The organism is Candidatus Poriferisocius sp. (assembly GCF_965202595.1).
GTDB lineage: Bacteria > Actinomycetota > Acidimicrobiia > Acidimicrobiales > Bin134 > Poriferisocius.
In genome coordinates, this window is the sequence record NZ_OZ241836.1 from 1,094,186 (window position 1) to 1,151,661 (window position 57,476).

General features: G+C 65.3%; 48 protein-coding genes and 3 pseudogenes (1 of these 51 cut by a window edge). 23 read left to right on the top strand and 28 right to left on the bottom strand.

Annotated features, from left to right (window positions below; all coding sequences use genetic code 11):
* Positions 1-56: 56 nt before the first annotated feature.
* On the bottom strand, positions 57-665 hold the full coding sequence (locus tag ACOGXC_RS05320; RefSeq protein ID WP_419919667.1) for a hypothetical protein: 609 nt from the start codon (positions 663-665) through the stop codon (positions 57-59).
* Positions 666-891: 226 nt separating this feature from the next.
* Between ACOGXC_RS05320 and ACOGXC_RS05325 the strand changes: the two genes are divergently transcribed.
* The 7 genes from ACOGXC_RS05325 to ACOGXC_RS05355 all read left to right on the top strand — a co-directional run bounded on the left by ACOGXC_RS05325 (position 892) and on the right by ACOGXC_RS05355 (position 8,423).
* Positions 892-1,269 carry a MarR family winged helix-turn-helix transcriptional regulator gene (locus tag ACOGXC_RS05325; protein WP_419919668.1) on the top strand — a complete coding sequence of 126 codons (378 nt, stop codon included), beginning with the start codon at positions 892-894 and terminating at the stop codon, positions 1,267-1,269.
* Entirely contained in the window at positions 1,266-3,152 is a 1,887-nt protein-coding gene (locus ACOGXC_RS05330) for an ABC transporter ATP-binding protein (RefSeq protein ID WP_419919669.1), read from the top strand. Before ACOGXC_RS05325 ends, ACOGXC_RS05330 begins: the two co-directional genes overlap by 4 nt.
* Positions 3,152-5,047 (top strand): ABC transporter ATP-binding protein, encoded by a 1,896-nt coding sequence (locus ACOGXC_RS05335; protein WP_419919670.1) that lies wholly within the window; start codon positions 3,152-3,154, stop codon positions 5,045-5,047. The genes ACOGXC_RS05330 and ACOGXC_RS05335 overlap by 1 nt, the downstream gene beginning before the upstream one ends.
* Before the next feature lie 96 nt (positions 5,048-5,143).
* Complete coding sequence (locus tag ACOGXC_RS05340; protein WP_419919671.1) at positions 5,144-5,944, top strand: ABC transporter ATP-binding protein; 801 nt, start codon at positions 5,144-5,146, stop codon at positions 5,942-5,944.
* Positions 5,945-6,024: 80 nt separating this feature from the next.
* The gene (locus ACOGXC_RS05345) at positions 6,025-6,366 is read left to right on the top strand and encodes a hypothetical protein (protein WP_419919672.1); all 342 of its coding nucleotides are present in this window, start codon (positions 6,025-6,027) and stop codon (positions 6,364-6,366) included.
* A 135-nt stretch (positions 6,367-6,501) separates the two neighbouring features.
* On the top strand, positions 6,502-7,959 hold the full coding sequence (locus tag ACOGXC_RS05350) for a DNA-methyltransferase (RefSeq protein ID WP_419919673.1): 1,458 nt from the start codon (positions 6,502-6,504) through the stop codon (positions 7,957-7,959).
* Positions 7,956-8,423, top strand: coding sequence for a nuclear transport factor 2 family protein (locus ACOGXC_RS05355; RefSeq protein WP_419919674.1), 468 nt, complete (start codon positions 7,956-7,958; stop codon positions 8,421-8,423). The genes ACOGXC_RS05350 and ACOGXC_RS05355 overlap by 4 nt, the downstream gene beginning before the upstream one ends.
* On the opposite strand, the gene ACOGXC_RS05360 is transcribed toward ACOGXC_RS05355, so the two are convergent.
* From ACOGXC_RS05360 to ACOGXC_RS05385, 6 genes and pseudogenes are all read right to left on the bottom strand, one after another.
* A complete protein-coding gene (locus tag ACOGXC_RS05360; protein WP_419919675.1) occupies positions 8,413-9,060 on the bottom strand; it encodes a thiamine diphosphokinase in 648 nt (215 codons plus the stop codon). The two genes, ACOGXC_RS05355 and ACOGXC_RS05360, sit on opposite strands and share 11 nt — an antisense overlap.
* Positions 9,061-9,064: 4 nt before the next feature.
* Positions 9,065-10,180, bottom strand: a complete 1,116-nt coding sequence (locus tag ACOGXC_RS05365) for a hypothetical protein (RefSeq protein ID WP_419919676.1) — start codon at positions 10,178-10,180, stop codon at positions 9,065-9,067.
* Positions 10,181-10,414 (bottom strand): annotated as a pseudogene (locus tag ACOGXC_RS05370) (UGSC family (seleno)protein); the annotation flags it as partial.
* Between the two features lie 12 nt (positions 10,415-10,426).
* Complete coding sequence (locus ACOGXC_RS05375) at positions 10,427-10,714, bottom strand: hypothetical protein (RefSeq protein ID WP_419919677.1); 288 nt, start codon at positions 10,712-10,714, stop codon at positions 10,427-10,429.
* Between the two features lie 36 nt (positions 10,715-10,750).
* Positions 10,751-11,560 carry an enoyl-CoA hydratase/isomerase family protein gene (locus ACOGXC_RS05380; RefSeq protein WP_419919678.1) on the bottom strand — a complete coding sequence of 270 codons (810 nt, stop codon included), beginning with the start codon at positions 11,558-11,560 and terminating at the stop codon, positions 10,751-10,753.
* A gap of 58 nt (positions 11,561-11,618) precedes the next feature.
* On the bottom strand, positions 11,619-12,923 hold the full coding sequence (locus ACOGXC_RS05385) for a hypothetical protein (protein WP_419919679.1): 1,305 nt from the start codon (positions 12,921-12,923) through the stop codon (positions 11,619-11,621).
* Positions 12,924-13,062: 139 nt separating this feature from the next.
* On the opposite strand from ACOGXC_RS05385, the gene ACOGXC_RS05390 reads away from it, so the two are divergent.
* Positions 13,063-13,866 (top strand): enoyl-CoA hydratase/isomerase family protein, encoded by an 804-nt coding sequence (locus tag ACOGXC_RS05390; protein ID WP_419919680.1) that lies wholly within the window; start codon positions 13,063-13,065, stop codon positions 13,864-13,866.
* A gap of 73 nt (positions 13,867-13,939) precedes the next feature.
* Here ACOGXC_RS05390 and ACOGXC_RS05395 read toward each other — a convergent pair whose 3' ends face one another.
* Positions 13,940-15,742, bottom strand: a complete 1,803-nt coding sequence (locus ACOGXC_RS05395) for a glutamine--tRNA ligase/YqeY domain fusion protein (RefSeq protein WP_419919681.1) — start codon at positions 15,740-15,742, stop codon at positions 13,940-13,942.
* Positions 15,743-15,823: 81 nt separating this feature from the next.
* Here ACOGXC_RS05395 and ACOGXC_RS05400 point away from each other — a divergent pair, with 81 nt between their 5' ends.
* Complete coding sequence (locus ACOGXC_RS05400; RefSeq protein ID WP_419919682.1) at positions 15,824-16,966, top strand: amidohydrolase family protein; 1,143 nt, start codon at positions 15,824-15,826, stop codon at positions 16,964-16,966.
* A gap of 82 nt (positions 16,967-17,048) precedes the next feature.
* Entirely contained in the window at positions 17,049-18,557 is a 1,509-nt protein-coding gene (locus ACOGXC_RS05405) for an FAD-dependent oxidoreductase (RefSeq protein ID WP_419919683.1), read from the top strand.
* A 193-nt stretch (positions 18,558-18,750) separates the two neighbouring features.
* Here the strand turns inward: ACOGXC_RS05405 and ACOGXC_RS05410 are convergent, their stop codons facing one another.
* Positions 18,751-20,556, bottom strand: a complete 1,806-nt coding sequence (locus ACOGXC_RS05410; protein ID WP_419919684.1) for a flavin-containing monooxygenase — start codon at positions 20,554-20,556, stop codon at positions 18,751-18,753.
* 20 nt (positions 20,557-20,576) lie between these two features.
* Here ACOGXC_RS05410 and ACOGXC_RS05415 point away from each other — a divergent pair, with 20 nt between their 5' ends.
* Complete coding sequence (locus ACOGXC_RS05415) at positions 20,577-21,035, top strand: cupin domain-containing protein (protein WP_419919685.1); 459 nt, start codon at positions 20,577-20,579, stop codon at positions 21,033-21,035.
* A gap of 140 nt (positions 21,036-21,175) precedes the next feature.
* Here ACOGXC_RS05415 and ACOGXC_RS05420 read toward each other — a convergent pair whose 3' ends face one another.
* Entirely contained in the window at positions 21,176-21,643 is a 468-nt protein-coding gene (locus ACOGXC_RS05420; RefSeq protein WP_419919686.1) for a YbaK/EbsC family protein, read from the bottom strand.
* On the bottom strand, positions 21,636-22,520 hold the full coding sequence (locus ACOGXC_RS05425; RefSeq protein WP_419919687.1) for an MBL fold metallo-hydrolase: 885 nt from the start codon (positions 22,518-22,520) through the stop codon (positions 21,636-21,638). Before ACOGXC_RS05425 ends, ACOGXC_RS05420 begins: the two co-directional genes overlap by 8 nt.
* Before the next feature lie 176 nt (positions 22,521-22,696).
* Here ACOGXC_RS05425 and ACOGXC_RS05430 point away from each other — a divergent pair, with 176 nt between their 5' ends.
* The 3 genes and pseudogenes from ACOGXC_RS05430 to ACOGXC_RS05440 all read left to right on the top strand — a co-directional run.
* Entirely contained in the window at positions 22,697-23,770 is a 1,074-nt protein-coding gene (locus ACOGXC_RS05430; RefSeq protein WP_419919688.1) for a hypothetical protein, read from the top strand.
* 110 nt (positions 23,771-23,880) lie between these two features.
* Positions 23,881-24,186, top strand: a complete 306-nt coding sequence (locus ACOGXC_RS05435; RefSeq protein WP_419919689.1) for a hypothetical protein — start codon at positions 23,881-23,883, stop codon at positions 24,184-24,186.
* 12 nt (positions 24,187-24,198) lie between these two features.
* A pseudogene (locus ACOGXC_RS05440) lies at positions 24,199-24,429 on the top strand (UGSC family (seleno)protein); the annotation flags it as partial.
* 105 nt (positions 24,430-24,534) lie between these two features.
* Here ACOGXC_RS05440 and ACOGXC_RS05445 read toward each other — a convergent pair.
* Entirely contained in the window at positions 24,535-25,743 is a 1,209-nt protein-coding gene (locus ACOGXC_RS05445; RefSeq protein WP_419919690.1) for a phytanoyl-CoA dioxygenase family protein, read from the bottom strand.
* A 110-nt stretch (positions 25,744-25,853) separates the two neighbouring features.
* Here ACOGXC_RS05445 and ACOGXC_RS05450 point away from each other — a divergent pair, with 110 nt between their 5' ends.
* From ACOGXC_RS05450 to ACOGXC_RS05465, 4 genes are all read left to right on the top strand, one after another.
* Entirely contained in the window at positions 25,854-26,576 is a 723-nt protein-coding gene (locus ACOGXC_RS05450; protein WP_419919691.1) for an NUDIX hydrolase, read from the top strand.
* Positions 26,573-28,024 carry a hypothetical protein gene (locus ACOGXC_RS05455; RefSeq protein ID WP_419919692.1) on the top strand — a complete coding sequence of 484 codons (1,452 nt, stop codon included), beginning with the start codon at positions 26,573-26,575 and terminating at the stop codon, positions 28,022-28,024. Before ACOGXC_RS05450 ends, ACOGXC_RS05455 begins: the two co-directional genes overlap by 4 nt.
* 139 nt (positions 28,025-28,163) lie before the next feature.
* The gene (locus ACOGXC_RS05460) at positions 28,164-30,572 is read left to right on the top strand and encodes an HAD-IC family P-type ATPase (protein WP_419919693.1); all 2,409 of its coding nucleotides are present in this window, start codon (positions 28,164-28,166) and stop codon (positions 30,570-30,572) included.
* 80 nt (positions 30,573-30,652) lie between these two features.
* Positions 30,653-31,624, top strand: a complete 972-nt coding sequence (locus tag ACOGXC_RS05465; protein WP_419919694.1) for an LLM class flavin-dependent oxidoreductase — start codon at positions 30,653-30,655, stop codon at positions 31,622-31,624.
* Positions 31,625-31,685: 61 nt separating this feature from the next.
* Here the strand turns inward: ACOGXC_RS05465 and ACOGXC_RS05470 are convergent, their stop codons facing one another.
* From ACOGXC_RS05470 to ACOGXC_RS05480, 3 genes are all read right to left on the bottom strand, one after another.
* The gene (locus ACOGXC_RS05470) at positions 31,686-32,156 is read right to left on the bottom strand and encodes a peroxiredoxin (RefSeq protein WP_419919695.1); all 471 of its coding nucleotides are present in this window, start codon (positions 32,154-32,156) and stop codon (positions 31,686-31,688) included.
* A gap of 59 nt (positions 32,157-32,215) precedes the next feature.
* Complete coding sequence (locus ACOGXC_RS05475) at positions 32,216-33,697, bottom strand: aldehyde dehydrogenase family protein (protein WP_419919696.1); 1,482 nt, start codon at positions 33,695-33,697, stop codon at positions 32,216-32,218.
* Positions 33,698-33,835: 138 nt separating this feature from the next.
* On the bottom strand, positions 33,836-35,089 hold the full coding sequence (locus tag ACOGXC_RS05480) for an amidohydrolase family protein (RefSeq protein WP_419919697.1): 1,254 nt from the start codon (positions 35,087-35,089) through the stop codon (positions 33,836-33,838).
* A gap of 100 nt (positions 35,090-35,189) precedes the next feature.
* Between ACOGXC_RS05480 and ACOGXC_RS05485 the strand changes: the two genes are divergently transcribed.
* Both ACOGXC_RS05485 and ACOGXC_RS05490 read left to right on the top strand, forming a co-directional pair.
* On the top strand, positions 35,190-36,908 hold the full coding sequence (locus tag ACOGXC_RS05485) for an N-acyl-D-amino-acid deacylase family protein (protein WP_419919698.1): 1,719 nt from the start codon (positions 35,190-35,192) through the stop codon (positions 36,906-36,908).
* 84 nt (positions 36,909-36,992) lie between these two features.
* The gene (locus ACOGXC_RS05490) at positions 36,993-38,195 is read left to right on the top strand and encodes an acetyl-CoA C-acetyltransferase (RefSeq protein WP_419919699.1); all 1,203 of its coding nucleotides are present in this window, start codon (positions 36,993-36,995) and stop codon (positions 38,193-38,195) included.
* A gap of 67 nt (positions 38,196-38,262) precedes the next feature.
* Here the strand turns inward: ACOGXC_RS05490 and ACOGXC_RS05495 are convergent.
* From ACOGXC_RS05495 to ACOGXC_RS05505, 3 genes and pseudogenes are all read right to left on the bottom strand, one after another.
* Positions 38,263-38,475 (bottom strand): annotated as a pseudogene (locus tag ACOGXC_RS05495) (Rdx family protein); the annotation flags it as partial.
* A 144-nt stretch (positions 38,476-38,619) separates the two neighbouring features.
* Positions 38,620-39,384, bottom strand: a complete 765-nt coding sequence (locus ACOGXC_RS05500) for an amidohydrolase family protein (protein ID WP_419919700.1) — start codon at positions 39,382-39,384, stop codon at positions 38,620-38,622.
* A gap of 141 nt (positions 39,385-39,525) precedes the next feature.
* On the bottom strand, positions 39,526-40,455 hold the full coding sequence (locus tag ACOGXC_RS05505; RefSeq protein WP_419919701.1) for an alpha/beta hydrolase: 930 nt from the start codon (positions 40,453-40,455) through the stop codon (positions 39,526-39,528).
* 151 nt (positions 40,456-40,606) lie between these two features.
* On the opposite strand from ACOGXC_RS05505, the gene ACOGXC_RS05510 reads away from it, so the two are divergent.
* A complete protein-coding gene (locus tag ACOGXC_RS05510) occupies positions 40,607-43,168 on the top strand; it encodes a CoA transferase (protein ID WP_419919702.1) in 2,562 nt (853 codons plus the stop codon).
* Positions 43,169-43,211: 43 nt separating this feature from the next.
* Here the strand turns inward: ACOGXC_RS05510 and ACOGXC_RS05515 are convergent, their stop codons facing one another.
* The 5 genes from ACOGXC_RS05515 to ilvB all read right to left on the bottom strand — a co-directional run bounded on the left by ACOGXC_RS05515 (position 43,212) and on the right by ilvB (position 49,598).
* On the bottom strand, positions 43,212-44,711 hold the full coding sequence (locus ACOGXC_RS05515; protein ID WP_419919703.1) for an ABC transporter substrate-binding protein: 1,500 nt from the start codon (positions 44,709-44,711) through the stop codon (positions 43,212-43,214).
* Between the two features lie 93 nt (positions 44,712-44,804).
* Positions 44,805-46,124, bottom strand: coding sequence for a bifunctional o-acetylhomoserine/o-acetylserine sulfhydrylase (locus ACOGXC_RS05520; protein WP_419919704.1), 1,320 nt, complete (start codon positions 46,122-46,124; stop codon positions 44,805-44,807).
* 104 nt (positions 46,125-46,228) lie between these two features.
* The gene (ilvC, locus tag ACOGXC_RS05525) at positions 46,229-47,266 is read right to left on the bottom strand and encodes a ketol-acid reductoisomerase (protein WP_419919705.1); all 1,038 of its coding nucleotides are present in this window, start codon (positions 47,264-47,266) and stop codon (positions 46,229-46,231) included.
* A gap of 74 nt (positions 47,267-47,340) precedes the next feature.
* Positions 47,341-47,868 carry an acetolactate synthase small subunit gene (gene ilvN, locus ACOGXC_RS05530; RefSeq protein WP_419919706.1) on the bottom strand — a complete coding sequence of 176 codons (528 nt, stop codon included), beginning with the start codon at positions 47,866-47,868 and terminating at the stop codon, positions 47,341-47,343.
* Complete coding sequence (gene ilvB / locus ACOGXC_RS05535) at positions 47,865-49,598, bottom strand: biosynthetic-type acetolactate synthase large subunit (RefSeq protein ID WP_419919707.1); 1,734 nt, start codon at positions 49,596-49,598, stop codon at positions 47,865-47,867. The genes ilvN and ilvB overlap by 4 nt, the downstream gene beginning before the upstream one ends.
* A gap of 40 nt (positions 49,599-49,638) precedes the next feature.
* Between ilvB and ACOGXC_RS05540 the strand changes: the two genes are divergently transcribed.
* Positions 49,639-49,803, top strand: a complete 165-nt coding sequence (locus tag ACOGXC_RS05540) for a hypothetical protein (RefSeq protein ID WP_419919708.1) — start codon at positions 49,639-49,641, stop codon at positions 49,801-49,803.
* 34 nt (positions 49,804-49,837) lie between these two features.
* Here ACOGXC_RS05540 and ilvD read toward each other — a convergent pair whose 3' ends face one another.
* The 4 genes from ilvD to gatC form a co-directional block, all read right to left on the bottom strand.
* Positions 49,838-51,514: a dihydroxy-acid dehydratase gene (gene ilvD / locus ACOGXC_RS05545; protein ID WP_419919709.1), complete on the bottom strand. Its 1,677-nt coding sequence runs from the start codon at positions 51,512-51,514 to the stop codon at positions 49,838-49,840.
* Between the two features lie 97 nt (positions 51,515-51,611).
* A complete protein-coding gene (gene gatB / locus ACOGXC_RS05550; protein WP_419919710.1) occupies positions 51,612-53,090 on the bottom strand; it encodes an Asp-tRNA(Asn)/Glu-tRNA(Gln) amidotransferase subunit GatB in 1,479 nt (492 codons plus the stop codon).
* Positions 53,087-54,538 (bottom strand): Asp-tRNA(Asn)/Glu-tRNA(Gln) amidotransferase subunit GatA, encoded by a 1,452-nt coding sequence (gene gatA / locus ACOGXC_RS05555; RefSeq protein ID WP_419920020.1) that lies wholly within the window; start codon positions 54,536-54,538, stop codon positions 53,087-53,089. The genes gatB and gatA overlap by 4 nt, the downstream gene beginning before the upstream one ends.
* Before the next feature lie 5 nt (positions 54,539-54,543).
* On the bottom strand, positions 54,544-54,849 hold the full coding sequence (gatC, locus tag ACOGXC_RS05560) for an Asp-tRNA(Asn)/Glu-tRNA(Gln) amidotransferase subunit GatC (protein WP_419919711.1): 306 nt from the start codon (positions 54,847-54,849) through the stop codon (positions 54,544-54,546).
* Positions 54,850-55,049: 200 nt separating this feature from the next.
* Between gatC and ACOGXC_RS05565 the strand changes: the two genes are divergently transcribed.
* The gene (locus tag ACOGXC_RS05565; RefSeq protein ID WP_419919712.1) at positions 55,050-55,475 is read left to right on the top strand and encodes a hypothetical protein; all 426 of its coding nucleotides are present in this window, start codon (positions 55,050-55,052) and stop codon (positions 55,473-55,475) included.
* 106 nt (positions 55,476-55,581) lie between these two features.
* On the opposite strand, the gene ACOGXC_RS05570 is transcribed toward ACOGXC_RS05565, so the two are convergent.
* A protein-coding gene (locus tag ACOGXC_RS05570) for a protein kinase domain-containing protein (protein ID WP_419920021.1) crosses the window boundary here: on the bottom strand, positions 55,582-57,476 show its 3' portion. It continues 73 nt past the right edge of the window; the window shows 1,895 of its 1,968 coding nt (coding positions 74-1,968); the start codon falls outside the window, past its right edge — the gene reads right to left on this strand; the stop codon is at positions 55,582-55,584.

A 57,476-nucleotide genomic window follows, 5' to 3' on the forward strand; every position in this document is an offset into this window, starting at 1 on the left:
GGGCCGGGCCCGGGTATGGAGAAACAGACTCGGGGCGGGCACAAACCTTGGCCCGGTCAAGCTGCGGTGGCCTCGCCCTCTTCGGTCCCGCGTGGGGGATGCGGCCAGCCGATCCCCAGATGCCCCTCGATTCGAGCCAGCCGTTCACGGGCATCGGTAAGGCTGTCGGTGAGCTTGTCGAGCTTGACCTGCGTGGTTTCGTGATTCTTCTCCAAGGTCTGTTTGAGTTCGTAGTGCTTCTCGTCGAAGGTCTGTTTGAGTTCGTAGTGCTTCTGCTTGGTTATTTGCTTGTGCTCGTTCAAGTCACCCCTCAGTTTGTCGGTGGCGAGTTCGATTTGGCGGGTGTTCTCGGCGGTGGCCTGGTCGATTCGTTGGTTGCATTTTTCGATTTGGCGGGTGTTCTCGGCGGTGGCGAGTTCGATTTGGCGGGTGTTCTCGGCGGTGGCCTGGTCGATTCGTTGGTTGCATTTTTCGATTTGGCGGGTGTTCTCGGCGGTGGCGAGTTCGATTTGGCGGGTGTTCTCGGCGGTGGCGAGTTCGATTTGGCGGGTGTTCTCGGCACGGGTCTTGGCGGCCTCGCGATGCTGATGCCAGATTGATGCCAGGATGAGCCCGATCATCGTGCCGAACATGCCGAAGATCACGCTCATGTCGACTCCATCCATGGGGTCACTGTAGCAAGCCGCCCGATGCCGGTCAACTTGGATAGCATGAAAATTACTTAAAGTGCTTAGTTTTCTCTATTATGAGCAAACCCCATCGGGCTTTGCACCAAGGGCAATCTTTAGAGAAACTAAACATGTGAGTCTCGAACAACCTTCCGAGCGATCTCCATCTCGAACCGCCTTAGCCGCAGCTCAGGCCGCGGCGCGTCTAGCCCGGCAGGTAGCGGTGGCTCTGGGAGACCTGGATCTTTCGCCGTCCCAGTATCGCTTGCTTTTGTTTCTGTCGGAAGGCAACGCCGCGGCATCCGCCGTAGCCGGCCGGCTGGCGGTGAGCCGGCCCAGTGTTACCGCGTTAGCCGATGGGTTGGAGAAGCGAGGACTTCTCCACCGCCGTGCCGATCCGTCGGACCGCCGAATAGTGGCTCACGAACTTACGGGCGCTGGTAGGCGGGTACTGGCCAGAGCCGACTCGGCAGTGGCCGACCAGATCACGGGGATAGCCGCCCATCTTGACCTCGATCAGGCCACACGGGCTCTGGAAGGGCTGGCCCTCTGGAATGAGGCGCTGATCCGGGCTCGAGATCGCAGGGAGGTCAGTAAATGACCGCGACCGATGCTGCTGGTTCTCTGGGTTTCGAGCCGAGCTCGGTAGAGGGTCGATCAAGGTCCCCGGAGTTCGAGCCGGTAGGAGTGTCGGCTCAGTACATGCCTCCGGCCGTGGGGATTGATCCCGACCGGAGCAAGGGCTGGATGAAGCGTCTGATGCCGCTGGTTCGAGCCCACCGGCGGACTCTGATGACCGGTGTTGTCACCGGCGTGTTCGCACTGGCGACCCAGGTGGCCGTGCCGGCTGCTGGACGTTCGGCAGTGGACGCGGCCATCACTGGGGATCGCCGGGCGCTGGGGATCGTGGCGGTACTGATTGCCGTTTTCGGTGTGGCAAGGTTGATTTTCGGTGGGATCTCCCGGTACCAGTTGTTCAAGCTGGGCTGGAATGTGGAAACCGATCTCCGAGCCATCATGTACGAGCATCTCACCCGGTTGTCATTCTCCTACTACGACCGTACCCAGTCGGGTCAGGTGATTTCCCGAGCCAACAGCGATATCCGATCACTTCAGCTACTGCTTTCCTTCGGGCCACTCATCAGCATGAACGCGTTGATGTTCGTGCTGGCTCTGGGATTCATGTTGTACATACACCCCTGGCTGGCGTTGGTTGCGCTGGCACCGTTACCCGGCGTTTTCTGGTTCGGTCTCAAGTTTCGCGACCAGGTCTTCCCGCTGTCATGGGTTAGCCAGGCCCGGATGGCCGATCTGGCCACCATCGTGGACGAGAACGTGAACGGTACCCGGGTGGTCAAGTCGTTCGCCGCCGAGGAGCGCCAGATCGCCCTTCTAGGGAGGTCGGCCCAGCGCATCCAGTGGGCCCAGGTGGAGATCGCCAAGAGTCGGGCTCGCTGGAATCCGATCATTGAGTCGCTACCTCGGCTGGGTACCGCCATGGTGGTGCTCTACGGGGGCTGGTTGGCCATCGAGGGGGTGGTGTCCATCGGTACCCTGCTGGCATTCAGTGCTTACGTGATCATGCTTCAAGTGCCATTCCGCATGGCCGGGTTCGTGCTGATGCAGGGCCAGCGGGCCAGTGCCGCCGCCCAGCGGATTTACGAGATTCTTGACGAGGAGCCCGAGATCATCGACTCCCCGACCGCAGTGGACATGATTGCTCCCCGGGGGCAGGTGGATTTCAAGGATGTCCGGTTCGGTTACAACCCCCAAACCCCGGTACTGGACAGGTTTACATTGCATATCGAACCCGGGGAACGGGTGGCCATCGTGGGCCGAACCGGAAGCGGCAAGTCCACCGTGACCCGGTTGCTGGACCGGTTCTATGACGTGGATGGCGGGTCGGTATGCATCGATGGAACCGATGTTCGAGACGTGACCCTGCGTAGCCTGCGTCACACGGTGGGTTTGGTGCTGGATGAGCCGTTCCTGTTTTCGGCATCGATTCACGACAACATCGCCTACAGCCGTCCCGATGCTTCCCGTTCCGAGGTTATGGCCGCTGCCGAAGCAGCCCAGGCCCATGGGTTTATCGAGGGACTAGCCAGCGGGTACGACACCGTGATCGGTGAGCGGGGTTACACCCTGTCGGGTGGCCAGCGGCAGCGGGTCGCCATCGCCCGTACCCTGCTGGCCAATCCCAAGGTGTTGGTGCTGGACGATGCCACCAGTTCCATAGATGTGACCGTGGAGGAGGCCATCCACCAGGCGCTGCAAGAGCTGATGGCCAACCGCACCACCATCATCATTGCCCACCGCCTGTCCACTATAAGCCTGGCCGAGCGCGTGGTCGTTCTGGACCGGGGTCGGGTGGTGAGCATGGGCACCCATGCCGAGCTACTGGCTACCGACTCCCTCTATGAGGAAATTCTGGCCCGCCACCATGATGACGCGATGGACGATAATTCTCGGAATGGCCGATAATGGGGTGGGGAGGATACTTCGGCGGCCCCCAGGCCCAAAACGCAGCTCGTGATGCCGGACTACCCCATGCCAGCGTGCCCGGCAATCTGCGGGCTCATGTCGAGGAGGTGTTGAGGGCCGAACCCGAGTATCCACCGGTCGAGGTAGATTTTAGCCACCGCCAACCGGCCGACCCGCCGTTGACGCTGCGCTCGCTCCTTTGGCCCTTCCGCGGCCGGATGGTAGTGGCATCGCTGCTGGTGGTCGTTGAATCGGTGATGATGCAGTCGGGACCGCTTCTGGCTCAGTTGGGCATCGATCACGGTGTTCGTTCCGGCAATCTGCGGGTGCTGCTGGTGGTGGCCGCGGTTTTTTTGGGCACCGTGGCCGCTCATGCGCTCAGCTCCTCCTTGCGCATCCGCTATACCGGCAAGTTGGGCGAGATGCTCATGTACAACTTGAGAATGCGAGTGTTCACCCATTATCAGCGGTTGTCGCTGAACTTCTTCACCGAGGAGAAGGCCGGTGTGCTGATGACCCGCATGACCAGTGATATTGAGGCCCTGACCGTGCTATTCCAAGAGGGTTTGGTGAACTTTGCGGTTCAGGGTTTGGTGCTCACGGTGATCACCGGCGTGCTGTTCTATTTGAACCCTCTTCTGGCGGTGCTGACTCTCGTTATCGTGGTGCCAGGCACTCTGCTTTTGAGCAACTGGTTCCGGAAGGTGTCCGACCGGTATTACGGATTGGTTAGGGATCGCATTGCTGAAGTGCTGGCCGACTTGCAGGAGAGCCTGGCCGGTATTCGGGTTATCACCGCTCACAACCGCCGCCGTCATAACATCATCCACCACACCAACGTGGTCGGGCGGCACAAGGATGCCAACCTGGCCGGCGTTCGAGCCGCGTCCATCTATGCCCCCGCTACCGAAGCCATAGTCATCATCGGTCAGGCCGTCCTGCTGGTGATCGGCGGAACCATGATGATTAACGGTCGCCTCACCGCCGGGGAGCTGACCGCCTTCGTTCTCTACCTGACGTTCTTTTTCGCTCCCATCCAGCAGATGGTGCAGCTTTACAACGGTTACCAGCAGGGTCAGGCATCGGCCAGGAAACTCCGGGAGCTTCTCATCAACGAGCCCTCGGTGTCGGAAGCCCCCGACGCGGTGGACCTGCCTCCCATCGAGGGGGAGATCACCTTGAGCGGGGTGAGCTTCGGCTATGACGACACCCCGGTCCTGCACGATGTGAGCCTGCGGTTGGCACCGGGTGAAAGCCTGGCCGTGGTCGGGCCCACCGGGGCGGGCAAATCCACGGTGGCCAAGTTGATCGTCCGGTTCTACGACCCCCAGTGGGGAACGGTTTGCATTGATGGTCACGATCTGCGAACGGTCACACTGGCATCGCTCCGCCGCCAGTTGGGAGTGGTCCCCCAGGAGCCGTTCCTGTTCTACGGTTCCATCCGGGACAACGTGGCTTTTGCCCGCCCCGAGGCCTCAATGGCCGAGGTGATGGAGGCTTGCCGAGCTGTTGGCCTGACCGATTTGCTGGAGCGGTTGCCCGACGATGTCAACTCCCTGGTCCATGAGCGGGGAGCGTCGCTCTCGGCCGGCGAGCGACAGCTATTGGCACTGGCTCGGGCGTTTCTGGCACGGCCCCGGGTTCTGGTGCTGGACGAGGCCACCTCCAATCTTGATCTACGGTCGGAGTCCAAGATCGAGGCTGCACTTGATGTGGTGCTGGAGGGGCGGACGGCCATCATCATTGCCCACCGGCTGGCCACCGCCATGCGAGCCGACCGGATCGCGGTGGTGGAGGGCGGCCGGATCACCGAGATAGGCACTCATGACGAGTTGGTGGCCCTCGGCGGCCACTACGCCGACATGTATTCCACCTGGATGGCCCACACCAACTGAGATTCATGATCGGTCCTGAGCGCGTTTTTCCCATGTCATGACTGCTTCTGAGCGCGTTTTTCCCATGTCATGACTGCTTCTGAGCGCGTTTCTCCCATGTCATTCGGTTCTGAGCGCGCTTCGGTACTGCGGCTGGCAGGAGTGGGGCTCACCCGCGACCGGCATCCAATCCTTGCTGAGGTGGATTGGGAAGTGGTCGAAGGTCAGCACTGGGTGGTGCTGGGGGCCAACGGCAGCGGTAAGACCACGCTGCTGAGGATTGCCGCCCTGTATGAGCATCCGACCACCGGTGAGGTGGAGGTGCTGGGTTGGCGCTTGGGCCGGGTGGATGTGCGCCGATTGCGGCACCGGGTGGGGTTCGTGTCGCCCTCGCTGGCCCAGATGCTGCGCCCCGATCTGACTGCGGCCGATGTGGTGATGACGGCCCGCCACGGGGCGCTGGAGCCGTGGTGGCACGACTACACCGGCGTTGATCGGCAACGAGCGGAGGAACTGCTGGAACGGGTGGGAGCGGGAGGGGTGGGAAACCGTGCCATCTCCACCCTGTCCTCGGGCGAGCGCCAGCGGGTGCAGCTTGCCCGCAGCCTGATGGCCGACCCCGGTTTGGTGCTGCTGGACGAGCCCGCCTCCGCTCTGGACCTGGGGGGTAGGGAGATGCTGGTGGCCGATCTCGCCCGCCTGGCTGCCGATCCTGCCGCCCCGCCCCTGGTAATGGTTACCCACCGCACCGAGGAGATCCCTCCCGGGTTCACGCACGTGCTGCTCCTACGCCAGGGTCGGGTGCTGGCCCAAGGCCCTCTGGGAGCGGTGCTCACCTCCGAAACGCTCTCAGCCTGTTTCGAAATGCCCCTGGCGCTGGAGCACCGGACCGGTCGGTGGCATTGCCAAGCCGGTTGAATCGGCAGCAGAGGTGCGACTGATTCGCATGGTATGCTGATTTCGCTTCCCCCCAGAAAAAATCCAGTGAGGAGAACCTCATGGAGCAAGCGATACTAGCCGTGCTGGGGGTTGTCATTACCCTGATGCTTTATTTGGACCGCGCTCGGCGGGCCGACAATGCCCAGCTCCGGGCGGAGATGCGAACCGGTTTGGCAGAAGGCCGGGCCGACAATGCGCAGCTCCGGGCGGAGATGCGAACCGGTTTGGCAGAAGTGCGGGCCGACAATGCGCAGCTCCGGGCGGAGATGAACGACGGTTTCAAGCGGGTCAGCAACCGGATCGACAAACTCACCGACACCGTCATGGACCTGTGTCGAAGGGTGGGTCGCCTGGAAGGTCGAGTCGAAGCCTCGGTCCCCACCACCGGCAGAGCCCCGTAGTCGGGACCCCACTGTGAGGGATCAATGGGTGGTACCTGAACCTATCGGTTGATGTACCGGCAGAGCCCCGTAGTCGGGACCCCACTGTGAGGGGGTTCCGTCACACTGTCATCACCGCGTTGTAACTTCGATGTAGTGGAATTTGACCGGCATCGCAGAGGAACCTCGACTTCCAGCTTCGGGGTGGGGCGGCGTGAGGGCCATGACGCGTCGGCTTTCTACAGCCGGTTCCCGGTGCCCGAGATGAGCGGGGATGCCGAGGTTTCCCAACCGGCGTGCCGCGATCAGCTATGGGTGGGTGATGCCCGCGACATGGATGCTTGCGGGAAGGTGGCCGATGGCTCGGTTGCCCTCGTGGTCACATCGCCCCCCTATTTTGCTGGCAAGGAGTACGAGCAGGCGGTGGGCCAAGGCCACGTTCCTGCCGACTACTTTGCCTTCCTGGACATGCTGAGCGAGGTGTTCCTCGAATGCGTGCGCAAATTGGAACCGGGCGGGCGCATTGCGGTGAACGTGGCCAACCTGGGGCGGCGCCCGTACCGATCCTTGTCGGCCGACGTGATTTCCATACTCCAGGATCGCCTGGGGCTACTACTACGAGGTGAGGTGATCTGGCACAAGGCCCGAGGAGCGAGCGGCAACTGTGCCTGGGGCAGTTTCCAGCGGCCGGCGAACCCGGTGCTGCGAGATCTCACCGAGCGAGTCCTGATCGCGTCCAAGGGACGCTTCGACCGAGCGGTTCCGGCTGCTGAGCGAGCTCGAAGGGGGATGCCCTCAAACGGCACTGCCTACGTCGACGAGTTCATGGAGGCCACCACCGACGTGTGGGAGATCCCCCCGGAGTCGGCCACCAGGGTGGGTCATCCCGCGCCGTTTCCGGTGGAGTTACCCCAGCGGCTGATCGATCTGTACACCTACCGGAATGATTTGGTGCTCGACCCGTTCATGGGGGCCGGCACCACCGCGGTGGCCGCGATTCGCACCGGACGTCACTACGTCGGTTTCGACACCGAGGCCCACTACATCGAGTTGGCCCAGCAGCGCATCGCCAAGGAGCGGGAACAGCTCAACCAGCGTTCGGACGGGGCCCGCTGGCAGGTGACGGTTGCCCCGTCGGCCAACGCCGACTGGAGTGATGACTTTCAGGCTCGGGCCGTGCAGCAGGGCCGCAAAGCCCAGGAGATTGCTCGTGTTGCCTTGGAGCAGAGTGGTTTTCGCGATATTCGCGAGAAGGTTCGCTTCTCCTGCGGGGTGGAGGTCAACTTTCAGGCGGTCGACCAGCAGGGACAGGAATGGCTCTTCGACGTATCAGGTGCCTTTAGCATCACCCAGCGCCCCGGGCTTCGCCGCACGGACACGTTGTGGAAGGCGTTGGGTAAAGCAGCGGTGCTGCATGCCGGCGGCTCGCCTCATCGGTTGGTCCTGCTGACCACCGACCGGCCGCTCCCCAACAGCAGCGGTGATCTGGCGCTAAAGACGGTCACCGGTCCCGATAAACCGGTTTACGACGTGATCGGTCTGCACGATACCGGAGACTTGGCCCGCCTTCAGGCATCTTGTGAGGGTCGCAACCGGCTAGCTTCCAGTCCATGACTTATGAGGATTTGCTGGAGATCGAAGCCATTCGTCAACTCAAGGCTCGGTATTTCCGGTTGATGGACCAGAAACGGTGGGATGAGTGGGAGGACGTGTTCTGTGAGGATGTGGTTATCTCCACCCCCGACGACACCGGGGAGGGGTCAGACATCACCGGTAACCGGTCCTTCCGCCAGTACCTGGAGCCCATTTTGGCCCCGATAATCACCACCCATCACGGTCATATGAGCGAAATCAGCATCCACGGACCCGATACCGCGTCGGGAGTGTGGTCGATGGAGGATCATCTGGACTGGCCGCCGGACAGCGGTGTGGGTCAGATGTGGGGTACCGGCTGGTATGAGGAGACCTACCGCAAGGGCAATGACGGCCAATGGCGGATCGCCACCCTCCGGTTGCGTCGTCAGCGGATCCAGGTCGAGGGCAATCGGGTTTTCCCGGCTGAGCGTCCTACGGCATAACCGCCAGTATCACTCCCTCGGTAACCGACACCGTGGGGCAGGAAGTTGTGGCTCGGTTACTCACGCCCCGGCTGGTTAGGGGTTCCAGTACCTCGTTGTCCAGGGGCCAGATCAATCCGGTGGTGGTCACCCGGGCGGGGCCGCCCAGGGCGAACAGGGACACGGTAGCGCCGGGTTCGACCTCCAGCGTGCGTTGACCTCGGACCACCAAGGCTCGGGCCCCGTCCTGCCAGGCTTCAATGGCCACCCCGGCCCAGGTCGGAGAGGCCAGGACGACCAGATTGCCGATCAGGTGATCCAGCCGCCCACCACCCCCCCCGATGACGATCACCCTGTCCGCAAGCCGGGTGGCCAACTCCAGGGCCAGTTCCAGATCGGTTCGGTCCTTGTCCATCGGGTGATGCTCTATGCGGGTTCCGGCCCTCTCGGCGGCTGACAGCGCCTCGGTTGCCACAGAGTCCATGTCCCCTACCGCTACGGCCACGGTCAGACCAGCGGCCAGGGCGTGATTGAGTCCCGCGTCGGCTGCCACTATCACCGGATTGGCGGGAAGGCGGGCGATCTCAGCAGGGGTCGGGGGGTTGCCGCCGGCCACGACCGTGACCACCGCCGAACCGGTACCGGGGTCGGGCCTCATCAGTTCAAAAAGGCCGGGTGATCGCTCGGGTGGGGCCGAAGCTGTGAAGACCGCCGGCGTGCAGGTTGCCAAGGCCGCCGGCGCACATCACGATCACATCCGACGGTTGCTCCACGATGTATGCGGTGCCATCTGGACTGACCCGGTTGCGTTCGGCCAGCCACTTTTGATGGGTTTCAGGGAACTCGTCCACCCGGTGGCAGGCATTGGACCACAGGGCCTCCTGCACGTCTTCCAGAGATGGGTAGGAGGCGGCCAGCATGGCGGCCCAGGGAGGGGGAACCACCACCATTACCTCGGCCCCCCAGTGGGAGATGTAGGCGTTGGTACCCACATAGGCCAGTGACTGGCCAATGACCCAGGCCAGCGACGGGCCGTCATTGGCGGCGATGTCGGCGATATCCATGGTGCCGATGGTGCCGTAGACGGTGACCGCGTCGCCGCTCGCTCCCCGGCGTTCGGCCAGGGGTGGCCACGGCGACCGCTCCTCCCACTCGCCCATCACCAGCCCCACCACCCGGGCGGGTTGGCCCAGCACGCACTTGGAGGTCTCCCCGACCACCTGACCACCGACATTGCGCATGACCAGCCGGAGAGCTCGCCCGATGGCCGGTCCGGCTCCGGCGGCCCCCCCGAAGCATCCGGCCCGGTAGGGCAGGTCCAGCCGATCGCGTGCCGGGCCGTTCACGAACAGGCAAGGCACCACCGAGCTGGTGGTGGTGTTGAGGGCGAACAGGTCGAACGGTCGCTCGGCCATGGCCTCCAGAGCGGCCATCATCAGCGGCATGGCCTCGGGGGCGGCACCGGCCATGCAGGCGTTCACCGCCAGTTTCTCCACCGTGCACCAGGCGTTGGCCGGGGGAACCTCCAGCAGCACCGAGTCGGCCGGCCGGCCGGCGGCGGCGGTGAAACGGGACACCCGCTCGGGGGTGGGCGGGATCAGGGGCAAGCCATCACCCCAGCCTCGATCAAGGGCCCAGGCCATGAAGTCCACCGGGTCGTCGGGAACTTCGGCTAGGTCGTTGGGCCTGGGCTGTTCGTAATCCGGTTCAGCCAGGAATACGTCGTCGGGAACTTCGGCTGGGTCGTTGGGCCTGGGGGTATCCCCGTCAGGAGTCATTTACGAGGGAACTCCCAGCGAGTTCAGCAGCGTTGGCCAGAAATCGTGGGCGATCTGGCGCACGTCTGGCTCGGGGCGCGTGTCAAGTGGGTAGGGCAACACACACAGTCGCAAGCCGGACCGGCCCAGGTTGCGGGCCATGATCCCGGCCAGCGGCACGAACTCCTCGGTAACGACGGCGACCGCCGTCTTGCCCCTGGACGCTATCGCGACTGCGTCGTGGACGGTCCAGGAGGTGCAGCTTCCTCAATTGCCAAGGCCGACGATGGCGATGTCCACATCGGTGGCGAAGTTGTCCAGCTCCACCAGAACCGCGTCCTTGAGCTTGACATCCTGGCGGGATTCTGAGCACCACGGCATCACCTCGGCACCAGCCGCGGTCAGCTTGTGGGTCCACTCCTCGGTGGTCCACAAAAACGAGCGCCAGGTGAGGTCGTAGCGGATGCCCACCCGCTTACCGATCAGCGGACCGGCATCGGGGCCCCGGTCCGGGTCAATAGCCTGCGGGACTGCCGTCGGATCCAGTACCAACATGCCAGCAGATTAGCGTCTAGGAGCTGAGATGGGGTTCTACCTTCCGGTGAAGTTGGGGGGTCGGCCCTGGTGGCGGGATGCGGCCCATTCCCGAAAGTCGGCCGAGCGGGATGACAACTCCATGGCGAAGGCCTCGTCGCCCAGATGAGACTCCAGGCTTCTACCGGAACTGCGGCTGATGAGGGTTTTGGTCAGCCCGATGGACACGGTGGCCGAGGCCGCCAACCGGGTGGCCAGCGCCAAAGCCTCGGCATCGACGTGGTCGGCGGGAACCGCTTGATGGATAAGTCCCCAAGCAGCGGCGTCGGCTCCGGAAATCTCCTCGCCCAGCATCAACATCCGTTTGGTCCGGCTGATCCCGGCCAAACGGGGCAGGAGCCATGACATCCCACTGTCGGGGGTAATGCCCATGGAGGTGAACGGTGCCCGTAGCCGGGCATCCTCAGCAGCTACCGCGAAGTCGCAGGCCAGTACCAGGCTGAGGCCCAGACCCACAGCCCATCCCTGTATCGCGCCCACGATGGGTACCTGCACCTCCAGCATCACCGGGATGAGCCGGTTCACCAGATAGGGCATGCGGCGGGAGATGCTGCCCGGTCGGGGCCGGGGGCCACTTCCGATCCGACCGGCCAGGTCGAAGCCGCTGCAAAAGTTGTCGCCCTCGGCATTGAGTAGTACTGCCCGAACATCCTCGTCGGAGCCGGCGGCTTCCAGGGTGTCGATAAGTGTGAGAACGATGTCGTCGGTCAGTGCGTTGCGACGCTGGGGACGGTCCAGGGTGAGGATCAGCAGCGGTGGGGACGAGACCACTCTCAGTCCCTCCGGTGGGTTGGGGTAGGGCTTCATGATCGGTGGTGCTCCGAGCGTAGCAACCCGACCGGTTTCACCGCCGGGGGGTAGGGCTTCATGATCGGTGATGCTCCGGTTCTGCGCCTTCGCCGGTTTCCATGGCCGCGAACCGCTCCACCAGAGCTTCCAGCGCTTCCGCCGAAGTCGAGGCTCCGCCCGGGGCGTTGGGAAGCCGGACCGGCCCGTGCTCCCGGCTGGGCAGCAGAACGGTGGCATGCCCCGGGGTTGTGGTCTCGCCCCGCTGGTTCTCCCCCCAGATATCCAGATCCACTGCCGGGAGGTCGCCACCGGCCAAGTACTTGCGAGCCACCCGACCTCGCATCCAGTGGGTATCGCCCACATAGTTGAATCCTCGGAACTGGCAGTCCAACCGCCACAACCAGGCATCGTCACCCATCCAGTCGGTGCACAGGTGAGTAAGCCAGCATTCCCGCATTCGCCCGTAGTCGTACACCGCGGGACTACCCGCTCTCTCGGCCCACTCGGGATCCCAGTGGACCCGCTGCTGCACATCGGGGACACCGAGGGCATCGGGTCGGAAAAAGCGGGGCACCCGCCGGCGCTGCTGGTACCCCAGGCGCAGGGCTTTGACCCCGTAGAGCCCCATACCCATGCCCGCGTGCCAGCAAACAATGTCGGTCACCCGCAGTGGCCCCTTCACCAGAGGAGCAAGCTCGTCCCCCACCTCGGTGTCCTCATACCACCGGGGTTCCGCGCCCCGGCGGTTGCCGGGTTCGGCGGCGTAGGCCTCGTCAATGCGAGCCAGTTCATCGGTGCCATAGGGTTCGATCAGGCTCTCCCGCTCATGGCGGGTGGCCTGGGCCTCGGCCCGATCGGTGCGGATCATGAGCCGGTACTGGGCTGACAGCACCGGCCCTCCGCCGGCTGCGAACACCTCGGCGGTCCATTCGTGGATCGCTCGATTAGCGAACCGGCTCCGCTTGTCGTGAACTCCGACCAGCGCGTTGCGCCGGGTAACCCGGGTACCGGGTCGCAGGGGTTGCCACCACTCCCGGTGGCTGGCCGAGTAGTGGGCCTGCGCTCCCCTGAGTGGATCTCCCCTGAGTAGGGCGGCGGTTTTCGGATCCAGCCGCTCCACCTCGTTCTCGCCGATCAGCGTATCCCCGCCCACCATCGGCGGCGGGGCGATGGGTCCGCCCCACACGGTCCCCAACCCGTACTCGGGGTCGCACCACAGGGGATTGTCGTCACCGTAGGCTTCGGCCACCTGCCGGAAAGCATCCTCGTTGGGTACCTGGAAACGGGGTGGTTGGGGATGGGGCGTGGCTGAGCCTATGCGGCTCCGAAGCGCCGCCACCGCTTCGTCGGTTATGCCACCAGGGTGTCGTCCATCGTTCACGAAACGAGAGTAGCCCTGAAGAGTAGCCCGCGAACCGGTTCGCGGGGGTGAGGGCGGATTCTTCGATGGCAGTGATCTCGCCATCAAGGGGTTGGCTTCGAACCGGTTCGCAGGGGTGGAGCTGAGCCAAACTGATTCCATGGGCTATGAGACACTGATCGTGGAGCGCCGCGGCCGGGTGGGGTGGTTGATCAACAACCGGCCTGACCAGCTCAACGCCATGAACTCCTTGATGCGAGATGAGTTGGCCGAGGCCTGGCTGGCGCTCGACCGGGATCCGGAAGTGCGGGTGATTGTCCACACCGGGGAGGGGCGGGCCTTCCAAACCGGGGTGGACGTGACAGAGCTGGCCACCGACGGGCAGGGCATGGAGCGTTACCGGGAGTCGGTGGAGAACTTCGATCTTCACTTCACTTCTTGGCATCAGCAAGTGCGAAAGCCGGTGATCACCGCAATCAACGGCATCTGCTGCGGGGGTGGATTCCACTGGGTGGCCGATGCCGACATCGCCATTGCGGCATCCGATGCCCAGTTTTTCGATCCTCACGTTTCTGTGGGACAGGTAGTGGCCCTCGAAGCCATCGCGCTGCTCAAGAAGATGCCGGCCGAGGCGGTGATGCGTATGGCCCTGATGGGGGTCCACGAGCGAATGGGGGCTCAGCGGGCCCACGAGTTGGGAATGATCAGCGAGGTGGTGGATCCGCCCGAGCGGCTGCGGGAGCGAGCCGGGGAGATCGCCGAGGCCGTTGCCCGCAACTCCCCCTCGGCCATGGCGGCCACGAAAAAAGCTCTTTGGGATGCTCTGGAGCATGGCCTCACCACCGCCTGCCGGGTTGGTGCCTCCCACATGACGGGGATGTGGGGTCATCCCGACCAGATCGAGGGGCCGGCCGCCTTTACCGAAAAACGCGAACCCGAATGGGTGCCCCTCGACCCGATTTAGGGTAGATATTTGGGTGGATAAGTCCCCATGGGAACGATTATCGGCCAGGAGATTCGGTTCGGCCGGGGAAGGGCTACCTACCGGGTCGGCGTTTCTGGACGCGGGCCCATTCGTCGCGCAGACCTACGGTGCGGTGGAACCGATCGGGGGCCTCGGGGTCGCGGGCGAAATAGCCGAGGCGCTCGAACTGGACCACCTGGCCGGGGGCGATGTCGGCCATGGCCGGCTCGAAGCGGGCCGTCTCCACGAGGCGGATGGAGTCGGGGGCCAGCGAGTCCATCGGATCGGTGCCGTCGGCACCGGGGTAAGGGTGGGTGAACAGGTGCTGGTAGAGCAAGGCCTGGCCGCGGTGGGCGTGGGCCGCGGATACCCAGTGGATGGTGGCCCGCACCCTGCGCCCATCGGGGGCTTGGCCCGATCCGGTGTCGGGGTCGTAAACACAGCGGACCTCGGTCACCCTGCCGTCTATGTCGGTTTCCACCCCGGTGCAGGTTACGAAGTAGCCCGATCTCAGGCGGACTTCCCGGCCGGGAGCCAGCCGGTAAAATTTGGGGGGCGGATCGAGCATGAAGTCGTCCCGTTCGATGTAGAGGACTCGTGAGAACGGGACCTGCCGGGTACCCGCCGAGGGATCCTCGGGGTTGTTGGCGGCCTCCCGCATCTCCGTTTGGCCCTCGGGATAGTTTTCGATGACCAGCCGTAGCGGGTCGAGCACCGCCATCCGGCGCAGAGCCACCGCGTTCAGCTCCCGGCGGACGAAGGATTCCAGCAGCTCCACCTCCACGGTGCCGTCCACCCGGGCCACCCCGATGTGGCGGCAGAACTGCCGGATTGCGTTTGGCGGGTAGCCCCTCCGGCGCAGACCTTGAAGGGTGGGCATGCGGGGATCGTCCCACCCGGATACATGGCCTTTTGACACCAGCTCCGAAAGGCGACGCTTGGACAGCACGGTGTGAGTCAGGTTCAGGCGGGCGAACTCTGTTTGCCGGGGGCGATCCCCGGGCAGGTCGAGATGTTTTAGGAACCAGTCGTACAGCGGGCGGTGGGCATCGAACTCCAGGGTGCAGATCGAGTGGGTCACACCCTCCAGGGCATCGCTCTGGCCGTGGGCCCAGTCGTAAGTGGGATAGATGCACCATCGGTCGCCGGTGCGGTGATGGGTCTGGTGGCGAATGCGGTACAACACCGGGTCGCGCATGAGCATGTTCTCATGGGCCATGTCTATTCGGGCCCGCAACACCCGCTCACCGTCGGCGAACTCGCCGGCCCGCATGCGACGGAACAGGTCCAGGTTCTCATCAACCGTCCGGTTCCGCCAGGGGCTGTGGGTGCCCGGTTCGGTGAAGCTGCCTCGGGTGGCCGAGATGGTCGCCGCGTCCTGGTCGTCCACATAGGCCAGCCCGGCCCGGATCAGGTCTTCCGCCCAGTGGTAGAGCGGCTCGAAGTAATCGGAGGCGTAAAGGGTGCCCCGATCGGATTGGTAACCCAGCCAAGCCAGGTCGTTCTCAATGGCGGCGACGAAATCGGATCTCTCGGTCTCGGGGTTGGTGTCGTCCAGGCGGAGGTTGCAAGTGCCGTTGAACTCGCCGGCCAGGTCGAAGTTCAAACAGATGGACTTGGCGTGGCCGATGTGGAGATAGCCGTTGGGTTCGGGGGGGAACCGGGTCTGCACCCGACCGGCGAAAGTTCCCTCGGCGATATTCCGGTTGACCAAGGTGCGAATGAAGTCGCTGCGTTGGCTCGACTTGCCATCAACGAAGTCGCTGCGTTGGTTCGACTTGGTATCAATGAAGTCGCTGCGTTGGCTCGACTTGGCATCAACGAAGTCGCTGCGCTCGCCCGGTTCGGCATCCCCGGTGCTCCCCGCGCGGCTCATGGGCCCCATCTTTGACCGATACCGGACCGGCCGGCAAGGTGTTTTATTTCTATGAGCGGCTGATTGGTGCGAAACTTGGGTATGGCCTATTCGATCATCGACGTCGACACCCACATCACCGAGCCGGCCGACACCTGGACCAGTCGAGTTGCCGCCCGCCACCGTGACCGCGTGCCTCGAGTGGAGGTGATCGATGGTCGCCAGATCTGGTTGCTGGGCGATGACCGCATCGGGGCGGTGGGCCCGACCGCTCCGGCCGGTTGGCCCAAGCCCATGCCCGACTCGCCGGCGGGCTATCACGAGGTGCATCCGGCGGCCTACGATGCCGACGCTCGCTTGAAGCTGATGGATCGGCGGGGGGTATGGGCCGAGGTTCTGTATCCCAATGTGGGCGGGTTCGGTGCCCAACGGTTCTTGTCGATTGCCGAGGCCGATCTGAAGCAATCGTGCGTTCGGGCCTACAACGACTTCCTGGTGGAGTGGTGCAGCGCCGATTCCCGGCGGCTCATCCCGTCGATGGCCACCCCGTTCTGGGATGTGGATGGCGCGGTGGCCGAGGTGGAGCGGTGTGCCGCTATGGGCTACCGGTCGGTGAACTTCACCGGCGAGCCCCAGGTGTTCGGGCTGCCGTACCTGGGTGAGCCCCACTGGAACCCATTCTGGTCGGCGGTGTGCGATAACGACATGGTGGTGTCCTTCCACATCGGTAGCGGTGAGTTCAACTGGGACCACACCCGGGTGGAGCGTCGAGGTTTCGCCGAGGCCTACGCCCTGCAATCGGTGGATCTTTTCACCAAGAACGGGATCCAGGTGTGCGATCTGTTGCTATCGGGCGTGCTGCCCCGCTTCCCGAAGCTGCGGGTGGTGTCGGTGGAGTCGGGGATCGGCTGGCTACCGTTCATGCTGGAAGCGCTGGACCACCAGTTCATTGAGGGGGGTGGTCCGAGGGAGCGGCCCGAGTTCGACAAGCTGCCCAGCGAGTACTTCGCGGAGCAGGTGTACACAACGTTCTGGTTCGAGGAGTCGGCCCCCCAGGATTTGCTGGGAAGCAGGATCCCGCTGGACAACGTGCTGTTCGAGACCGACTTCCCCCACCCCACCTGTCTGTACGACAACGTGCAGGAGAAGATTGCGGCCAGCATCGGCCACCTGCCCCCCGAAGCCCGCCATCAGCTTCTCTGGGGCAACGCCGAGAAGCTCTACCGGGTACAAGCACCGGCCTGATAGGTGTGGCCATGAGCGATCAATGGGACATAATTTCCAGCCACTACAGCAACCAAAAGTTGCTGCCTGATAGGTGATGACCATGAACGATCAATGGGACCGGCAAGCTGGTGTGGCCATGAGCGATCAATGGGACCGGCAAGCTGGTGTGACCATGAGCGATCAATGGGACCGGCAAGCCGATGTGGTGGTGCTGGGTATGGGCGCGGCCGGATGTGCCGCCGCCATCGCCGCAACCGATGCGGGAGCGTCGGTTCTCCTGCTGGAGAAGATGCCCGAGGGCCGGGAGGGAGGCAATACCCGCATCTCCGGAGGCATCTGGTTCAATAGTCTCGACCCCGACGGGATGGCGGTCTATCTGCGGTCGTTGTGCGGCCCTTATACCTTGCCCGAGCCGGTGGTGCAGGTGTGGGCCCAGGAGACCTACAAGAACACGGAGTGGCTGGAGAGCCTGGGTGTGACCCCCGGTGTTCATGCCGACTACCAGCCCGAGTATCCCGAGATGCCCGGTGCCGAGTTCTACGGAGGTTACCTGGGGGTAAACGGGGAGATGGGTCGGCAACTGCTGTTCAAAGCACTGTCGGCCGCCGTGCGGGACCGGGGGGTGGAAGTGCTGCTGGACACCCCGGCCAAAGAGTTGGTGACCGGTGAAGACGGCTCAGTCATCGGGGTGGTGGCCTCCTCTGGGGGCGCGCCGCTACGGGTGGGGGCCCGCCGGGGGGTGGTGCTGGCCACCGGTGGCTTTGAGAACAACCCGGAGATGGTGCGCGATTACCTGCAATTGCCCGGTTCCCCGGTGTGGGGGTCACCCGCCGGCACCGGTGACGGTATCAAGATGGCCCAGAAGGTCGGTGCCGATCTGTGGCACATGGACAACATGGCGGCCACCCTCGGCCTGGCGGCCGATGGGTTCGAGGCCGGCATGTACGTAATGTTCATCTTCTCCCAGGGTTTCATATGCGTGGGCAACGACGGGCGACGACCCCATAATGAGATCCCTCCCCAAGGGCATGGCCACGGGCTGATAAATGGTGCCTACGAGCTGTTCCAGCGACGGCCCCTACAGGTGGTGTTCGACGAAGCCACCCGGCTCGCCGGCCCCATCTCACCCCCCAGGGAGATCCTCCCGGTGGGTTGGAACCTGCTCATGGAGGGCTACGAGTGGAGTGCCGACAACTCGGCTGAGATCGACAAGGGGTGGATCCTCGCCGGCGATACCCCCGCAGAGCTGGCTGAGCGGTTGGGGGTGGATCCCGAAGGGCTGGAGGCATCGGTGGAGGCGTGGAACCAGGCCTGCGCGGCCGGCCACGACCCGCTGGGCCGTCCCCGAGCCACCCTCACCCCGCTGGAAACACCTCCGTTCTACGGGTTCACCTCGGCCCCGCTTCTGGGTTGGACCAATGGTGGCCCCCGCCGCAACGAGAAGGCCCAGGTACTCGACCCCTTCGGTGAGGTCATCGGGCGCTTGTACGCCGCGGGCACGGTCAGCTCGACCTATAGCTGGTGCAAGGATGGTGGTTTCCACATCGGGGACGCTTTGGCCTTCGGTCGGGTGGCAGGCCGCAGCGCCGCCGCCGAAACACCCCGCTGACCCAACCCACCAACTCTCGACCATTCCCAACCAAAAGGGCCAAATCCACTCAGTTCAACACCAGGCCCTCGAGAGCACCCTCATATCAGTTCAACACCAGGCCCTCGAGAGCACCCTCATATCAGTTCAACACCAGGCCCTCGAGAGCACCCTCATATCAGTTCAACACCAGGCCCTCGAGAGCACCCTCATATCAGCTCAGCACCAGGCCCTCGAGAGCACCCTCGTCGCGCCAGGTTCTCAGTAGCTTGAAGAACTCCTGGGCACCGCCGCCGTAGGTGCCACCGAACCAGCCGGGGCCTTCGTCGGGCTTGCCTTCGTTGTTGTAGTAGCCAGGGGTGCATGACTCCAGGAAACCGGCCCGGCGGTAGGCCGATTCGAGGATGAGCCGTACCCAGTCGGCCTCGGCCTGCTCGGTGGGCTCAACGGTTTCGGCACCGGACGACAGCACCTGGTTGATGATGTAGGCCACGTGTTGACTCTGCTCGTTGTAAAGCTCGGTGAAGTTGGGGGAAACCCCCGACTGGATGCCGCCCATGTGAAGCAGGTTGGGGTATCCCCGGCTGATTACACCGTGGAAGGTGGACATGCCGTCGCTCCACCGCTCGGTCAGCGTAACTCCGCCCCGGCCGTGGATGTCGCAGCCGGCCCGGTGGGAGTAGTCGGTGCCCACCTCGAACCCGGTGGCGAATATCAAGCAATCCAGCTCGTACTCCCGGCCGCCTGCCACCACCCCAAGGGGGGTGATGCGCTCAACCCCCCGGCCATCGGTGTCCACCAGCGTGACGTTGGGACGGTTGAAAGTGGGTAGGTAGTCGTCATGGAAGCAGGGGCGCTTGCAGAATTGACGGTAGTAGGGCTTGAGCGCTTCGGCGGTGGTGGGATCTTTCACCAGCTCGTCAACTCGTGACCGGATCTGTTCCATCTTCTGGAAATCGGCCAGCTCCATGGCTTCGGCCACCTCTTCGGGGGTGCCGAGGCGCGCACTCTCCCCCAGCGCGGTGAGGTTGCGCAGGATGTCGGTCCAGCCGTCGCTGACCAGATCCTCCTCCTGCATGCTGCCGGCCACGATGTGGCCGAAGTTCTCGATACGGTGTTGTTGCCAGCCGGGTTCCAGGGTGGTGGACCACTCCGGGTCGGTGGGACGGTTGCCCCTCACGTCGATGGACGACGGGGTTCTCTGGAATACGTAAAGGTGCCGGGCGGCCTCACCCAGATGGGGGATGCACTGCACCGCGGTGGCTCCGGTGCCGATCACCCCGACCACCTTGCCGGACAGCTTGGTCAGGTTCCCGTTGGTGTTGCCCCCGGTATAGCTGTAGTCCCACCGGCTGGTGTGGAACGAATGGCCCTCGAAAGTCCCGAGGCCGCTGATGCCCGGCAGCTTGGGCCGGCTCAGCGGACCGATGGCCATCACCACGAACCGGGCCCGCATCCGGTCCCGGTGGTTGGTGTGCAGCACCCACCGGTTGCCGGCCTCATCCCAGTGCATCTCGTGTACGCGGGTGCCGAAGCAGGCATCCCGGTACAGGTCGAAGTGGCGGCCGAGTGATTTGCAGTGCTCCAGGATTTCGGGACCGTAGGAGTACTTCTCCTTGGGCATGTAGTCCAGTTCCTCCAGCAGGGGCAAGTAGATGTACGACTCGATATCGCATTGCACTCCGGGGTACTGGTTCCAGTACCAGGTGCCGCCGAACTCGGCTCCGGTCTCGATCATCCGGATGCTCTCCACCCCGTGCTGGCGCAGTCGCGCTCCCGCCAGCAAACCGCTGAAACCGGTGCCGATTATGGCTACATCCACCTCATCGGTGAGCGGGGCCCTGGTGATGCCGGCATCCGCGGGATCATCCAGATAGCGGGAGAACTTCCCGTCCGTAGCTACGTACTGGTCGTTGCCGTCGGCCCGCAGGCGCTTGTCCCGTTCCTGGCGGTACTTGTCCCTGAGGGCGCTGGGATTGAAACCCATTTGAGTGGCGGTGGAGGAGAGGTCGCGGGTCATGGCTCACTACGATAGGGTTCATGTCCTTCGAGGCCCGATTTGATCTACGAGGAGTTGACTGGACCCACATGGAGGGAGGTCCGGAGTTCGACTATCCCATCGAATACGATGTGGCTGTCCTCGGCTCGCAGCCAGATCATGGTTCACTCGACCTGCTGGTGCGGTTCGCCCCCAATTCCCACTGCCACTTCCACCGCCATGTGGCCGCCACCCGCACCCTGGTGCTCCAGGGTGAGCATCACGTTTTCGATGTCGAGCCCGGCGGCGGGATCGTCCACAAGGTCAAGCCCGCTGGTACCTATGGCCAGAGCCCCGGTGGGGAGGTTCACATGGAGCGGGGCGGGCCCGACGGGGCCATCGTACTGTTCGCCCTGCACTCCCCCACCGGCGTGCTGTTCGAGTCGCTCGACAGCGACCGCAACATCATGGCCGTTTCCACCATCGAGTCGATGGCCGAGGGGCCTCTCATGGGCGGCTAGCCCGAACTTGTTGGATCGCGGACCTCATCGGATTACCGAACTTGTTGGATCGCGGACCTCATCGGATTACCGAACTTGTTGGATCGCGGACCGGATACGAATCGCGATACCGGTGCTCGCCTGCGCTATCCGGTTCTTTCCTACCGCCGGGCGAAACCCGCGGTCACCGCCCTAGCTGTGGTGGCCAGCAGGGTCGGGGCAATGGGAAAGCAAGAGTTGGGGGTTCCCGCCGCGGCCCACACGGTGTCGTAGGCCAGCAGATCCTCGTCGATCCAGGTGGGCAGCGGGTTTACATGCCCGAACGGAGGGGTGCCCCCGATGGCAAAGCCGGTGGCCGACCGAACGGTTTCGGGGTCGGCCAGGCTTATCCGACCCCCGACCAGCGCTCCCAGGCGGTCGGTGTCCACCTGGTTGGTTCCCGAGGTGAGGGCCAGAACCAACCGGGACGGAGAGGCGAACACCAGTGACTTCACGATCTGGCCCAAATCGCATCCCACGGCGGCAGCCGCATCGGCCGCCGTCCGGGTGCTCGCCGGGTACTGCACCAGTGCTACCGGAACCCCGAGTTCCCCCGCCGCCGCCCGGAACCGCTCGATTCCATCAGCCATGGCTGGTCACGGTTCCGGGGGAGGATCCCGGTGCGGGGGCTTGGAACACCCAACGGTTGCCGGTGCGGGACAGGTGGCCGCAACCGGGGCCGGCGAAGTGGGTGCCGAGGATGAGCACGCCGGAGTCGGCGTAGCGTTCCCGGAACTCCACCCGGGTGGCGGAGGCTCGTGACGGATCGTCGTCGGCGGTCATGATCCAATCCGGGGCGGCGAACTGCACCGGATGGTGGACCAGGTCACCGGTGATTACCGCCTCCTGGCCCCGGGATGAGATTTGGACGCTGACATGGCCAGGGGTATGGCCCGGCGTGGGCATGAGGCGGATCTCGCCGGTGACCTGGTGGTGACTGTCCACGAGGTCGGCCAAGCCGGCCTCCATTACCGGCTGCACAGCGTCGCCAAAGGTTACCGCTGCCCCCTCCGCCCCGGAGTCCCAGTAGTCGTACTCGGTGCGGTTGAACAGGTAGCGGGCGTTGGGGAAGGCCGGCACCCACTTGGCATCCACGAGGATGGTATTCCAGCCCACATGATCAAAGTGCAGGTGGGTGCAGAGCACCACATCGATATCGGGGGGTTCATACCCGGCGGCGGCCAACTCGTCGAGGAATCCGGTGCCGAGGTGGCTCATCTGGGGAACCATCTCGATGGGCCGGTTGCCGATGCAGGTGTCCACCATCACGGTTTGGCCCTCGGACTCCAGTACCAGGGCGTGAATGGACAGCGGCAGGTTGCCGGACTCCTCCATGAAGTGGGGTTTCAACCAGTCGGCGTTGGCCTCGAACACTGCCATGTCGGGGTTCGTGTACATGCCGGTGGCGGGGACGCTTTGCAGGGTCTCCCGTATCAGGGTGACCTTCACGTCACCGATTGGCATCATGTCCGGGTGACCTTCACATCACCGATTGGCATCATGTCCGGGTGACCTTCACATCATCAATTGGCATCATGTCGGCCATGCTCATCCTCCAAAGATTATGCACTGGCCACCGGGGGCGAGCCATCGTGGATGGGAGGATGGGCAGGTTCGTATGGTTATGAATGTTATGGGTATGAATGGGTGAGGATGAGCCGGTGATCGCCATGCCTGCTGTTCAAACCATCGAGGAATGGGTGGAGCTGGCTCATACCGAGGGGCTGACAGACGGGTTGCCGGTGTATCCCCCCACCCGAGCCGCGGTGGATGCCCTGGTGATGGCCTCGGGCCGGGATCCCGGCCTGTTGCTGGGAGCCATCCCCCCGAGGGGCGGGGCGGCCACTGTAGAAGTATTGGCCGCCAACGCGGCCATGGCCGGATGCCGGCCCGAGCATTTCGAGGTGGTGCTGTCCGCCGTCGAGGCCATGCTGGAGGATCGTTTCAACCTGCGAGGGGTGGTCACCACTACCCACCCGTGCTGGCCGTTGATCATCGTGTCGGGACCGGTGGTCGAGCAGTTGCAAATGGCGCATGCCGAGTCGGTGTTCAGCGGTGGTGGAGCTCACGCCGGTGCGGCTATCGGCCGGGCGGTCAAGCTCATCTTGTGGAACGTGGGGGGAGCCACTCCCGGCGAGCCGGTCAAGGAGGTTTTGGGGCATCCCGGCCGTTATGCCTTCTGTGTAGCCGAGTCACCGGCCGGCCCGTGGCCTCCCTTGCACCAGGCCCGGGGGATAAAAGCCGGCAGCGGGGTAACGGTGTTCGCTTGCGAATCCCCCACCAGCGTGGCCCTGTGGGGAACGGACGACACCCCGAGCAATCGCCTGGCCCAGTTGGCCGATGCCATGGCCCTCAAGGGGGGCAACAACACCCACACCATGGGCGAGATCCTGGTGATCTTCACCCCCAACGAGGCCCGTCACCTGTTTGAGCAAGGTTATGACCGGGAGGCGGTGCAACTGGATCTGTGGCAGAGGGCCCGGCGGCGAATCGGGGATCTGCTGGCCCCGGGACTCCCTCCCTACAACTGGTGGCCGGCCTGGGTGGATGCCGGCGACCCCGACACGCTGGTTCCGGTGACCGAGCGACCCGAGGACATCCACGTGGTGGTCACCGGGGCCGAGTCCATACCCTGGATGGCGGTGTGCGCCGGCTGGGGAAACCTGGGAGGCCATGCCGTCAGCCGGGCGCTCGACGAGGGCACCGGGCAGGATTGAAAGCAGTTGGTTGGGTGATCAACAAGGTCGGGGGGGGGGGGGCAAGTGATCGGGGCCAGAGAAGTGCAGGCGTTCTGGCGTGAATTGAAAGTGTTCGGCAAGATCGGGGGATGCAAGTGATCGGGGAGTTGGTGGATCCTCGAGGAGTGGTGATGATCGGCGGGGCCGGGTTGGCCGCCCGGCGGGGCCATACCCGGGGACCGCTGATCATCGGGTTCCTGGTCAACGAGTTCAATCCCTCGTCAGGGCCCGACTTCACCCGTTATACCGAGGTGCTGGAGCAAAAGTTCCGGCATCGTCTGGACGTGACCGCGGTGATCCGCCGGCACAAGCCGCTGCTCAGTCGACCGGCGGGTGATGAGATGCTGGCCTCGTTCCGGGCCTGCGCGGGGGTGGTCAACGGTCTGGCCAAATGAGGCTCATGCACGTCGGGCAGTGTGCTCGATGCCGTGAACCTGGAGAAGTTGGGCATCCCCACCGTAACTTTGGTCACCGAGCCGTTCACCGTGGCTGCTGGCACCGTGGCCCGATCCCTGGGCATGCCCGATGTTCCCCGGGTGGCGGTACCCCATGATTATCTCACCGAGAGCGACGGCACCATTGCCAGAAAACTCGAGCCCCTGGTGGATCGAATCCTGGATCAACTGCTGATCCGCTGACCGGATTGCCCGGCGGTGCTGCTGTCTGGTGGTTTCGCTGTCCGGCGGTTTCGCTGTCCGGCGGTTTTGCTGTCCGGCGGTTTTGCTGTCCGGCTGGTTGGGCGATCAGCCGTCCAGAGCCTGCATTTCCTCAGGGCTGCGGATGCGGCCGCCGTCGCGGAAGAGGATGTCGTTGTAACCCTGGCCGGGGGGAATGAACTCGGCCCAGAGGGCCTTGTGGTAACTGATGTAGACCGTCCGGCGTCCCCCCGATTTGGGGGCAGCGGTGGGAGGAGGGGCGGCGTGCATGGTGTGGCCGAAATGGACGGTGACATCGCCGGGTGAGGCGTTGATGGCCACCGTGGGCCAGTTGTCGCGAACCTGGCGGGACCGGTTGGTGGAATTGTAGGAACCGGCCAGGAAATGAAGTCTGCCGTTGTCCTCGTTGCATTCATCGAGCTGGATACCCACGTTGGCCGTGGGGCAGGTTATGGAGTGTCCCCCGGTGCCGCAGTCCCGGTGCCAGGGCAGGTCCGCCAGCCCCTCCACGATCCGGGGCAGCTTGATGACCACCGATACGCCATCACCCCTTTCGGGATAGGCGGCGAGATCATCCCCGGCCAGCGCGGCGATGGCATCCAGCCGACGATCGTCGGTCAACCCGAACATCAGTTCACTGCGGTCATCCATATGGGTGACCCGGCAGCACACCTCCTCACCGTCGGCGTTCACCGCCCACCAGGAACGGTGATCATCGGGGGTGGCCAGACTCCTCAGACGCTCCACCTCCTCCCGCAGATCCTCCACCTCCCCGGCGCTGAAGACCCCCCGGATGTGGAGGAATCCAGCTTCGGTTAGGAACCGGCGCATCTCCTCGGGATCATCGTCGGGAGCAAAGCTGCGGTCCAGGTCCACTGTGGGGGTCCATCCCTCATACAGGGGGCGGCCGTGGTACATGGCCAGCAGCACCGGCTCGAAGTCCTCGAACAGTCCGAAGTCGCCCCGAACCATTACTGCGGCCTCGGCATATAGCAGGCCGACCCAGGTCCACAGCTCGGCCACGTAGTTGCACCAATCCTGCTCGCTCACCTCCACCACTACATCGGCGTCGTCGCCGGGTCGGATCTCCACATCATCCTCGCCGACTATGTAGGTCACCGAACGCCCGTCGATCAGCCGCCACGCGAAGCTCTTGGCCAGGGCCCCGGCTCCGATGCCGGCGGCCAGAGGCCCGTTGCCCGCAACCAGGCGTCGAGGCAACTCAACGGTGTGGAAGGAGTCGAAGTCCAAGGAGTCGAAAAAAGGAAGTCGAGGTGCGTGTTCCACAACAGCCATGGAGGCACTCTACCCAAAACTACCCCCTATCCAAGCAACCCCTTGGGTAGGGCCCTGCCGGCGGGGACCATGACAGGGAGGCTAGGTCAAAAGGCCGTAGGGTGGTGGGGATGGCTGAACAGGGTCACCGGTTAACTGGCTGGGCCGGTCGAGACGAAGAGGCTCCGGCTCTGGTACCCGCGGCCACCGTGGTGCTTTTGAGAGACGCTCCTGGCGGCTTGGAGACCCTGATGATGAGGCGCAGTTCCCGGCTCAGCTTCGTCGGTGGAATGTGGGTGTTCCCCGGCGGCCGGGTGGACGACGGTGATTACCCTGCCGACCAACCCGACGACATTTTGCGGGCCAGCCAGGCGGCCGCGGTGCGGGAGGCTGCCGAGGAGGCCGATCTGGCTGTCGCCGCCGACCAGCTTGTGCCCTATTCCCATTGGGTGCCCCCCACCACGATTCCCAAGCGATTCGCCACCTGGTTTTTTCTTGCCCCCGCACCCGCTGGTGCGGTGACCGTGGACGGGGGCGAGATAAAGGAGCACGCCTGGTGGCATCCGGCCGAGGCCCTGGACCGCCATGCCGCCGGGGAGATCGAGATCGTTCCTCCCACCTACATCACCATCATGGAATTGGCCGAGCACCCCACTGTCGCCGATGCCCTGGCTGCTGCTCACCGCCGGGCCGAAAACATCCCTCACTACGTTACCCACATCGCACTGGACGGAAAGGTTCCGGTGTCGTTGTGGCACGGCGATGCCGGATACGACACCCATGATCCCGGTGTTCCCGGCTCCCGTCACCGGCTCACCCTGGCGGAGGGTGGTTGGCGGTTCGAGCGGACATGAGCGATTGCGTTCCCCTCCAAGCAGTGGCCCCCCGCCGGGCCGCGAAATTACGGGCAAAGCGGTGGCGTATCGCGAGTTGCGTTCCCCTCCAAGCAGTGGCCTCCCGCCGGGGGGTGGTTCTGTTCACGGCCGCCGTGGTTATGGCGATCATCGGTGCCTGCGGGTCTGGTTCCCCCGGCTCCCCCGGCTCCCCTGCCGCGGTCACACCTCCGGTAGTCTCCGAGCCCGGATTCGCGGTCACGCCGTACCCTGATCCCGGTTCGGTTGTCCATGCCGACCCGGTTTACCGGCTGGACGGCAACCGGATAACAGAAGGCTCCGGGTTGGGTACCGGGTTCATTAACCAGGTCACTACCAAGGACTTGAGCCTGGATGATGTCCCCACCTGGATAACCGGGGCCAGTACCCCGGCAGGGGATGTCTGGGTGGTAGCCCTGGCTGACGGAACGACAGTGGGCTACCGCGTACCGGTTGGTGGGCAGCCGGTGGAGATCGACATTGTCGGCGACCGGCTGAACCCCGGCCAACCGCCGATGCTGGCCATCCAGGGAAACTCGGTGCGCTTGGCCACCACCCCGGCCAACGCACTGTCCAGCGGTGTCCCGGTGTATCTCAACCAGGACCGCACCGCCTATGTGGACAACCTCCAGCGGTTCACCGTCCTGGAGGCCGACGGCACGCTGTGGCGCCCCGATCTGGAAGTGCTGCCCGACACCCGGATGGTTCAGGTCAGCCCGGAGAAAGTGCTGTTACTGGCCGGACCCACCAACCGCTATCCCCATTCCGCCCTGGGTGACAACCTGGAGGCCACTTCGGTGGTGGCGGTCACGGTTGGGGTGAACGAGCTCGAAACCATCTACCGATCCGGGGATGATGTCATCGAGACCATCGCCCCCCTGCTGGCCGATGTGGACGGGGACGGGATCGATGATGTGGTGCTCACCGTCAGCAACGATGCCGGAATCAGGATCGTGGTTGTTTCGAGCACCGGCGGAGGCGTGGTGGCAACCAGCGATCCCACCGACCGCCTGCTGGGCTGGCGGCAGCTCATCGCGGTGGGACCGCTGGGACCCGACGGGGGGACCGAGATCGCCGAGATCCTCCATCCCAGCACCGATGGCTCGGTAAGGTTCCTCAAGCGGAACGGACCCGGCCTGGATGTGGTCGCCCAGAAAGTTGGCTATCGATCCCACGAATTCGGAACCCGCAACCTCGAGCAAGCCCTGGTTGTAGACGCCGATCGGGACGGCCATCCGGAAGTGGTCGTTCCCACCCTGGACCGGCAATCCATGGCCGGGGTGCGTCACGCCCCCGATGGGGCGGCGGAGATGTGGGTTCGCCCTCTGGGGGGGACGCTGGCCACCAACATCGCCGCTCTCACCCGTCCCGACGGTACCTTATCCCTCGCAGCCGGAACCCGGGAAGGTTCGCTGCGTATATGGCAATGAGCACCTGGCTATCCGGTAGTGCGTATATGGCAATGAGCACCTGGGTATCCGGTAGTGCGTATATGGCAGTAAGCACCTGGGTATCCGGTAGTGCGTATATGGCAGTAAGCACCTGGCTATCGGGTAGTTTCCCATCCTGATGGCCTCTGCTACTGCCTTCGATCCGCAAGCAGGACCGGACCCTGTTCTGGGACTCACCAGCGCCCAGGTGGCGGAGCGGGTTGCTGGTGGGCGCACCAACAAGGTGCCGGACGCCCCGGTGCGCACGCTGCCTCAGATCTTGCGGGCCAACGTGTTCTCCCCCGTGAACGGCATAATGCTGGTGCTGTTCGCGGCCATTCTGGTGGCTGGTTTCCCCCGTGACGGGCTGTTCGTAGGGGTGGTGATATCCAACGCCATCATCGGAGTGGCCCAGGAGATTCGGGCGAAACGAGAGCTGGACCGCCTCGCGGTGCTCAGCGCCCCCAAGGCTCGGGTGGTACGCGACGGGGACATCCACGAGGTTGGGGTTAGCGAGGTGGTGGCCGAGGAGGTCCTGGAGTTGACCCCCGGGGACCAGGTGGTGGTGGACGGGGTCGTTCTTGCTTCCACGGGCTTGGAGGCCGACGAGTCATTGCTCACCGGTGAGGCCGATCCCATCGGCAAGGATGTTGGTGATGAGCTGCTGTCGGGCAGCTTTGTGGCCGCCGGCCACGGGCGGTACCGGGCCACCCGCATAGGGGCCGAGTCCTATGCCAGCTCGCTGTCGGAGGAGGCCAAGCGTTTCTCACTGGTCAACAGCGAGCTGCGCCGGGGCATCGACACCGTGCTGTGCTGGCTCATAGTCATCATCCCCCCGGCCTCGGCACTGCTGATCCTGGTACTGCTCGACACCGAGGACCGTTGGCAGAACGCCCTTCAGGGTACGGTGGCTGCCGCCGTGGCCATGGTGCCCGACGGTCTGGTGCTGCTCACCAGCCTCTCGTTCGTCGCCGGAGTGGTGGCTCTGGCCCGCCGGCGGGCGCTGGCCAAGGAGCTGGCCACCGTGGAGTTGCTGGCCCGCATCGACATGCTGTGCCTCGACAAGACCGGCACCATCACCACCGGCCACATCAGCCTCAGCGGGGTGGAAACCCTGCCCGGCGTGGATCCGGCCGTGGTCGCCACCGCACTCGGAGCCATGGCCCATGCCGATGAGGCTCCCAACGCCACCATGCTGGCGGTTCGCGATGCTTACCCCACCCCCGATGGCGGTGGCTGGGCACCGGTGGGAACCACGCCTTTTTCCAGTTTCCGCAAGTGGTCGGCCGTTGAGTTCCGTCACAACGGTGCCTTCTACTTCGGTGCTCCCGACGTTATCGCCGGTGACCATCCCGAGGTTATGGACCGGGTGGTTGGACACGCCGAAACGGGACGGCGCACACTTCTGCTGGCTCACGATTCCGAGCCACTCACCGGCGATGCCCTGCCCGAGAACCGGACACCTCTGGCTTTGATCCTGCTGGAGGACACCATCCGTCCCGACGCTCCCGAGATTCTGGATTTCTTCCGCGAGCAGGGGGTGAATCTCAAGGTGATCTCCGGTGACCACACCGCCACGGTGGCCGCCGTGGCCCGAAGAGCCGGCATTCCCGACTCCCACGCCTGCTTCGATGCCCGGGATCTGCCCGAGGACATCGACGAGATGGCCGGCGTGCTGGCCGGCAACACGGTTTTCGGTCGGGTCACCCCCCGCCAGAAGCAAGCCATGGTCAGGGCACTCCAGTCGAAGGGTCACACCGTGGCCATGACCGGTGACGGGGTCAACGATGTGCTGGCTCTGAAGAACGCCGACATGGGTATCTCCATGGGCAGCGGATCGGCTTCCACCCGGGCGGTGGCCCAACTGGTGTTGCTCGACAATTCGTTCGCCACCCTGCCCGAGGTGTTGGCCCAGGGACGCAAGGTGATCAACAACGTGGAGCGGGTGGCCAACCTGTTCGTGACCAAGGCTTCCTATGCCGTGCTGCTCACGGTGCTGGTGGGGATGTTCACGGTGGAGTACCCGTTCCTGCCCCGCCACCTCACCCTGGTGGGCACGTTCTCCATCGGCGTGCCCGGCCTGTTCTTGGCCCTGGCCCCCAGCACCGAGCTGATCCGCCCCGGCTTCTTGGTCCGGGTGTTGCGGTTTTCCCTGCCGGCCGGCGGCCTGGCCGCATTCGCGTCCTTCACCGTCTATGAGATCGCCCGCCGCCACGATGAGGTCACCCTGGGTGAAGCCCGCACCGTGGCAACGTTCACCCTGCTTGGGGTGGGGCTGGTGATCCTGGTGGTGATCAGCCGCCCGCTGCAACCGTGGAAGATCGGGTTGGCCGTGGCCATGGCCGGGGCATACATGGTGGTGATGGGGTGGCCGTGGATGAGGGAGTATTTCGCGCTGCACCCTCCCCCGCTCTGGATGTGGGGACCGACCATGGCCGCGGTGGCCATTGCCGGTGCCGGTGTGGTCACCATTCCCCGGGCCTTGAGGAGATACCAGGATCGGTTGCCGGGGCCCGGAAGAAGTAGTCGGGGTTACCAGGGGCGTTAAAATTGTGGCTGCGGACGAAAAGGGGCGGGTGGTTTACCGGAAGAAGTAGTCGGGGTTACCAGGGGCGTTAGGGTCGGATCATGCGTATCGGCATTTACCTGGATCTGCGGAATCCGCCGGAGTGGCGAAGGCCCTGGCCGGAGTTCTACCGGCAATCGCTGGAGCTGGTCGTCCAGGCCGAGGAGTGGGGTGCCGATTCGGTGTGGCTCAGCGAGCATCACTTCTTTGAGGACGGCTACCTGCCCCAACCGCTCACCTTTGCCGCGGCGGTGGCGGCCCGGACCCAGCGCATCCGGATCGGCACCGCGGTGCTGCTGGCCCCGCTGCGCTCGGCCCTCCGGATTGCCGAAGAAGCCGTCGTGGTGGATCAGATCAGCTCCGGCCGGCTGGATCTGGGGTTGGGCGCAGGATACGTGCACGACGAGTTCGCCGCCTACGGGGCCGACCTGTCCAAGCGCTACACCACTACCGACCAGCGGGTACGAGAGGTGAGGGAGCTACTTGAGGATGGTGCAGTCACCCCGCCCCCGGTGCAACGCCCGCTTCCCATCTGGCTGGGTTACAACGGTCCCCAGGGGGCCCGCCGGGCCGGAAGGCTGGGCTGCGGTTTGCTGTCCATCAACCCGGCATCGCTCGAACCCTACTTGGAGGGTCTGGGCGATGCCGGCCACCACTCGACCGCTGCCCGCATGGCCGGAGTGGTCAACATGGTGGTGGCCGATGACCCCGATGAGGCTTACGAGCGCATCCTTCCCCACCTGGCTTGGCAGCTCAACACCTACCGGGCGGCGGGGGCCTCGGGAACCGGCGGGACCCCCAGCCCGCTCACGGTGGAGAAGTTGCGGGAGCGACGCAGCACCATGGGGGTTATCTCCCCGCTGGAGGTTCTGACCCCCGACGGTGCCATCGAGCACCTACGCCGCTTGTCCGGGGGCATTCCGATGGTGGAGGCCTACTGCTGGGCCACCATCGCAGGCATGCCCGACGAGCTGGCCCACCGCCACGTCGAATTATTGTGCACGGTTGTGCGAGAAGGGGTGCTCGATCTGTGAAGGCTGCCCTTGGCCGGGGTAGCCGCTAGCTGGGTGAGGCTGCCTTTGGTTGGGTCAGGCGCTAGCCGAGTTTTGCGACATCGTTCAGTATGTCGGCGGCGTGCTGGGCCAGGTCTTGGCTAGCCAGGTCGTAAGCCCTGGCCACTTTGCCGTCGGGGGCGATGAGGTAGCTGATGCGCCGGGGCAGGCCGTACTCGTAATACTCCTCGCCCTCGACCCGCTCGGCGTGATAGGCCCGCCCCACCGTTCGGTCGGAGTCGGAGATCAGCTTGAACGGGAAGCCCTCCCGGCCGGCGAATGCCTTCTGCTCGTCCACGGTGTCGAACGAGGCTCCCACTACCACGACGTTGGCGGCATCGAACTCCGGGGCTCGGTCACGGAACCCCTGTCCCTGGATGGTTCAACCGGGGGTGGATGCCTTCGGGTACCACCATAACGCCACCCACTTGCCCCGCAGATCCGAAAGCGACAGATCCTGACCGTCCTGGTCCGGCGCGGTGAACTCCGGCGCCATCGTTCCTACTTGTAACATGGCTATGTATTCTACCTTGACAGCCAGCTAAGCGCTTGCTTGTAACATGGCTATGTATTCTACCTTGACAGCCAGCTAAGCGCTTGCATCTCGCTGTAAGCGTGAAGGCCGTAGACACCGCGGTCGCGACCGATGCCGCTCATCTTGAAGCCGCCGAAGGGGGCGTGGGTGTGGGGGGCCAGCGAGTTGAGCCCCACGTTGCCCGATTCGATGCGCCGGCCGATCTCGAAGGCCCGGGCAGTGTCGCCGGCAAACACGTAACTGAACAAGCCGTAGTCGCTGCTGTTGGCCAGCTCCACGGCGTGGTCGTCACCGTCGTGGGCCAGCACGACCACCACCGGCCCGAATATTTCCTCCCGCACCACTCGCATGCCGGGGGTGCAGTCCACCAGCAGCGTGGGGGCCACGAAGCAACCGGGCCGGTCGGGGCGCTCACCACCGGCCAGCACCGTGGCTCCTTCGGCTCGACCGCCGGCGATGTACCCCTCCACCCGGTCGCGGTGAGCTTCGGTGATGACCGGGCCCACCACCGTCCCCCGATCCCGGGCATCACCCACCTTCAGCATCCCGGCCACCGCGGTCAGCTTGTCAACCAGCTCGTCGTGGCGCGAGCGGTGGACGATCACCCGGGTGGGCGCGGTGCAGATCTGGCCGCTGTGGAATCCCCACACGGTAGCGATGGCCCCGATCGCGGCATCCACGTCGCAATCCTCGGTGAGAACGCAGGCCCCCTTGCCCCCCAGTTCCATGAGCAGCCGCTTCATGGTGGCCGCCCCGGCCTCCATGATCTTGACCCCTACCGCGGACGAACCGGTGAAGCTCACCATGTCCACGTCACGGGACTCCACCAGAGCGGCCCCGGTGCCGGCTCCCGGCCCGGTCACGATGTTTATCACCCCTGGCGGGAAGCCGGCCTCCTCGATAATTCCCACCGCTTTGATCATGGCCAGAGGATCCTGGGGCGCGGGCTTGATGACCACGGTGTTGCCCATGGCCAGAGCGGGGGCGACCTTGCCGGCCACGTTGACCAGCGGGAAGTTGTACGAGGTTATGCAGGCCACCACTCCTACCGGCTGGCGGATCACGTGGGCCCCGGCCAATCCGCCCGGTCCCAGCGGGTTGGCCTCCACCGGGTAGGGGGCCAGGGTCTCGTCCAGGTTCACCGGGGTTTGGTACTGGCGGAACCGCTCACCGCACGACGGCAACTGCATGCTCTCGGTCACGTTTACGGTGGCACCGGTCTCCCCCTGCACCAGACCGGCCAGGCTCCCGATCCGTTCATCCAGCAGGTCGGCGGCCCGGCCCAGCAGGGCGCACCGGTCGGCCATCGGCATCGCCCGCCAACCCGGCAGGGCTGCTCGGGCCGCCGCGGCCGCGTCGGCCACCTGCGAGGCAGACGCTTCGGGAGCGTGACCGATCACTCCGGTGGTGTTGGGGTCCACGATCGGGTAGGTGCCCGCATCCGGGGTCACCCACTCACCCCCGATGAGCAGGCGGTACTCCTCACCGATGTCAACCGGTGCCGGCTCGGCTGATTCCATGGGTGTCACCCCTTTCCTGCGAACCGCCGATTCACCGAGAACCCTTCGGCCCGGGGACTCTTCGGGTTACGCGGCGATACCAGAAATCCCAGAAGTGCAAATGCCAACACTGGACCTTCGGGCCGGGAAGTCTTATGGCTACGCGGCGATGCCGAACCTGTCCAGCTCGTACAGATGGATGGCGTTGCCCCGGAGCAGCTTGTAGATCTCCTCGTCATTGAGCCCGGCCTCGGTGACGATCCTGGTTGCCACCTCCTTGGTGTGGGGGAAAGTGGAGTCGGCGTGGGGGTAGTCCACCTCGAAGGTGATTTGATCCATGCCGATCAGGTCCCGGTTGCGCAGCCCCACCGCATCGTCGAACATGCAGCCCCACACGTGGCCGGCGATGTAGGAGGATGGTGGGTTGGGCAGGTTCACCCCGAATTCGCCGTTGTCGTCATTGATCCGCTCCTCCCACAACTTGTCCATGCGCTCGATCACGTAGGGCATCCATCCCACCTGGCCCTCGCTGTAAGCCACCCGCAGGCGGGGGTAACGCTCGAACACTCCCGACAGGATGTAGTCGCACATCGATCCCATGGCGTTGCTGAAGGTGATGGTGGAGCTGACTGCGAACGGCGCGTCCGGCGAAGTGGTGGGCATCTTGGATGATGACCCGATATGCATGTTCACCACCGTCCCGGTTTCCTCGCAGGCGGCGAAGAACGGCTCCCAGAACCGGCTCGGATGGTGGATGGAGGGCAGTCCCAAGTGGAATGGGTTTTCCGAGAAAGCCACCGAGAAGCTGCCCTTGGCGGCGCACCGGCGGATCTCCTCGGCAGCCAGGTGGGCATCCCACAGCGGGATGATGGTCAGGGGGATCAGCCGACCCCTGCCGTCACCGGCACACCACTCGTCGATCATCCAATCGTTGTAGGCCTTGACGCACAGGAGGGCCAGCTCCTTGTCCTCACGCTCGTGGAATGTCTGCCCGCAGAACCGGGGTAGCACGTTGGGGAAGCAGATGGATGCATCCACATGGTTGGCGTCCATGTCCGCCAGGCGTTCCTTCTGCTTCCAGCACCCGGGCAGGATCTCGTCGAAGGTCACCGGCGTGTTGGTGAGGGGTTCGAACCCGATGGCGGCCGAGAGTTTGGGGAACGGGTACACCAGATCGTCGTAGAGCCACCAGTCGCCCCACGTTCCGTCGGGGGCTCCCTTCTCGTAGCTGAACACACCACCCTCGAAGTGGAACTTGGCCTTGTCCCGCTCCACTCGGGGGCAACGGTCGTGGTACTTGCGGGGAAGGCGCTCGGTCCACAGGTCGGGTGGTTCCACCACATGGTCATCCACGGAGATGATGCGAGGGATGTCGTGGTCGTCCACGGAGATGATGCGAGGGATGTCTGCCATGGCCACCCAGCTTACCGGCAATAGGGACAATTGGTAATGGGGCCAAAGGGTCAGCGCGTGGCCTAGATTGTTGGGGGGATACCAGCAAGGGGGAAGAACCATGTTCGATACCATCATCAAGGGCGGGGAGGTGGTCGATGGAACCGGCGGTTCTCGCTACCGGGCCGATGTCGGTCTGCGGGACGGCCGCATTGCTTCCATCGGCGATCTGAGCGAGGCCCGAGCGGCCGGGGTGGTGGATGCCACCGCAAAGGTGGTGTGCCCCGGATTCGTGGATGTCCACACCCACCTCGATGCCCAGGTGTTCTGGGACTCCACGCTCAGCCCATCCCCCCTGCACGGGGTCACCAGCGTGATCGGGGGCAACTGCGGGTTCACCATAGCCCCACTCACCGACGACCCTGCCGACGGCGAATACCTGATGCACATGCTGGCCCGGGTGGAGGGCATGCCCCTGGAGTCGCTCCGGGCCGGAGTGCCGTGGAACTGGCGCACCACCGCGGAGTACTTCGACGCTTTCGACGGCACCCTCTCCATCAACACCGCCTTCAAGGTGGGCCACTCCGCGCTGCGCCGGGTGGTCATGGGCCCGGACTGCGTCAAGCGGGAGGCCACCCCCGAGGAGTTGGCCCGGATGCAGGATCTGCTCAGGGCCGGGTTGGAGGCCGGTGCGGTGGGGTTCTCCTCCTCTTGGGCCCGAACCCACAACGATCCCTTCGGCAACATGGTGCCCAGCCGCTATGCCAGCCGTCACGAGCTGGTGGAGCTGGCCCGGGTGTGCTCGGAGTTCGAGGGCACCTCGCTGGAGCTGATCCCCTGTGTCGGCCCGTTCGACGACGATGCCGTTTCGCTGATGACCGAAATGTCGGTGGCGGCCCGGACCCAACTCAACTGGAACGTGATGACGGTGGCCGCCGGCAACCTGGACGAGTGCTACGCCAAGCTGGAGGCCAGTGATCACGCCCGGACCCACGGTGGCAAGGTGGTCGCCCTTACCGTGCCGATGGCCTTCTCGGTGCGCCTCAGCATGGCCGGTGGTTTCGTGCTCGATGCCCTGCCCGAGTGGGAGAGCGCCATGCTCGCTCCCCCCGCCGAGAAGATGGCGCTTTTGGCCGACCAGGCCGAGCGTGACCGGCTGGCCGAGCTGGCGGCCCGGCCCGGCCCCCTTCAGGGTTTGGCCGACTGGTCCACCAAGGTCATCTTCGACACCTTTGCCCCCGAGAACCAGCAGTACCGGGGGCAAACGGTGGGCCAGATCGCCGAGGCCGAGGGCAAGAAGCCGTTCGATGTCCTGTGCGACATTGTGGTGGCCGATGAGTTGAAGACCTCCTTCGGCACCCCACCGCCGGTTTCCTCCGATGAGGATTGGAAGGCCCGCATCGAGGTCTGGCGGGACGGCCGGGCGGTTATCGGCGCCTCCGATGCCGGTGCCCACCTGGATCTGTTCATGACCGCCAACTACACCACTTCCATGCTGGGCCAGTGCATGCGGGAGCGGGGCCTCATCTCGATCGAGGAGGCCGTGCACCTGATGACCGATGTGCAGGCCCGCCTCTACGGGTTGCGGGAGCGGGGTCGTCTCCAGGAGGGCTGGCACGGCGACGTGGTGGTGCTGGATGAGAGCTGTGTGGGCGCCCGGCCCCTCACCACCGTGGCCGACCTGCCCACCGGTGCCCCCCGCCTCTATGGGGAGGCCGACGGCATTGACCACGTGTTCTGCAACGGGGTTGAGATCGTCCGGGACGGGCAGTTCACCGATGCCCGCCCCGGCCGGCATCTCCGCAGCGGGAGCGACACCGAGCGCGTCGATCTGAGCTAGGCAATCTACCCTGGAGGGGATCCGTCCCCCGGGGGACCAGTTTCAGCCAATCCATAAACGCCAATCCATAAACAAGGAGCCACCATGCCCGAAGCAGTCATTGTTGCCACTTCTCGCACGCCCATCGGGCGAGCCATGAAGGGGTCGCTGGTCGATGTCCGCCCCGACGACATGTCGGCGTTCATCATCGGTGACGTGCTCGGCAAGGTCCCCCAGATCGAGGGGTCCGATGTCGAGGACATCATGTGGGGCTGTGCCCAGCCCGCCGGAGAAGCCGGTTACAACATTGCTCGCCTGTCGGGGCTCCTGGCCGGCGTGGATGTGCCGGGAGTGACCGTCAACCGCTACTGCTCCTCCTCGTTGCAGACCATTCGTATGGCGGCCCACGCGGTGCGCGCCGGCGAGGGTGACGTGTTCGTTTCCGGCGGGGTGGAGTGTGTGAGTCGTTTCGGGGCCGGAGCCGCCGACCGGGGCGGCAAGAACGCCCTCTTTGCCGAAGCGGAAGCCCGATCCTTGGAGCGCAGCGAGGAGGGAACCCCGGTGTGGTCACCACCCGAGGGGCTACCCGACATTTACATCGCCATGGGCCAGACCGCGGAGAACGTGGCCCAGTACAAGGGCGTGAGCCGCCGGCGCCAGGACGAGTTCGGTGTGATGTCCCAGAACCGGGCCGAGGCCGCCCAGGCGCGGGGGTTCTTCGAGCGAGAGATCACCCCGTACCCGCGGGCCGACGGCTCGCTGGTTAGCGCCGATGACGGCATCCGGACCGGTACGGTCATCGAGAAGGTGTCCCAGCTCAAGCCGGTTTTCCGTCCCGACGGCACTGTGACCGCGGGCAACGCCTGCCCCCTGAACGACGGTGCCGCCGCAGTGGTGGTGATGAGCGACACCAGAGCGGCTGAACTGGGCATCAAACCGCTGGCCCGGATCGTGGCCTCGGCGGTGGCGGCGGTGAACCCCGAGATAATGGGTCTCGGCCCCATTCCCGCCATAACTCAAGTGCTGGAACGAGCTGGCATGACCATTGATGACATCGATCTGGTGGAGATAAACGAGGCTTTCGCCGCCCAGGTGATCCCCTCGGCCGATGAGCTGGGTATCGACTATGGCAAGCTGAACGTGAACGGTGGTGCCATCGCCCTGGGTCACCCCTTCGGAATGACCGGGGCTCGTATCATGTGCACCCTGCTCAACGGCCTGGAGGATGCCGGCAAGACCTTGGGGATTGAGAGCATGTGCGTCGGTGGCGGCCAGGGCATGGCCATGATCGTCGAGCGCCTGAACTGAGGCACCCGGCTTTTTCAGCCCCTGGGGTGTTCGGGCTCTCTCAGCCCCAGGGGTTACGAGCTTGGGGCTATGTGCCGTAGCGGTTCACCCCGGTGGCATACCGGCTGGTGAATAGCTCCAGAATCTCACCGGGTTCGGCGTGCCGGCAGCAGCCGTCCTTGGAGAAAAGCATCTCCCCATCGACTTCCACATCGAAGATTCCCGATGTCCCCGTCACCAGGGCCAGGTTCTCGATGATGTGCTGGTAGTTACCCAGCAAGTCCTTGGCAGCGCTCACGGCGTGCTCCGAATAGTCTCAAGGGACGCAATAGGTGATGGTGATGCGATGCTTTTGAGCCACGGGAGCAGGCTACCAGCGGGTTCACACGAATGTTTCCCACCTATGGTTATTGCCCGTCCGCAAATACCTCTCACCTCCCCCGGTTCAGTGCAATTCGGGCCACAAATCCAGGGCGGTGCCGCCCAAGAATTGGGCTTGCTCAGGGGTTGACATGTTCGAGCAGGCCGCCCGAGCCTGGTCCACCAGTTCACGGTAGGGACGGTCGTGGGTCTGGGAGTAGTCGGACCCCCACATGATCCGGTCGAGGCCGAACTGCTCGGCCAGCCGTTGCAGCACTGATGCCGGATCGCCCGAATCCAGCACATGAGGGGTGACTTTCAGGTACAGGTTGGGCAGGTGGGCGTAGTCGCCCATGGTCTCGGGGGCGAAACCGCAGTGATCCAGAGCGAGGGCCACATCAGGATTGGCCGCCAGGGCCTTGCCCAGCGCGGGCAGATGATCGGGAACCGTGGCCGCGCTCACCCGCAGGCCCAGCCGCCGAGCCGCGTCCCACGTGGCCTCGTGGTGCAGCAGCCCCTCCCCACCGATGGCGAAGAGACGTACCCCACCCACTCCAGCGGCGGCCAGAGGGTCGAGTTCGGCGGGATCGTCCACGATGGCCACCGCGCCGAGAATGCCGGGGTGGGCCGACCGGGCGGCAACGATGTAGGAGTTGTCGGTGCCGTAGGCCCCCTGAGCCTGGACCAGAATCGCCCGATCCACCCCCGCGCCGCCCATCTCGACCCGCAACTCTTCCACCGTGATCGGTGCTTCATGCACCCACTCCACCCCCGGATAGTCGCCCACCCGGAGCGGGTACCGCTGATGATCGCCAGAAATCACATGAGTATGGGTGTCCACTACCAGCACCCGATCAGTCTGCCCGACATGAGGTCATCGGGTTGGGTAATCCCGAGGTCTCCGGGTGTCCACTACCAGCACCCGATCAGTCTGCCCGATGCAAACTCGGTAAGAGTTGTACCTAGCTGGTGGGTTCAGCGGGAAGGGTGGTTAGGAGATGCGTGCCAGTTGGCGATGGAGCCAGTCCTCCTGGTCGGCGGTGTAGCGCCGGGCCACCTCGGTGCCGGCGAACAGGGCAACTCCATGGGGGGCACCGGGGTAGACGTGCAACTCGGTGGGGACGCCGGCACCGTAGAGGCGCATGGCGTAGGTGATGTCCTCGTCGCGGAAGCCGTCCGCACCCCCGACGCAGACGTAGGCCTCGGGCAGCCCTGACAGGTCGGTGGCTCGAGCCGCGGCCGCGGTGGGCGGGATGTCGTCGGTGCCGTACATAGCGCCGAGATAGCTCTGCCACCCGAATGTGTTGGATGCCTTACTCCACACCAGAAGATCCTCGAGCCGGCTGGACGGGGTCTGCTGACGATCATCGAGCATCGGGCAGTCCAGCAACTGGAACTGCACCGGCACTTCACCCCGGTCCCGAGCGAGCAGCGCCAGGGCCGCGCTCAAACCTCCCCCGGCGCTGACACCGGTGATGCCGATCTTGTCCCGGTCTATGCCGATCCCGGTTGCGTTGTCATACGTCCATCTCAAACCGGTGTAGCAGTCCTCCAGCGGCCCCGGGTACGGGGTCTCGGGAGCCAGGCGGTACTCCACCGAAACCCCGATGATGCCGTACCGCGGACACCACCGGTCGAACTTGGCATCATCCATGTCGAAGCTGCCCAGAACGTAGCCCCCGCCGTGAATCGAGTACACGCATGGTGCCGGGCCCTCCAGCCCCTTGGGCCGGTGGACTCTCACCATCACGCCGGTGGCTTCATCGATCACATGTTCCGTGCGCTCCACCGCATCGCTGAGCTCGGCGAGCGCAAGCCTCGGTCTTTCCCGCAACTCCGGCAGGATCGCGGCGTTGATTTCCCCAAACGGCACCAAGTCCTTGAGGGGTTCGATTTCCTCGTGCAACGGGATCGTGGCCACGTACACTCCTTTTTGAATTGGGTTGAAGCCTCATGGATATTTGGCCAATGGCTACTTGGCCAATGGATATTTGATCAATGGCTACTTGATCAATAAATACTTGCTCAGCGGCTGGTTGAGCAAGATAGCCCACCGGCGATCCGGCACTGGTGTGGCCAGGAAGAGCCCGGTTTTGGGTAGTCTGCCGGGCAATGTTGAGGCGTTGCTGGGCAATGGGCCGGGGCGAGGAGGCGGCATTCGTGGATGGCAGCACCCGATACCGGACAATGTACCGGGGCGACCTCTCGAGCCCGTGATCCTCCAGCACTGGCGCGTCATTGAGGTGGGCGGGGGCATCGCGGCCTGCTACGCCGGCAAGCTGCTGGCCGACGCCGGAGCCGACGTGATCAAGATAGAGCCCCCCGGTGGCGAACCCCTGCGCCGGTGGTCGGCCTCGGGTGCCGACCTGGGGAATCGGGACGGTCCCCTGTTCCAGTTCCTGAACACTTCCAAGCGGTCGGTGATCGCCGACTGGGGTGACCCCGGCATCATCGGGTTGCTGAGTACCGCCGACATCGTCATCGACTCCACCGACCGGGGTTTGCCCCCATCCATCACCGGTACCGCTCGCCGTGCCAATCCCGCTCTGGTGGTGGTGTCGCTCTCGCCGTGGGGGCGCACCGGTCCCTGCGCCGGACGGCCGGCCACCGAGTTCACCCTCCAGGCCGAGTGCGGCGGTCTGGGTAAGCGGGGCAACCCGGAGCGGCCCCCGGTACAGTCCGGGGGCGCCATCGGCGAGTGGACCACCGGCATCTACGCCGGAGTGGGTGCGCTGGCGGCGGCTCGAGCTGCCGGTCGCAGTGGCCGGGGCGACCACGTGGATGTGTCCATGTTCGAGACGATGGTCATGACCATGTGCACCTACGCCTGGATAAACAGTGCGTTCACCGGTGACCCCGACCCCGAACGGCCCGGCCGCAACGTGGAGCTACCCTCCATCGAGCCCACCGCTGATGGTCACGTGGGCTTCTGTACGGTAGCTCGCCAGCAGTTTCTGGATTTCCTGGTCATGATCGAACGCCCCGACTGGCAGGAGGATGAGGAGATGTGCAGCCATGCGGGGCGCTGGAAGCGGCGGGAGGAGTTCCGGGCCGCCATGCACGCCTGGACCACCCGGCGAACCACCGCCGAGGTCATCGCCGAGGCATCGGCCCGGCGCATCCCGGTAGCCCCCATAGGCAACGGGGCCACGGTGCCCACCCTGGAGGCGTTTTTGGGCCGGGAGGCGTTCACCGCCAATCCCTCGGGAGGTTTCACCCAGCCGACCGTGCCCTACGAACTGCACGGCACCACTCCCCGACCCTTCGCCCCGGTCCCCGCTCCTGGTGAGCACACCGGGCAGATCGAGGCTCGCGCTCCCCAACCCGGCAGGGATGAGCTCGCGTCCCTACCCCTGCACGGTGTCCGGCCGGGTTCGGATGGGATTGAAGTTCCCGGCAGGGATGAGCTCGCGTCCCTACCCCTGCACGGTGTCCGGGTAATCGACTTCACGGCCTGGTGGGCCGGGCCCATCGCCAGTCACTCCCTGGCCCTCCTCGGTGCCGATGTGGTCAAGATCGAATCCGTGTCGCGACCCGACGGGATGCGGTTCGCCTCGGCCCGCCCCCCCACCGAGGACCAGTGGTGGGAGTGGGGCATGGTCTTCCACGGGGCCAACACCAACAAGCGGGGCATCACCCTGGATATGCGCTCCCCCCGGGGGGTGGCAATGGCCGAGCGGCTGATCTCCGATGCCGATGTTGTGATCGAGAACTTCACCCCCCGGGTGATGGAGGAGTTCGGTCTCGACTGGGACCGCCTGTCGTCCATCAACCCGAGGGTGATAATGGCCCGGATGCCGGCCTTCGGGCTCAGCGGGGCCTGGCGCAACAACACCGGGTTCGCCCAGACCATGGAGCAGCTCACCGGCATGGCCAACATCACCGGCTATCCCGATGAGGATCCCCAGATACCCCGGGGGCCGTGCGACCCGCTGGCCGGGATGCACGCGGTTTTTGCCGTTCTGGCCGCGCTGGAGGAGCGGGATCGCACCGGTCGGGGCCGGCTGGTGGAGGTAACCATGGTATCCGCCGCCCTCAATGCCGCGGCCGAGCAGTTGGTGGAGTACTCGGCCCTCGGTCGTCAGCTTCCCCGGCAGGGCAACCGGGGGCCGCGGGCCGCCCCCCAGGGGGTCTACCCCGCGGCCGGTACCGAGCGCTGGGTGGCGGTGGCGGTGGCCGATGATGCTCAGTGGGAGGCTCTCTGCCACCTGTGCGAGCGCTCGGACTGGGCGAGGTACAACACGGTGAGCAAGCGGCGGGCCGCGGCCGATGAGATCGATACCGGGTTGGCCGAGTGGCTGGCCGGAAAGGTTGACACCGACGCGGTAAGAGCACTGACTGCTGTCGGGGTTCCAGCCGGCGTTGTGATGCTCCCGGCCGAGATCGGTGATCACCCCCAGCTCCGGGCTCGCTCGTTCATCGAACCCGTCCACCACCCGGTTTGCGGCGAGGTACCCGCCGCCGGCCTGCCGTTCAGGTTCGATTCGGTACCCGGTGGCTGGATCCGAAGCCCCGCTCCCACCCTGGGCCAGCACAATTGTGAGATTCTGACCAAGGAGCTGGGCATATCCCCCTCCGAACTGGCCGATCTGGAGAGCCAGGGCGTTATCGGCACCCGTCCCGTAGGGGTCTAGCGCCAGAAGCGTTATCGGCACCTGTCCGGTTTAGGTCTGGGGATCAGCCGCTTGCGGCCCCGGGTTTGGATGATTCGGCGGGGTCGGGGCGGCTGGGGCTGACTCCCAGCGTGGCCGATGTGGTGAGCTCAACCAGGTTGCCGGCCTCGCAGTCCATGGTGCCCTGGGCGAGGGGGTGGCGGCGCACCCAGCCGCCCGGGGTGGGGCTCATGAGCACGAAGCACGGTGAGGGGATGCCCTCGGCGGGGTTGGTCGGGCCGTGCAGGCCGTTGCCATCCCACTCGGTGATCGTGCCGGCCGCTTCGATAACCAGGTCCCGGGTCAGCCCTCCCCCGCTGGTGAACATGGCCTGGTTGACCGCCCGCTCGAACAGCAGTGCCGATGCCCAACTGGAAAGGCCGATCAAATCCTTCCCGGCCTCGGGGTTGGCATCGGGACCTACCTGGGTGAGGTAGAACAGGTATTCCACCAGGGCGGCGCTCTCACCGGGTTCCTCAAAGGGGAGCATCCCGATGCTTACCCATACGTTTGATCCCAGCTCCCCCACATCTTCGGCCCAACCGCGGGAGTAGCAGTCCAGTGAGCAGTGGACGAAGGCCAGCTCCGCGTCAAGCTCCTCGTCCCCTTCCGGGGGTTCCGGCCCGGGTTGTCCCGCCGGGGTTGCCCCGCCGGCCTCCGCAGGAGGAGAAAGTGGCGGGTCAACCGGCTTCGCCCGGGCCTGGAGCAGCTCCAGGAGCCGCCGGCCACCGGCTGACCAGGAGATGGCCCGAACATCGGCCTCCTCCAGCGCGGCTGCTATGGCGGCGTAGTCCTCGTTGAGGTCAACGGTGGTCCGGAAGGAGAACTCGAATCCTGCTTTGGTGGCCGCCTCGATCTCCCGCTCGGCCCGGTAAAAGGCCACGGGCAGGTCCAGCACCACCGTGGCTACCGCGGTGGCGGCATCGGGGAAGCGCTCGCTCAGGTAGCGGGCCGGGCCGGCCTGCCCCAGATTGTTGGCGGTGGGATTGGAAACGAATGTCACCGGTGACTCCCTCCGGGCCGGACTCAACGCGGCTGCGGGGAAGTCGGGCAGGCGGCAGGACTCTTCGTTCAGTATGTCCACCCCATCCCCATCGAACCGCGCGTAAGAGCCGACCAGGGCGAAGATGTCGCTCCGGCACGCCTCCTGAATGGCGGCCCGGTGATCGAACACGTTGGCGTTGATCAGAACTACCTCTACATTCCGACCCCCGACCCCGCCGCTGTCGTTCACCGATTGGGCCCAGGCTCGCATGGCCAGCCAGGCCGACTCGCTGCCATCGCTGACCACGTTGCCGGTGCTGGTGTCGGCAATGACTCCAACCCGGATCACCTTATCGCTGATACCGGGGGTCACCGGTACCGCGGTCGGCCCCGGTACCACGGTGGGTACAGCCGCCGGAGTGGCGGTCGCGGTGGGGGTAACCGGGGACCTCACCACCGGTCCCTGTAGATCGGGGGTTTTGCAGGCCGGGGCCAGCAGGGCCAGGGCCGCGACCAGCACCCCCAGAACCGGGATCCTCATGAGCAGGCGACCCAACCGCACACTCAATGGTCGCGCGTGTGGGTATGGGTAATCACGAATTTGGCGCGCGTGTTCAAAGGCGCCCGATGGGGGTCAGGACCGGGCGGCGGTGAACCCCTGATCCAGGTCGGCGATTATGTCGTCCAGCGTCTCGAGGCCCACCGAGAGCCGGACCAGTCCGGGATACACCCCTGAGCTGATCTGCTCCTCCTCGGTGAGCTGCGAGTGGGTGGTGGACGCCGGATGGATCACCAGGCTGCGCACATCGCCGATGTTGGCCACATGGCTGTGCAGGCCGAGCGCGTTCACGAACCTCTCGCCGGCGTCGCGCCCTCCCTTGATGTGGAAGGCGGGTACCGACCCGTAACCCTTACCACCGGTGTAGCGGTTCATGCGCTCGTGCCACGGGCTGGACGGCAAACCGCCAAACTGCACCGACTCCACCTGGTCGTGGCCATCCAGGTACTCGGCCACCGCCAGGGCGTTGGAGAGGTGCCGCTCCATGCGCACGCTGAGAGTTTCCAGGCCCTGGAGGAAGTAGAAGGCGTTCTGCGGGGAGATGGCCGCACCGATGTCCCGCAGCAATTGCACCCGGGCCTTGATGATGTAGGAGCCGTGACCCAGTGCAGGCCAGTAGGCGAGACCGTGATAGCTGGGATCGGGCTCGGTGAAATTGGGGAAGCGGCCGCTGGCCCCGTAGTCGAAGGAGCCCCCGTCGATGATGACCCCGCCGATGGAGTTGCCGTGGCCACCGATGAACTTTGTCATGGAATGGACCACGATGTCGGCACCGTGGGCCAGCGGCTGGATGAGGTAGGGGGTGGGCACGGTGTTGTCCACCATCAGCGGGATGCCCTCGGCGTGGCCCACCGCGGCCACGCCCTCGATGTTGAGGCAGTCGTTCTTGGGATTGCCGATGGTTTCGGCATAGAGCACCTTGGTGTTGTCCCGAATGGCGTTTCTCCAGGCCCCCAGATCGTCGGGATCCTCGACGAAGGACACCTCGATGCCCATCTTGGGCAGGGTGTAGTGCAGCAGGTTGTAGGTGCCCCCGTACAGCGATGCCGAGGACACCACGTGGTCCCCCGATTCGGCCAGGTTCAAAATGGCCAGCGTCTCCGCCGCCTGCCCCGACGCCAAAGCCAGGGCCCCGGGTATCCCTATGGCGGTCTCGGTTCCCCCCTCCAGGGCGGACAGGCGGGCCTCCAGCACCATCTGGGTTGGGTTCATGATCCGGGTGTAGATGTTGCCCACCTCGGCCAGCCCGAACAGAGCCGCGGCGTGTTCGGTGTCGCGGAACACGTAAGAGGTGGTCTGGTAGATGGGTACCGTCCGAGATCCTGTGGCCGGATCGGGTTCCTGCCCGGCGTGGATCTGCTTGGTCTCAAAACCCCAGTTATCGCTCACGGTCACTCCTTTTTCTTTTTCTTTCTGGCAACCGCTTGTGGGCAACCGCACGGATGCTACGAATACTAACGAAATGCAACCCTCGGGCTGCTAACCGGCCACGGGGCAAATCAGTTCTTTCCCTGGCCCCCGGACACGTCCTGGACGCTCCGCCGGCCCTCTGAGATCCACGGCATCATGGCTCGGAGCCTCGCACCCACCGCCTCGATGGGATGCTGCTGGCCCTCGGCCTCCATCCTCAGGAAGTTGGGGCGCCCGCCGCGGCTCTCCGCCATCCACTCCTCGGCGAAGGAACCGCTTTGGATCTCGTCCAGAATCTTCCTCATCTCGGCTCGGGTGTTCTGGTTGATGATGCGGTCACCCCGGCTCAGGTCACCGTACTCGGCGGTGTCGGAGATGGAGTAGCGCATTCCCCCGATCCCCTCCTCGTACATGAGATCCACGATCAGCTTCAGCTCGTGCAGGCACTCGAAATAGGCCACCTCGGGCTGGTAACCGGCTTCGCACAGGGTCTCGAAGGCCGCGGCGACCAGCGAGGTGAGCCCGCCGCACAGCACCACCTGCTCACCGAACAGGTCGGTCTCGCACTCCTCGGCGAAGGTGGTCTCGATCACCCCGGCCCGGGCCCCACCAATGGCATCGGCATAGGCCAGGGCCAGTTCCCGGGCGTGGCCGCTGGCATTCTGCTCCACGGCGATGAGGCAGGGCACGCCGCCGCCCTCCACGTAGGTGCGCCGCACCAGGTGGCCGGGGCCCTTGGGGGCCACCATGGCCACATCCACGCCGCTGGGAGCCGAGATCAGGTTGAATCGCACGTTGAAGCCGTGGGCGAAGAACAGGGCATCGCCCGGCCCCAGGTGGGGCTCTATGTGGGCCTGGTAGATGTCGGCCTGCTCGGTATCGGGCAGAAGCATCATGATGATGCCGGCCTCGGCCGCCGCCTCGGCCATCGGCAGTACCCGCAACCCGGCTTCGCCGGCCTTGGCGGCCGAAGCCGATCCCTCCCGCAGGCCGACCCGGACGTCAATGCCCGAGTCCTTCAGGTTCAGGGCATGGGCGTGGCCCTGCGACCCGTATCCCAAAATCGCCACCTTGCGGTCGGCGATGCGGGAGCGGTCGGCGTCCTTTTCGTAGAGCACGGTTGCCATTGGTTGTCCTCGCAGTTGTCGGTGTTCGGAAGTGGGCCCCGGTCAGGGGTAAGGAGATCGGGGGATGAGCCCGGTCAGGGGGTAAGGGGGTCGGGGGCGGTCTTTACCAGTTTGGGCAGCGCCACCTTGCCGGTTCGCTGCACATCCACAATCCCATAGGGTTGCAGAAGATTCTCGAAGTCATCCACCCGGCTGGGCGATCCGGTGAGCGACACCATGATCTCGTCGTAACCCACGTTGAGCACGGTGGCCTGGAACACCCTAACCAGGTCCAGGATCTGCCCCCGTATGGAGGGGTCGGCCCTGACGGTGACCATTGTCAGCTCCCGCTCCACGCTGACCGCAGGGTTCAGCTCCCGGATTTCCACCACGTTGATGAGCTTGTCCAGTTGCTTCACCACCTGCTCCATGGGGGCGGAGTCCACCCCCACCACTATGGTGAGCCGGCTGAACCGCTCGTCGTTGGTGGGAGCCACGGCCAGCGACTCGATGTTGAATCCCCGGCGGGCGAAAAGTCCAGCCACCCGGGCCAGCACCCCCGCCTTGTTCTCCACGTGGACCACCAGAGTGGTGGTCCCGCCACCGGTCCCGCCACCGCTCATCGGGGACGATCCCTTTGGGAGGGATCCACCACCACGTCGCTGTTGGACATGCCGGCCGGGACCATCGGGTAGACGTTCTCGCCGGCCTCGCAGCGGAACTCGACCACCACCGGGCGGTCGTCTATCTCGTTGGCCCGGTCGATGGCCGGGGCGACCTCCTCGGGTGATTCCACCCGCAGCCCCACGCACCCCAGGGCCTCGGCCCACAGCTTGTAGTCGGGCACGTTGCGGGTCAGGTACACCTCGGAGTACCGCTCCCGGTAGAACATCTCCTGCCATTGGCGGACCATTCCCAGGTAGGCGTTGTTGATGAGGGCGACCTTGATGGGGAACCCCTCGGTGGTCGCGGTGACCAGCTCCTGGGCGGTCATCTGGAAGCATCCGTCGCCGTCCACCGCCCACACCATGCGATCGGGGCGGCCCGCCTTGGCCCCTATGGCCGCGGGGATGGCGAACCCCATCGTGCCCAGCCCGCCCGAGTTCACCCAGGTGTAGGGGTGGTTGAACTTCCAGTACTGGCTGGTCCACATCTGGTGCTGGCCCACTCCCGAGGCCACGATGGTGTCGTCGGGGGTGGCATCGCGCAACTGTTCCAGCACGAACTGGGGCTTGAGCAGCTCATCGGGTCCGGACTGCTCGTAGGTAAGCGGGAACCTTTCCTGCCATCCGCTGATGCGGGACCGCCACTGGGTCCGGTCGGGCTGGCTGCTGCTCCCGCCCAACTCCCCCAAAGCCTTGACCATCTCCTCGATGACCAGCTTGCAATCGCCCTGGATGGCCACGTCGGGGCGGCGCACCTTGCCCAGCTCCGCGCTGTCGATGTCCACGTGGATGATCTTGGCCAGGGGGGCGAACCCTGCCACCTTGCCGGTGACCCGGTCGTCGAAGCGGGCCCCCAGCGCTACGAGCAGGTCGGCCTCCTGCATGGCGGTGACGGCGGTGTAGTTGCCGTGCATACCGGGCATGCCCAGACACAGCGGGTGGTCGTCGGGGAAGCCCCCCCGGTTCATCAGCGTGGTGACCACCGGGATGCCGGTGAGCTCGGCCAGCTCCAGCAGGGCCTCGGCCGCCCGAGCCTTCAAGATGCCGCCCCCACTGTAGATCACGGGACGCTCGGCCTCGCAGATGAGCTTGGCCGCTTGGGCGATCAGCTCGGGGTCGCCGGTGCGGTTGGGACGGTAGCCGGGCAGGTCGTGGCCGTCGGGGGTGTACCACACCATCGCGGAGCGGGGATTGTTGGGGTCGATGATGTCCTTGGGGATGTCCACCAGAACCGGTCCGGGCCGGCCGGTGGTGGCGATGTGGAAGGCATCATGGATCACCTGGGGAATGTCGGCCGCCTCGGTCACCAGGTAGTTGTGCTTGGTCACCGACATGGTGATCCCGGTGGTGTCGCATTCCTGGAAGGCATCGGTGCCGATGGCGGCGTAGGGAACCTGGCCGGTGACAACCACCATGGGGACGGAGTCCATGTAGGCATCGCACAGCGGGGTGACGATATTGGTGGCCGCCGGTCCCGAGGTGACCATGGCCACGCCGGGGTGCCCGGTGGCGTGGGCGTAGCCCTCGGCCATGTGGCCCGCGCCCTGCTCGTGGCGCACCAGCACATGGCGGATGGAGGAGTCGATCAGCGGGTCGTAGGCCGGAAGTATGGCCCCACCGGGCAGCCCGAACAAGAGGTCAACCCCCTCGTTCTCGAGGGCCTTCATCAGCGCTTGGCCACCGTTCATTTTCATGTTATCGCACCAGTATGAACGTTGAGCACCGCCGGTGACAAAACGAATTGGGGTCTATCCCGGTTCGTTCAACCCACCCACCATCGGGCATCTGGCCATAGCCCGGGCCGCGCCGGCCCAGCAGGGTCTGGATCGGGTGGATCTGGCCGTGTCCCGGGTGGCGCTGGGCAAAGAACTCGTCGCCCGCCCCGCGGCCTGAACCACCCGATCCAGACCCGATTTTCACGACCGGATCAAGCTTCGGTGACGGCACCTTTTTCGGCACCCTGGGCCAGGCGGGCGTACTTGGCCAGCACTCCCCGGGTATAGCGGGGTTCGGGGGGCTTCCAGCCGGCCCGGCGCTCGGCCAGCTCGGCCTCGCCGACCATCATCTGGATCGAATGGCTGGGCACGTCGATGCAAATGGTGTCGCCCTCGGCTACCAGCGCGATGGGTCCGCCCTCGGTGGCCTCGGGGGCGACGTGGCCCACGCAGAACCCGTGAGTACCTCCGGAGAACCGCCCATCGGTCACCAGCGCGGTGTCCCCGCCGCGACCGGCCCCCTTCATTGCCCCGGTGATGGCCAGCATCTCCCTCATGCCGGGTCCGCCCCGGGGCCCCTCGTAGCGGATCACCACGACGTCACCGGCTTCTATCCGCCCCCCGAGCACCGCGTCCATGGCCGCATCCTCGCCGTCGAACACCCGGGCCCGACCCTCGAAGCGGTCGAAGTCGATTCCGGCCACTTTCACCACCGCCCCGTTGGGGGCCAGCGACCCGGTGAGCACCGCGATCCCGCCGATGTCGTGAAGCGGATCGCCGAAGCGGTGAATCACCTCCCCGTCGGGGCCGGGGGGGTCGATCAGAGCCAGGTTCTCGGCCATGGTTCTACCGGTCACGGTTATCTCGTCGCCGTGCAGCAGACCCTCGTCCAGCAGCATCCGCAACACGACCGGCACGCCGCCGATGCGGTCGATGTCGGCCATGTGGTACTGGCCGTGAGGTTTGGTGTCGGCCAGGTGGGGTACCCGGGCCGCTACCCGGTTGAAGTCGTCCAGCTCCAACTCCACCCCGGCCTCCCAGGCGATGGCCAGAAGGTGCAGCACCGCGTTGGTGGACCCGCCCAGGGCCATGGTCACCGAGATGGCGTTCTCGAACGCCGCCCTGGTCATTATCGTGCGGGGTCGGATTCCCTGGCGCAGCAGCCCGATCACCGCGGTGCCCGCAGCGTAGCTGTAGTCGTCACGGCGGCGATCCACCGCGGCGGCCGAGGCGCTTCCCGGTAGGGACATGCCCAGGGCTTCGCCGATCGAGGCCATGGTGTTGGCGGTGAACATGCCGGCGCACGACCCCTCGGTGGGGCAGGCGTTGCGCTCGATGGCGTCGAGTTCCTCGCTGTCGATGTCACCCACCGCGTGAGCGCCCACGGCCTCGAACACGCTCACGATGTCGAGCACCCGACCGTTGTGGTGGCCAGGGAGTATGGAGCCGCCGTAGACGAACACCGAGGGGAGGTTGATGCGGGCCGCGGCCATCAGCATGCCGGGCAGCGACTTGTCGCAACCCGCGAAGCTGACGAAGGCGTCCAACCGCTCGGCGTGCATCATCGCCTCCACCGAGTCGGCGATTATCTCCCGGCTCACCAGCGAGGCCCGCATGCCCTCGTGGCCCATGGAGATGCCGTCGGACACCGCAATGGTGTTGAACTCGAGGGGGAACCCACCGGCGTCCCGCACCCCCTGCTTGGCCCGTTTGGCCAGCCGATCCAGGGGCAGGTTGCAGGGGGTCACCTCGTTCCACGACGACGCCACTCCCACCTGGGGCTTGTTCCAGTCGTCGTCGGTCATGCCCACGGCCCGAAGCATGGCCCGGGCCGGGGCCCGCCCGGACCCGTCGGTGACTTCGTGAGACCGGGGCTTCATTTCGCTCATGACGGCCAACCCCATCTGTCGCCAGCGGGTTGCTGCTCAGCTTCGTGAGACCGGGGCTTCATTTCGCTCATGGCTACAGGCTAGTTACTGGAGTGGCTCAGCTTGGAGGGCAACGGCGGCGGGTGTTCAGAAGTTGGGTTACGGTTTTGCCGTCGGCTCGGCCTCGGGTGGCTTTCATCACTTGGCCGACGAAGAAGCCGGTGAGCTTGGTGTCACCGTCACGGAAACGGGACCACTCGTCGGGATGGTTGGCGATGAGGCCGTCCACCAGGGTCTCCAGCTCATCGTCCCCCATGGCTTCGAAACCCAGCGACCGGGCCACCTCCTCGGGTGATCCTCCCTGTTCAACCAGTACGGAAAGAACCTTCTTGGCCTGGGTTGCGGTCAGCTCCCCGGCATCCTCCATGGCCACCAGCCCGGCCAGAGCCTCGGAGGTCAGATTGCCCGAACCACCGGCCAGGTTGTGGACGATGTGGGTTATCACCCGTTCGGGTGTTGCTCCCCCGCCGATGGCACCCAGGGCCATGCCGTCCATGGATCGCTCGACGGTCAGCGCTATGTGACCGGCATCGGCCGCAGGGACCGCCCGGGCCAGCTCGATCCGGCGGTCGCGGGGCAGGGGGGGCAACTCCCGGCGAATTCGCTCCACCCACCGGGGGTCGGGGTCGAGAGGCAGCAGGTCGGGTTCGGGGAAGTAGCGGTAGTCGTAGTCCTCCTCCTTGGAGCGCAAAGCGTGGGTGCGCCCGTCGTCCTCGTTCCAGTGCCGGGTCTGCTGTACTACTGGCCGGCCACTGGTCAGCAGATCGATCTGGCGGCGGGCCTCGTAGTCCACGGCCAGACCCAGTGAGCGCAGGGAGTTCACGTTCTTGATCTCGCACCGGGTGCCCATCCGGTTGCTGCCCGCCGGCCTGACCGACACGTTGCAGTCAACCCGCAGCGAGCCCTCCTCCATCTTGCCGTCCGATGCCCCCACCGCCACCAGAATCGAGCGCAGCTCGGCCACGTACTGGCGGGCCTCCTCGGCCGAGCGCAGATCGGGGTGTCCCACGATCTCGATGAGCGGCACCCCGGCCCGGTTGTAATCCACCAGGGAGTAGCCGGCCTCATGGATGCGCCCGCCACCCCCGACATGGGTGGTCTTGCCGGTGTCCTCCTCCAGGTGGGCCCGTTCGATGCCTATGCGCCGCCCCGAGGGCAGCTCCAGCCAGCCATCGACGTTGATCGGTTGGTCGTACTGGCTGATCTGGAAGTCCTTGGGCATGTCGGGATAGAAGTAGTTCTTCCGGGCGAACACGGATGGTTGGATCCGGCAGTTGAGGGCCAAGCCCACCCGGATGGCCAACTCCACCGCCTTCTCGTTGAGCACGGGCAGCGAACCGGGCAGCCCCAGCGACACCGGGTCTATGTAGGTGTTGGGGTCACCGCCGAACCGGTTGGGGCTGGCGCTGAACAGCTTGGTCTCAGTGGCCAGCTCGGCGTGGACCTCCAAACCGATGACCGTCTCCCACGTCACCGGTTCGTTTTGAGTGTTGTTGCTCGTCATCGCCGGTTCGTTTTGAGTGTTGTTGCTCGTCATCGCCGGCTCGCTTCCAGCACGGCGGCGGCTCGGAACATGGTCGGCTCGCCCAGAGCGGGGGCCAGGATTTGTACCCCGATCGGCAATCCGTCGTCGCCGATCCCAAAGGGAACCGACATGGCGGCCTGACCGGTTAGATTCACCGGCACGGTACACACGTCACTCATGTACATGGCCATGGGGTCGGCGGTGCGCTCCCCCAGTGCGAAAGCGGTGGTGGGTGATGTGGGGCTCACCAGCAGGTCGAACCGTTCCCAGGCCGAGGCGAAATCGTTGATGATGAGCGTGCGCACCCGCTGGGCCTTGCCGTAGTAGGCGTCGTAGTAGCCGGCCGACAGGGCGTAGGTGCCGATAATGATGCGACGCTTGACCTCGTCGCCGAACCCGGCCGATCGGGTGGCGATGTTCATGGCGGCGGTACTGGGGCCCTCCACTCGCAGGCCGTAGCGAACCCCGTCGTAGCGGGCCAGGTTGCTGGAAGCCTCAGCCGGGGCGATCAGGTAGTAGGCCGACAAGCCGTACACCGACGCGGGGACACTGGCCTCGCCCACCCGGGCCCCGGCCGATTGCAACGCCTCGACCGCAACCCGCACTCGGGCGGCAACATCGGGGGCTATACCGTCTCCGTTCAGCTCGGTCAGAACCCCCACCCGGAGCCCCTCCACCCCGCCGTCCAGCGTGGCCGAAACCGGGGGTTGGGGCTCATCAATGCTGGTGGAGTCCCGGGGGTCGGGGCCGCTGATCGCATCCAGCACCGCAGCGGCATCGGCCACCGTGGTGGTGAGTGGGCCGATCTGGTCGAGGGACGAGGCGAAGGCCACCAAGCCGTAGCGTGACACCAGGCCATAAGTGGGTTTGACGCCGACCACGCCGCACAGCGCCGCCGGTTGGCGAATGGATCCGCCGGTGTCGCTGCCCAGAGCCACCGGGGAGAATCCGGCGGCCACCGCGGCCGCGCTGCCGCCCGACGACCCCCCCGGTACCCGGTGAGGATTGCACGGATTACGGGTGGGACCAAAAGCCGAGTTCTCGGTGGAGCTGCCCATGGCGAACTCATCCATGTTGGTCTTGCCCAAAGCCACCGCACCGGCTTGTTGCAGCCGCTCAACCACCGTGGCGTCGTAGGGGGGTTCCCAGCCCTCCAGGATGCGGGACGAGCAGGTGGTGGCCACTCCCCGAGTGCACAGGTTGTCCTTGAGGGCCACGGGTACTCCAGCCAGGGGGCCGGGATCCTTGCCCGCGGCCACCGCGGCATCGATCTCACCGGCCCGGGCCCGGGCCCGGGCCGCGGTCACCAGGTTGAAGGCCCCGATGTCGCCATCGCCCGCGGCAATGGCCTCCAGGTATTTGTCCACCACCGACCGGGCCGACCGCCGTCCCGACCGGACCGCAGCGGCAATTTCTCGCGCGGTCGCGGGGCGCCCCGGTGAGGTCGGTGGGTCACCCAACCCGGTCACGGAGTCTCGCCCAGAACCGGGGGAACTCGGAACTGGCCGCTTTCGACCAGTGGGGCCTGGGCCAGCACCTCGTCGTGATCCGACACCTCGCCCGGGGTGTCGGGACGAAGCCGGTTGGGGATGGGCAGCGGGTGCATGGTGGGGGCCAGCCCGTCGATGTCCAGGGTTTCCACCTCGGCCACATGGTCCAGCAATTCATCGAGCTGACCGGTGAAGCGGTCGAGTTCGTCCCCGGTCAGCTCCAGGCGGGCCAAAGCGGCTACTTGAGCACACTCTTTTTGGGTGATGCGTTGTTGCCCCATACCGAAACGACATCGTACCGCCCTGCCTGTCCGGGCCCCGCCCCGGAGAGGGGTTAGCCCAATTTGGCTTGGTCACCCGGTTGACCAACCAGCACCAAGCGCCGAAGCGGGGAGGGGGAAGCCGTGATGGGAAGGGGAAACCGGGAGGGGAAGGGGAAGCGGGGAGGGGAAGGGGAAACCGGGAGGGGTATGTTGCCGGTGTGGGGGTGTACCGGTTCCTCGGTCCGGAGTGGATCCAGGCTGCTCTGGTGTTGCGCGAGGAGCTGGCCCCGGCCGCTCCGGCCTCCGAGCGCAGGGCCAGGGTAAATCTGGTGGTTACCGGTACCCCTTTCGGCGGCGAGGTTCGGGCCTACATCGACACCGAGGCCGGCGGGCCACTGCCCCTGCCCGGCGAGCTGGAGAATCCCGATGCCACCGTTACCCTCGACTACCGGTCGGCTCTGGCCGCGTTCGTCACCGATGATCCCGAAGGGGTTGCCCGCGGCTTTCTCACCGGCACCCTCCGGGTGGATGGCGACCTGACTCTCGTGCTCACCCTGTTCGGTGAGGGGATGAACGACGAGCAGGCCGCCTTCGCCCGCCGGGCCCAGGCGCGGTTGCGAGCGATCACGATCCTTACTGGATGAGTGTGATGCAGGTTCCGAAGTGCATGTTTTACTGGATGAGTGTGATGCAGGTTCCGAAGTGCATGTTTTACTGGATGAGTGTGATGCAGGTTCCGAAGTGCATGTTTTACTCGGGTCGGGTGATGAGCTTGATGCAGGTTCCGAAGTCCACGACCGCGGCTGCGGGTGGGTTGCTGGCCAGTATCTCGGTGTCGTTCGGCCCCTCGATCTCCCCCGGACACAGCCCCAGGCCCTCCAGGATCTCCGTGGCCTCCTCCACGTTCAGGGTGGCCAGGGGGGGCACCGTAACCTGCTGGGGGCCATCCGAAACCACCACCGTCACCACCGAGTCAGCGGCCACCTCCGTTCCCGGAGGAGGTTCCACCCTCACCACGAGGCCGGAAGCCACCTGGTTGTCCTCCACCCGCCACTCCTCCACCCGCAGCCGGAGATCCTCCAGCTTCTCGACGGCCACGGCCCGCGGCGTACCGGTGTCTATTGCCGGCACCACCCGGGGCACCGGTCCGAGGGATACCACCAGGTCCACCTGGCCTCCCGGCTCGACCTCGGGGAACAGCTCGTCCACTTGGATGATGACCCCCTCGAGCACGATCTCGTCGTGGCGCTCGACCACCCCTCCCAGCGACAGACCCACCCCGGCCAGAACAGTCTCGGCATCCTGAACCGCTATTCCCACGAGACCGGCGGGGATGGCCACCAGCTCGGGACCCAACGACACCCATACCGTTACCGTCTCGCCCCGTTTCAATCCGGTGCCCGGTTGGGGGTTCTGGCTCAGTACTTGGCCGGCCTCCGTACCGTCCCGGCGCTGCTCACGGCGGTCGAGCACCCAGCCGAACTCGTTCTCGATACGCAGCAGCCCGGCCTCACCGGTACCAGCCAGATCGGGTACCGGCCGGGTCTCGGTACTGAACCAGTTGTCCCACGTCATGTAACCCCCGAACCCCACCGCCCCCACGAGCAGCACCATGAGCAGCAGCAGCCTCCGAAACCCCGCGGGTTCGATCCGGTGGGGGCTGCCGTCCTGCGGTCTCGTTGCCGAAACCGGATCATCAGGGGTGGCAGGCGCGGGTTCGATCCGGTGGGGGCTGCCGTCCTGCGGGAGCATCACCGCGGTCGGGGTGCCGGTCGTATCCTGGACGATGCTGGAGGCGGTGAAGGCTTCGGCATCAGATCCGGGCAACCCCGGTTCGGGCATGTCCGGCAGGGCCCTGGACAGCGGAAGCGGTTCGGGGCGGTGCAGCGATTCCGCCGCTTCCAGAAGTCCGGTGGCCAGCTCGCCGGCGCTGGGACGTTCGTTGCGGTCCGGCTGCCCGGCCTCCTCCAGGACTCGACCCAGACGGCCGAACTGGCCGCCAAGATCGAGCTGTCGCCCCATCTTGGCCATCTGGGTGTATTCGGGATCGTCGGAGTCGAACGGAACCTGCCCCGACAGGACCTCGGTGAGCACCAGCACCAGGGAGTACACGTCGCTCTTGTGGTCCGGGGTCAGGCCTTGAGTCTGCTCGGGCGGGGCGTAGCGAACCGCGTCCACCCTGGTGAAAACCGATCTCTCCGCCAACATCCCTGCCGTCTCCAGCATCACCCGGGACAGGCCCAGATCCGCCAGATGAGCCTGGCCTTGGTTGTCGAACAGGATATTGGAGGGTCGGATGTTTTGATGGATGAGCCCTAGCCGGTGTATGTGCTCCAGCCCGCGGGCAACCTCCAAGCCGACCATCAGGGTTTGGGAGGGCGACAGCAGGTGCCCGGATTCCAGTATTCCCAGCAGGCTTCCACCCTCCAGGTAGTCGGTCACCACGTGGAAGCCATAATCGGATTTCCCCCAATCCCGGGTGGCCACGATGTTGGGGTGGGCCACCGAGGCGGTCTCCCGGGCTGCCTCGACAAAGCGGTCGGCAAGGTTCGGGTCGGTGGCCCATCCTGCGGGCAGAACCTCCGCCGGCAGCAGCTTGACGGCTACCCAGCAGGATTGCGACAGGTCGTGGGCCAGGAACACAT

Coding starts and splice junctions, on each gene's coding strand:
- ACOGXC_RS05320 (WP_419919667.1), bottom strand. CDS start 665: ATGGATGGAGTCGACATGAGCGTGATCTTCGGCATGTTCGGCACGATG.
- ACOGXC_RS05330 (WP_419919669.1), top strand. CDS start 1,266: ATGACCGCGACCGATGCTGCTGGTTCTCTGGGTTTCGAGCCGAGCTCG.
- ACOGXC_RS05335 (WP_419919670.1), top strand. CDS start 3,152: ATGGGGTGGGGAGGATACTTCGGCGGCCCCCAGGCCCAAAACGCAGCT.
- ACOGXC_RS05340 (WP_419919671.1), top strand. CDS start 5,144: ATGTCATTCGGTTCTGAGCGCGCTTCGGTACTGCGGCTGGCAGGAGTG.
- ACOGXC_RS05345 (WP_419919672.1), top strand. CDS start 6,025: ATGGAGCAAGCGATACTAGCCGTGCTGGGGGTTGTCATTACCCTGATG.
- ACOGXC_RS05355 (WP_419919674.1), top strand. CDS start 7,956: ATGACTTATGAGGATTTGCTGGAGATCGAAGCCATTCGTCAACTCAAG.
- ACOGXC_RS05360 (WP_419919675.1), bottom strand. CDS start 9,060: ATGAGGCCCGACCCCGGTACCGGTTCGGCGGTGGTCACGGTCGTGGCC.
- ACOGXC_RS05365 (WP_419919676.1), bottom strand. CDS start 10,180: ATGACTCCTGACGGGGATACCCCCAGGCCCAACGACCCAGCCGAAGTT.
- ACOGXC_RS05375 (WP_419919677.1), bottom strand. CDS start 10,714: ATGTTGGTACTGGATCCGACGGCAGTCCCGCAGGCTATTGACCCGGAC.
- ACOGXC_RS05380 (WP_419919678.1), bottom strand. CDS start 11,560: ATGAAGCCCTACCCCAACCCACCGGAGGGACTGAGAGTGGTCTCGTCC.
- ACOGXC_RS05390 (WP_419919680.1), top strand. CDS start 13,063: ATGGGCTATGAGACACTGATCGTGGAGCGCCGCGGCCGGGTGGGGTGG.
- ACOGXC_RS05395 (WP_419919681.1), bottom strand. CDS start 15,742: ATGAGCCGCGCGGGGAGCACCGGGGATGCCGAACCGGGCGAGCGCAGC.
- ACOGXC_RS05400 (WP_419919682.1), top strand. CDS start 15,824: ATGGCCTATTCGATCATCGACGTCGACACCCACATCACCGAGCCGGCC.
- ACOGXC_RS05405 (WP_419919683.1), top strand. CDS start 17,049: ATGAACGATCAATGGGACCGGCAAGCTGGTGTGGCCATGAGCGATCAA.
- ACOGXC_RS05410 (WP_419919684.1), bottom strand. CDS start 20,556: ATGACCCGCGACCTCTCCTCCACCGCCACTCAAATGGGTTTCAATCCC.
- ACOGXC_RS05415 (WP_419919685.1), top strand. CDS start 20,577: ATGTCCTTCGAGGCCCGATTTGATCTACGAGGAGTTGACTGGACCCAC.
- ACOGXC_RS05420 (WP_419919686.1), bottom strand. CDS start 21,643: ATGGCTGATGGAATCGAGCGGTTCCGGGCGGCGGCGGGGGAACTCGGG.
- ACOGXC_RS05425 (WP_419919687.1), bottom strand. CDS start 22,520: ATGATGCCAATCGGTGACGTGAAGGTCACCCTGATACGGGAGACCCTG.
- ACOGXC_RS05430 (WP_419919688.1), top strand. CDS start 22,697: ATGGGTGAGGATGAGCCGGTGATCGCCATGCCTGCTGTTCAAACCATC.
- ACOGXC_RS05435 (WP_419919689.1), top strand. CDS start 23,881: ATGCAAGTGATCGGGGAGTTGGTGGATCCTCGAGGAGTGGTGATGATC.
- ACOGXC_RS05445 (WP_419919690.1), bottom strand. CDS start 25,743: ATGGCTGTTGTGGAACACGCACCTCGACTTCCTTTTTTCGACTCCTTG.
- ACOGXC_RS05450 (WP_419919691.1), top strand. CDS start 25,854: ATGGCTGAACAGGGTCACCGGTTAACTGGCTGGGCCGGTCGAGACGAA.
- ACOGXC_RS05455 (WP_419919692.1), top strand. CDS start 26,573: ATGAGCGATTGCGTTCCCCTCCAAGCAGTGGCCCCCCGCCGGGCCGCG.
- ACOGXC_RS05460 (WP_419919693.1), top strand. CDS start 28,164: ATGGCCTCTGCTACTGCCTTCGATCCGCAAGCAGGACCGGACCCTGTT.
- ACOGXC_RS05465 (WP_419919694.1), top strand. CDS start 30,653: ATGCGTATCGGCATTTACCTGGATCTGCGGAATCCGCCGGAGTGGCGA.
- ACOGXC_RS05475 (WP_419919696.1), bottom strand. CDS start 33,697: ATGGAATCAGCCGAGCCGGCACCGGTTGACATCGGTGAGGAGTACCGC.
- ACOGXC_RS05480 (WP_419919697.1), bottom strand. CDS start 35,089: ATGGCAGACATCCCTCGCATCATCTCCGTGGACGACCACGACATCCCT.
- ACOGXC_RS05485 (WP_419919698.1), top strand. CDS start 35,190: ATGTTCGATACCATCATCAAGGGCGGGGAGGTGGTCGATGGAACCGGC.
- ACOGXC_RS05490 (WP_419919699.1), top strand. CDS start 36,993: ATGCCCGAAGCAGTCATTGTTGCCACTTCTCGCACGCCCATCGGGCGA.
- ACOGXC_RS05515 (WP_419919703.1), bottom strand. CDS start 44,711: ATGAGGATCCCGGTTCTGGGGGTGCTGGTCGCGGCCCTGGCCCTGCTG.
- ilvC (WP_419919705.1), bottom strand. CDS start 47,266: ATGGCAACCGTGCTCTACGAAAAGGACGCCGACCGCTCCCGCATCGCC.
- ilvN (WP_419919706.1), bottom strand. CDS start 47,868: ATGAGCGGTGGCGGGACCGGTGGCGGGACCACCACTCTGGTGGTCCAC.
- ilvB (WP_419919707.1), bottom strand. CDS start 49,598: ATGAACGGTGGCCAAGCGCTGATGAAGGCCCTCGAGAACGAGGGGGTT.
- ilvD (WP_419919709.1), bottom strand. CDS start 51,514: ATGAGCGAAATGAAGCCCCGGTCTCACGAAGTCACCGACGGGTCCGGG.
- gatB (WP_419919710.1), bottom strand. CDS start 53,090: ATGACGAGCAACAACACTCAAAACGAACCGGCGATGACGAGCAACAAC.
- gatC (WP_419919711.1), bottom strand. CDS start 54,849: ATGGGGCAACAACGCATCACCCAAAAAGAGTGTGCTCAAGTAGCCGCT.